Annotated in this window: 42 protein-coding genes and 2 tRNA genes (2 of these 44 only partly in view); 34 read left to right on the forward strand and 10 right to left on the reverse strand. The window is 48.5% G+C overall.

Annotated features, from left to right (window positions below; genetic code table 11):
- Positions 1–974: the 5' portion of a hypothetical protein gene (locus FPG75_RS03380; RefSeq protein ID WP_236654189.1), read on the reverse strand. 67 nt of this gene lie to the left of the window's left edge; only the first 974 of its 1,041 coding nucleotides appear in the window; the start codon lies at positions 972–974; its stop codon lies off the left edge, out of view.
- Positions 975–1,588: 614 nt separating this feature from the next.
- Here FPG75_RS03380 and FPG75_RS03385 point away from each other — a divergent pair.
- The 4 genes from FPG75_RS03385 (at position 1,589) to FPG75_RS03400 (ending at position 7,005) form a co-directional block, all read left to right on the forward strand.
- Positions 1,589–3,232 carry a tetratricopeptide repeat-containing sensor histidine kinase gene (locus FPG75_RS03385; protein WP_236652715.1) on the forward strand — a complete coding sequence of 548 codons (1,644 nt, stop codon included), beginning with the start codon at positions 1,589–1,591 and terminating at the stop codon, positions 3,230–3,232.
- Complete coding sequence (locus FPG75_RS03390; RefSeq protein WP_143305143.1) at positions 3,229–3,882, forward strand: DNA-binding response regulator; 654 nt, start codon at positions 3,229–3,231, stop codon at positions 3,880–3,882. Before FPG75_RS03385 ends, FPG75_RS03390 begins: the two co-directional genes overlap by 4 nt.
- Before the next feature lie 119 nt (positions 3,883–4,001).
- Positions 4,002–5,447, forward strand: coding sequence for a DUF4236 domain-containing protein (locus tag FPG75_RS03395; RefSeq protein ID WP_143305144.1), 1,446 nt, complete (start codon positions 4,002–4,004; stop codon positions 5,445–5,447).
- 163 nt (positions 5,448–5,610) lie between these two features.
- Positions 5,611–7,005: a sialate O-acetylesterase gene (locus FPG75_RS03400; RefSeq protein WP_143305145.1), complete on the forward strand. Its 1,395-nt coding sequence runs from the start codon at positions 5,611–5,613 to the stop codon at positions 7,003–7,005.
- 167 nt (positions 7,006–7,172) lie between these two features.
- Here the strand turns inward: FPG75_RS03400 and FPG75_RS03405 are convergent.
- Positions 7,173–7,246, reverse strand: a tRNA-Asp gene (locus tag FPG75_RS03405).
- 96 nt (positions 7,247–7,342) lie between these two features.
- Between FPG75_RS03405 and FPG75_RS03410 the strand changes: the two genes are divergently transcribed.
- Together FPG75_RS03410 and FPG75_RS03415 are read left to right on the forward strand one after the other, a co-directional pair.
- Positions 7,343–8,143 carry a helix-turn-helix domain-containing protein gene (locus tag FPG75_RS03410; protein ID WP_143305146.1) on the forward strand — a complete coding sequence of 267 codons (801 nt, stop codon included), beginning with the start codon at positions 7,343–7,345 and terminating at the stop codon, positions 8,141–8,143.
- Positions 8,144–8,155: 12 nt separating this feature from the next.
- Positions 8,156–8,527, forward strand: a complete 372-nt coding sequence (locus FPG75_RS03415) for a hypothetical protein (protein WP_143305147.1) — start codon at positions 8,156–8,158, stop codon at positions 8,525–8,527.
- A gap of 120 nt (positions 8,528–8,647) precedes the next feature.
- Here FPG75_RS03415 and lpdA read toward each other — a convergent pair whose 3' ends face one another.
- Positions 8,648–10,051 (reverse strand): dihydrolipoyl dehydrogenase, encoded by a 1,404-nt coding sequence (gene lpdA, locus FPG75_RS03420; RefSeq protein WP_143305148.1) that lies wholly within the window; start codon positions 10,049–10,051, stop codon positions 8,648–8,650.
- Between the two features lie 107 nt (positions 10,052–10,158).
- Between lpdA and FPG75_RS03425 the strand changes: the two genes are divergently transcribed.
- From FPG75_RS03425 to FPG75_RS03435, 3 genes are all read left to right on the forward strand, one after another.
- A complete protein-coding gene (locus FPG75_RS03425; RefSeq protein ID WP_143305149.1) occupies positions 10,159–10,878 on the forward strand; it encodes a hypothetical protein in 720 nt (239 codons plus the stop codon).
- Between the two features lie 194 nt (positions 10,879–11,072).
- The gene (locus tag FPG75_RS03430; protein ID WP_143305150.1) at positions 11,073–12,176 is read left to right on the forward strand and encodes a DUF2911 domain-containing protein; all 1,104 of its coding nucleotides are present in this window, start codon (positions 11,073–11,075) and stop codon (positions 12,174–12,176) included.
- 301 nt (positions 12,177–12,477) lie between these two features.
- Complete coding sequence (locus FPG75_RS03435; RefSeq protein WP_143305151.1) at positions 12,478–13,695, forward strand: M57 family metalloprotease; 1,218 nt, start codon at positions 12,478–12,480, stop codon at positions 13,693–13,695.
- Between the two features lie 46 nt (positions 13,696–13,741).
- Here FPG75_RS03435 and FPG75_RS03440 read toward each other — a convergent pair whose 3' ends face one another.
- From FPG75_RS03440 to cobA, 3 genes are read right to left on the reverse strand one after another with little or no spacing between them, the layout of a single operon-like run.
- Positions 13,742–14,815: an endo-1,4-beta-xylanase gene (locus FPG75_RS03440; RefSeq protein ID WP_143305152.1), complete on the reverse strand. Its 1,074-nt coding sequence runs from the start codon at positions 14,813–14,815 to the stop codon at positions 13,742–13,744.
- A gap of 30 nt (positions 14,816–14,845) precedes the next feature.
- Positions 14,846–15,532 carry a Crp/Fnr family transcriptional regulator gene (locus FPG75_RS03445; RefSeq protein ID WP_143305153.1) on the reverse strand — a complete coding sequence of 229 codons (687 nt, stop codon included), beginning with the start codon at positions 15,530–15,532 and terminating at the stop codon, positions 14,846–14,848.
- Positions 15,519–16,289, reverse strand: coding sequence for a uroporphyrinogen-III C-methyltransferase (cobA, locus tag FPG75_RS03450; RefSeq protein WP_143305154.1), 771 nt, complete (start codon positions 16,287–16,289; stop codon positions 15,519–15,521). The genes FPG75_RS03445 and cobA overlap by 14 nt, the downstream gene beginning before the upstream one ends.
- 156 nt (positions 16,290–16,445) lie before the next feature.
- On the opposite strand from cobA, the gene nirB reads away from it, so the two are divergent.
- From nirB to FPG75_RS03525, 17 genes are all read left to right on the forward strand, one after another.
- The gene (nirB, locus tag FPG75_RS03455) at positions 16,446–18,941 is read left to right on the forward strand and encodes a nitrite reductase large subunit NirB (RefSeq protein WP_143305155.1); all 2,496 of its coding nucleotides are present in this window, start codon (positions 16,446–16,448) and stop codon (positions 18,939–18,941) included.
- Positions 18,942–18,966: 25 nt separating this feature from the next.
- Positions 18,967–19,338 (forward strand): nitrite reductase small subunit NirD, encoded by a 372-nt coding sequence (gene nirD / locus FPG75_RS03460; protein WP_143305156.1) that lies wholly within the window; start codon positions 18,967–18,969, stop codon positions 19,336–19,338.
- A gap of 81 nt (positions 19,339–19,419) precedes the next feature.
- On the forward strand, positions 19,420–20,721 hold the full coding sequence (locus FPG75_RS03465) for an alginate export family protein (RefSeq protein WP_143305157.1): 1,302 nt from the start codon (positions 19,420–19,422) through the stop codon (positions 20,719–20,721).
- 15 nt (positions 20,722–20,736) lie between these two features.
- A complete protein-coding gene (locus FPG75_RS03470) occupies positions 20,737–22,035 on the forward strand; it encodes an MFS transporter (RefSeq protein WP_143305158.1) in 1,299 nt (432 codons plus the stop codon).
- Positions 22,036–22,046: 11 nt separating this feature from the next.
- Positions 22,047–25,547: a nitrate reductase gene (locus FPG75_RS03475; RefSeq protein WP_143305159.1), complete on the forward strand. Its 3,501-nt coding sequence runs from the start codon at positions 22,047–22,049 to the stop codon at positions 25,545–25,547.
- Entirely contained in the window at positions 25,547–27,001 is a 1,455-nt protein-coding gene (locus FPG75_RS03480; RefSeq protein ID WP_143305160.1) for a rubredoxin, read from the forward strand. The genes FPG75_RS03475 and FPG75_RS03480 overlap by 1 nt, the downstream gene beginning before the upstream one ends.
- 467 nt (positions 27,002–27,468) lie before the next feature.
- The gene (locus FPG75_RS03485) at positions 27,469–29,724 is read left to right on the forward strand and encodes an outer membrane beta-barrel family protein (RefSeq protein WP_161596650.1); all 2,256 of its coding nucleotides are present in this window, start codon (positions 27,469–27,471) and stop codon (positions 29,722–29,724) included.
- 104 nt (positions 29,725–29,828) lie between these two features.
- On the forward strand, positions 29,829–30,053 hold the full coding sequence (locus FPG75_RS03490) for a class I lanthipeptide (RefSeq protein ID WP_143305162.1): 225 nt from the start codon (positions 29,829–29,831) through the stop codon (positions 30,051–30,053).
- Positions 30,054–30,255: 202 nt separating this feature from the next.
- Entirely contained in the window at positions 30,256–30,417 is a 162-nt protein-coding gene (locus FPG75_RS25940) for a class I lanthipeptide (RefSeq protein WP_161596651.1), read from the forward strand.
- A 71-nt stretch (positions 30,418–30,488) separates the two neighbouring features.
- Complete coding sequence (locus FPG75_RS25945; protein ID WP_161596652.1) at positions 30,489–30,647, forward strand: class I lanthipeptide; 159 nt, start codon at positions 30,489–30,491, stop codon at positions 30,645–30,647.
- A gap of 94 nt (positions 30,648–30,741) precedes the next feature.
- On the forward strand, positions 30,742–30,951 hold the full coding sequence (locus tag FPG75_RS03495; protein ID WP_143305163.1) for a class I lanthipeptide: 210 nt from the start codon (positions 30,742–30,744) through the stop codon (positions 30,949–30,951).
- An 80-nt stretch (positions 30,952–31,031) separates the two neighbouring features.
- Positions 31,032–34,217, forward strand: a complete 3,186-nt coding sequence (locus FPG75_RS03500; RefSeq protein ID WP_143305164.1) for a lantibiotic dehydratase — start codon at positions 31,032–31,034, stop codon at positions 34,215–34,217.
- On the forward strand, positions 34,201–35,394 hold the full coding sequence (locus tag FPG75_RS03505; RefSeq protein WP_143305165.1) for a lanthionine synthetase LanC family protein: 1,194 nt from the start codon (positions 34,201–34,203) through the stop codon (positions 35,392–35,394). Before FPG75_RS03500 ends, FPG75_RS03505 begins: the two co-directional genes overlap by 17 nt.
- Before the next feature lie 18 nt (positions 35,395–35,412).
- A complete protein-coding gene (locus tag FPG75_RS03510) occupies positions 35,413–36,450 on the forward strand; it encodes a hypothetical protein (RefSeq protein ID WP_143305166.1) in 1,038 nt (345 codons plus the stop codon).
- An 11-nt stretch (positions 36,451–36,461) separates the two neighbouring features.
- Positions 36,462–38,693: a peptidase domain-containing ABC transporter gene (locus tag FPG75_RS03515; RefSeq protein ID WP_143305388.1), complete on the forward strand. Its 2,232-nt coding sequence runs from the start codon at positions 36,462–36,464 to the stop codon at positions 38,691–38,693.
- Positions 38,694–38,720: 27 nt separating this feature from the next.
- Positions 38,721–39,338: a Crp/Fnr family transcriptional regulator gene (locus FPG75_RS03520; RefSeq protein ID WP_143305167.1), complete on the forward strand. Its 618-nt coding sequence runs from the start codon at positions 38,721–38,723 to the stop codon at positions 39,336–39,338.
- Between the two features lie 53 nt (positions 39,339–39,391).
- Positions 39,392–40,282: a dienelactone hydrolase family protein gene (locus tag FPG75_RS03525; RefSeq protein WP_143305168.1), complete on the forward strand. Its 891-nt coding sequence runs from the start codon at positions 39,392–39,394 to the stop codon at positions 40,280–40,282.
- Positions 40,283–40,397: 115 nt separating this feature from the next.
- On the opposite strand, the gene FPG75_RS03530 is transcribed toward FPG75_RS03525, so the two are convergent.
- Positions 40,398–40,471, reverse strand: a tRNA-Asp gene (locus FPG75_RS03530).
- A 169-nt stretch (positions 40,472–40,640) separates the two neighbouring features.
- Between FPG75_RS03530 and FPG75_RS03535 the strand changes: the two genes are divergently transcribed.
- Both FPG75_RS03535 and dapA read left to right on the forward strand, forming a co-directional pair.
- Positions 40,641–41,594 (forward strand): acetyl-CoA carboxylase carboxyltransferase subunit alpha, encoded by a 954-nt coding sequence (locus FPG75_RS03535; RefSeq protein ID WP_143305169.1) that lies wholly within the window; start codon positions 40,641–40,643, stop codon positions 41,592–41,594.
- A 79-nt stretch (positions 41,595–41,673) separates the two neighbouring features.
- On the forward strand, positions 41,674–42,549 hold the full coding sequence (gene dapA, locus FPG75_RS03540; protein WP_143305170.1) for a 4-hydroxy-tetrahydrodipicolinate synthase: 876 nt from the start codon (positions 41,674–41,676) through the stop codon (positions 42,547–42,549).
- 129 nt (positions 42,550–42,678) lie between these two features.
- Here the strand turns inward: dapA and FPG75_RS03545 are convergent, their stop codons facing one another.
- Complete coding sequence (locus FPG75_RS03545; protein ID WP_143305171.1) at positions 42,679–43,587, reverse strand: ribonuclease Z; 909 nt, start codon at positions 43,585–43,587, stop codon at positions 42,679–42,681.
- 20 nt (positions 43,588–43,607) lie between these two features.
- Positions 43,608–43,985 (reverse strand): STAS domain-containing protein, encoded by a 378-nt coding sequence (locus tag FPG75_RS03550; RefSeq protein WP_143305172.1) that lies wholly within the window; start codon positions 43,983–43,985, stop codon positions 43,608–43,610.
- Positions 43,986–44,284: 299 nt separating this feature from the next.
- Between FPG75_RS03550 and FPG75_RS03555 the strand changes: the two genes are divergently transcribed.
- The 5 genes from FPG75_RS03555 to cmk all read left to right on the forward strand — a co-directional run bounded on the left by FPG75_RS03555 (position 44,285) and on the right by cmk (position 53,331).
- Positions 44,285–46,819, forward strand: coding sequence for an ATP-dependent Clp protease ATP-binding subunit (locus FPG75_RS03555; protein ID WP_143305173.1), 2,535 nt, complete (start codon positions 44,285–44,287; stop codon positions 46,817–46,819).
- 437 nt (positions 46,820–47,256) lie between these two features.
- A complete protein-coding gene (locus tag FPG75_RS03560) occupies positions 47,257–49,005 on the forward strand; it encodes a hypothetical protein (RefSeq protein WP_143305174.1) in 1,749 nt (582 codons plus the stop codon).
- Between the two features lie 100 nt (positions 49,006–49,105).
- Complete coding sequence (locus FPG75_RS03565; RefSeq protein WP_143305175.1) at positions 49,106–50,932, forward strand: hypothetical protein; 1,827 nt, start codon at positions 49,106–49,108, stop codon at positions 50,930–50,932.
- 10 nt (positions 50,933–50,942) lie between these two features.
- A complete protein-coding gene (locus tag FPG75_RS03570) occupies positions 50,943–52,532 on the forward strand; it encodes a T9SS type A sorting domain-containing protein (RefSeq protein WP_143305176.1) in 1,590 nt (529 codons plus the stop codon).
- Between the two features lie 109 nt (positions 52,533–52,641).
- Positions 52,642–53,331, forward strand: a complete 690-nt coding sequence (cmk, locus tag FPG75_RS03575; RefSeq protein WP_143305177.1) for a (d)CMP kinase — start codon at positions 52,642–52,644, stop codon at positions 53,329–53,331.
- Positions 53,332–53,777: 446 nt separating this feature from the next.
- Here cmk and FPG75_RS03580 read toward each other — a convergent pair whose 3' ends face one another.
- Positions 53,778–54,653 carry an AraC family transcriptional regulator gene (locus FPG75_RS03580; protein ID WP_143305178.1) on the reverse strand — a complete coding sequence of 292 codons (876 nt, stop codon included), beginning with the start codon at positions 54,651–54,653 and terminating at the stop codon, positions 53,778–53,780.
- A 331-nt stretch (positions 54,654–54,984) separates the two neighbouring features.
- Here FPG75_RS03580 and FPG75_RS03585 point away from each other — a divergent pair, with 331 nt between their 5' ends.
- A protein-coding gene (locus FPG75_RS03585; RefSeq protein ID WP_143305179.1) for a SusC/RagA family TonB-linked outer membrane protein crosses the window boundary here: on the forward strand, positions 54,985–57,671 show its 5' portion. It continues 439 nt past the right edge of the window; 2,687 of the gene's 3,126 nt are visible here — the first part of the coding sequence; its start codon is at positions 54,985–54,987; the stop codon falls past the right edge of the window.

Below are 57,671 nucleotides of genomic sequence, written 5' to 3' on the forward strand. Positions count from 1 at the left end.
GCTGTTTTATTTTGCGTGGGACGTATGTACTTGATAATAATATACTCAGTCAGAGGTTTCAACTGCTTTTCCTGCTGTATGGGATGATAACCATCAGCTGTGTAAAACTCTATCGCTCTGTCTACCCTGTCTACTTTTACATACCATACGCTTCCTATAGAATATCCGGTGATGGTATCGGGTCTCGTTATTTTTCTGAAATGATTCAGTTTAAAGGTGTCCAACGCAATAACCGGAGCGTCGCCGGGTTTTTGATCACAGGAAACCTGTTCGTAATGATCATAAGCCCAATACATGCAATCTCCTTTGCCTCGCGGATACTTACCAGGTGATAACCAGTATGCGCCTATCAATACGGTTAAAGGCGGAGATATGATCCAAAGCGCGATTTTCAATATAGATGATGGCTTCTTCTTTTGGGGAGGGATGGGTTGTAAGAAGGTGACTGGATCATCCACCGGAGTATCTGCCTGCTCTTCCTCATCTTCCTTTTCCCTGATTTCCTCGACCTCCTGCATGTCGGAATTTTGGGAATTCCCGGTATCCTTCTGCACTGTTATCTCTCCCACATTATATTTTGTCCCCAGTTGATAGGGTCTCGGCTCAAAATCGATCAACCATGCCAGCAGTTCAACATTCTTCGTGTCAGTATTTGTAATCTGCTTTTTCAGGAAATTCACCAGGGGCTTAAACTTGTCGGTTTGTTTTTTAAATGCCTGAATATAGGCGCCCGGACTGTCCCGTTTTCCCAAAAACTCCCTGAGCAAATGCTCATCCTTTGACAGGTAACGTTCGGTGCAAACGGCAATACATTCTTCCCTGATATTTGCTGCGGTGGGGTGTACCAGGCGATGCGAAAGCAAGTTTTCCGCCTTCTTTTTTTCGTAATCACGCAGGACTAGCGTCTGATAATCAATAAACATTTTAAAAGTATAAGGTTTAAAGCAACTGAATTTTTGGAATCGGTCGGGCATTTCAGGAATTCGCAGGGAATTATCGGAATTCCCGGAATCGTTTGCTAATCACCGGTTTACGCCTGCATATCTTTGCCTTGAAATCAATTGACCCTGCATTAGCTAGCGGGTTTACTGTACAGAAGTGATTTCACCCTGAGTAACGAAAGCGGAGGCTGGTAGTCAGCCTGGGAAGTGTTTACCAGCTTCTGCAATCAATACTCAACCTCCTTCCCAAAAAATGTAAGAAGCGCTTCTTACTCCTCTTGCGGCGCAGCATTGGCTGGCCGTCCTAACTCATCACTTCTAAAAAAAACAAAATGCTTACATTCTTTATAGCAATGTTCTGGGCATTGGTATGTCCGGACCATAATAAAACATCTAACAGTCATCAAGGTTCACAGATAACCACTATGGATACAGGCGGTGAAACAGGACATGTGCCTCCATACCCTCCGCCTCCTCCGCCTCCCCCGGTTCATTAGGTAAATTTCAAGGTAAGGCAAGGATTTCCTTGCCTTACCTTTTTATTAGCCGTGCAGCATGACGTTGTGATAAAAAAATTATATTTGTTCAGGTTCGCGTTTTTACCTCATAATAGTCCATATATCTTCTTTACCCTGCAAATTATCAACTTGAGAACGTTACTATTCTTACTCGCATTAGCTGCCTGTCTTCTGGCCTGTAACAAGAAACATGTTGTTGTTCCTTTTCCCCAAGACCCCGATTTTGCGAAAGGGGACGCTTTTTTATACACACATAAGGACTCTGCATTCTATTATTTTTATAAAGTGGTATCGGATTCCCGCGATAGCCTGCAAATTGCCATGGCTTATAATCGTATGGCAGTTATTCAGTCCGACGAGGGCGACTACTTCGGCAGCCAGGAAAGTTTGTTAATGTCCCTGCGGCACTTAGATGAAAAGAACCCAAGGGATTCCGCCTGCCTCGCATCTGATTATAACGAGTTGGGAACGACCAGTCTGAACTTGAAAAATTATGATGCAGCCATTCATTACGACGATCTGGCTTTGAACTTTACTTCAAATGATGGTTTTAAACTGATCTTTCTAAACAATAAGGCAGTTGCTTATCAGAAGAAGCGCGACTTCGCCAGTGCCATCGCTATTTATGACGATATTATCAATAAGCATAAAGGAGATAAACTTGCATATGCCAGGGCGCTGTCCAACTGGGCGCGAACAAAATGGTTGCAGGATTCCAGTTACAAGGCCGCGCCGGAATTATGGACGGCACTGCAAATCAGGATAAATGAAAAAGATCTTTGGGGGCAAAATGCCAGTTATTCCCATCTGTCCGATTATTACTCCCGCACCCGCCCGGACTCGGCATTGACATATGCCGATAAGATGTATGCTATCGCCCGGCAACTTAATAGCCCTGATGATGAGCTGGAAGCACTGCAAAAATTGTTGCTGCTCGCTTTGCCCCAGGACATGCGGCAATATTTTGAGCGCTATCAATTTTTAAATGACAGCTTGCAAACTGCCCGTAATAATGCTAAAAATCAGTTCGCGCTGATCCGGTATGATGCCCAGAAAAATAGAATGGAAAACCTGCAGTTGCAAAAAGAGAATGCTTACAGGAAACTGCAAATCATCCAACAACGAATGATGATCTATGGCGGCATATTGCTAGTGGTTTTGGGTGTTTTCATTGCGGCGATCTGGTATCGGAAACGTAAGCAAAGCATTATTCGTGAACAAGCATTGAAAGACTCTAAAAAAGTACATGATGTAGTGGCCAACGGTTTATATTACATCATCACAGCAATAGAGCACAACGGTATCATGAACGAAGAAACCCTGTTGGATAAACTTGAAGACCTATACGAAAAGTCCCGTAATATTTCATATGAGCAATCAGAAAACAATAACGAAGCATACCATGATGAAATTGCCAAACTACTGGGTGTCTTTAAAACAGAGACAACAGCCGTATTGACGGTTGGTAATAATGAAGCATTATGGGAAAACACAAGTAAGGCTGCCCAAACAGAAGTGAAATACATCTTACAGGAATTAATGGTGAATATGAAAAAACATAGTGCTGCCAATAAGGTATTTATCAAGTTTGAAAAAAATATTCATGAGATCAAAATATGCTACACCGACGACGGCATTGGATTTTCGCCCGAATTTAGACCAGGGAACGGATTGAAGAATACGGTTTCCCGTATTTCCGGCATTGGCGGCAATGTTAAATTTGTTACAGACGTAGTAAAAGGAGCTAAAATTCTGATTTCTTTTCCAATATGATAAGTAAAGTATTAGTTGCCGAAGACCATGAAATTGTAAATGTCTCTTTACAACGAACCCTGGAAGGACTGGGGATTGTTGAAATAGATCATGCTTATTATTGTGACGACGCACTGAAAAAAGTGCAGGTGGCATTACAGCGTGGCCGGTCTTATGATCTGCTGATAACTGATCTCTGTTTTGATGATGATGGTTCCGCACAACAGATTACCGATGGTTCGTCTCTGATAGCAGCAGTGAGGAAAGTGCAGCCGGACTTAAAGATCATTGTGTTCTCTGTAAAGTGTGATGCATCAGTTATTGAAAAGCATCATGTTGATGGTTATGTGCTTAAAGCCAGAAATGACGCCAAAGATCTTTTGAAAGCAATAGAGGCGGTGTCTAAAAACCAGTCTTATTTTCCACGATCGCTCCGGCAAATGATCAGGCAGAAAAACGCCTATGATTTTACGCCATGCGATCTTGCCATCATAACGCTTCTCGCAGAGGGCGTTGCTCAAAAAGATATCCCTGCGCACTTACAGAAAGATAATATCCGTCCTTCCAGCTTAAGCAGTGTGGAAAAGCGGCTGAATAAAATGAGAGAAGAATTGAATTGTTCCAAGAACGAACAATTGATTATTGCCTGTAAAGAGATCGGCATCTTGTAATACGGTTAATAACGCTTTGAATGATTTGCCATTGCATCAGCAATGGCATTTTTATTTCTGTTATAAAAAAATACTGACTACGGTTTCCCGTAAGGACCGACATTTTTCATCCGCTAATTTTGAACCGTAGTATTACTCTTTCCTTTCGCCATTTTACTGAATCCATTTTGTTATTCCCAAAATATAAAATTAAAACTGTTTTTATGGGTTGGTTGTATCGCAAATCTGTTAGTGCCGGGCCATTCAGAATAAATTTTTCAAAAAAGGGCACTAGTTATTCAATGGGAGTGAAAGGCGCACGAATCAATACGGGCCCCCGGGGAACTTACGTCAGCCTGAATGCACATGGCATCAGCTACCGGCAGAAGATTCCTGCTGCTGGATCACGGTCTCCCATATACGAAATTCCGCCTGATAACATACATAACAATATCACGTCTGCGGCTGTGGAAGAGCTGACAGATACGGATTCCCAGGCGTTTATTGCAGAAATTAATCAGAAGTGCGCTCAAATCTCTTATGTGAAAGGAGTGACATGGCCACTATTGCTGATGCTGGCATGGGCATTATTTATCTCTTTTGGTCAGCGGGAAAGAATAGTACAAGCCGCCACAGATACCACTTTTCTGAAGATCACTGCATTAAATGATATAAATGTCAGGAAGGAACCTAATGTGAAATCAAAGGTGCTGCAAATGGCGGGCTATGATGAAACCTATCCATTGCTGGATGCCTCCAACCCGCAATGGTTTAAAATAAGATTATCTGACACCGTAGGCTATATCAAACGCGAACTGGCAGAGGCGGTGCATCTGCATACTGATGAGGTAAAAGAACAAGAGTTGTACCTGGTGAACGAATACCTGGGATATGAAATAGTGCTGTATTTTCTTTGCGTGATACCGCTTGTTTATTGGCTAAAAAAGCTGGATAGGAAAAGATTTGCAATGGAACTCCACTACGATATGGACGATAAATACAAACATGTATATGAGCATTTCAATGCACATTTCGTTGCCTTTACCCGATGTTCAAGAATCTGGCAATACCTGAATGCGCAAAGTACAACGGACTTCAAGCGAAATGCAGGAGCCAGTAAGGTGATAAAAAGGGTGAGAGTAAAAGGTTTATCCGGGAACAAAATGCCGCTGCCTCATTTCGTTACTAATGTAACCATCCCATGGATATCGCTTCATAACATGGAATTATATTTTTTACCTGAACGCTTACTGATAAAACGTGGAAATACTTTTGCAGCTGTGTTCTATAAAAACTTGCAGATAACAGGTACTGCCAGCGCCTTTGTGGAATCAGAAATGCTGCCACCGGATGCCCGGGTGCTTGAGTACACCTGGCAATATGTAAATAAAAACGGCGGCCCGGACAGGCGTTTCCACGACAATCGCAGATTCCCTATATGCGCTTACTCAGAATATACATTTAGATCAGGTACCGGAATTTTTGAGGTCATTGCTACATCGAGACCGTCGGCCATGGATAATTTTGCCAGTTTTATCAGAAGGATAGGAGAGCTGCAAACCTGGATGGAAGGGAGTTATCAGTGAGTCGCCACAAGTTGCCGGGCAAGTACTGCTGCCATTTCTTTAGAACTGAAAGGATTTTGCCCGGTAATCAGGTTGCGCTGGCCTCAGCGCTTATCGTCGGGAGTCATTTTCAATTATCAGGTATGGGTATTATATTTAACCCCCAAAGGTATTAAGCGCGATTATGAAAAAACTCCTTCTTTACGGCATTGTGTTGCTGTTGCCTGCCGTACTTCATGCCGCCATCAGGCTGCCTGCACTCGTTGGCAGTAACATGGTGCTACAGCAAAACGATAGCATAACCATCTGGGGATGGGCAAGCCCCTCAGAAAAGATTACAGTATTTACCGGCTGGGATAATAAAACAGCGACTGTCACCACCAGCGGAGATGCGAAGTGGGCTTTGAAAGTACATACACCGGCAGCAGGAGGACCTTATGAAATAAGACTGAAAGGATCCAATGAGATTGTACTGAAAAATATCCTGATCGGCGAAGTATGGTTATGTTCAGGGCAATCCAACATGGAATACAGTTACTATAACGGTATCCGGCAGATAGCCGCCGAGTTGCCTGTTTGCAGTAACAATAACATCAGGTTCTTTAACATACCCAAAACTACTGCGCCATATCCCCAGGACGATTGTCCGGGAAGCTGGGAAGTATGCGACAGCAATAGCCTGAAGCCTTTCAGTGCAGTGGGATACTTTTTTGGGGCGCGACTTCAGCAATCGTTGGGAGTACCTGTTGGGCTGATCAATGCCAGCTGGGGAGGAACACCAGCAGAAGTATGGGCGCCGGAGCATCTTGTAGCTGATCAACAGCAACTTTCTGCAGCTGCTGCCAAGCTGGCCCCGGCCGCATGGTGGCCACATAAACCAGGTTATGCTTACAATGCAATGATAGCTCCTCTTACCAATTTTAACATAAAGGGAGTTATCTGGTACCAGGGAGAAGCCAATGTGAACACCGCCGATACTTACATGCCATTGTTCACCGGCATGATACAGGCATGGCGTGAGGCGTGGCATAAGCCGCTGCCCTTTTACTATGTTCAGATAGCACCATTTACCTACGAAAAGGAGTATCAGGCTGCACTCCTTCGGGAGGCACAGGCGCGCAGCAGCGCCCTGCCCGGAACCGGTATGGTGGTAGTATCTGACGTTACAGAAAATGTGAAAGATATTCACCCACAGGATAAGAGATCAGTTGGTAACAGGCTGGCCGCCTGGGCCCTGGGGGAGAACTATGGCAAAACCGGGTTTACCTGGAAAAGCCCGGTATTCAAAGAAATGAGCATCCGCAAAAACGAGGCAGTACTTCGTTTTGCCAATGTTCCCACTTCTCTCCGGATCAATGGCAAAGCACCGGTGGCCCTGTACATAGCAGGAGCAGACCATATTTTCTATGAAGCATCCGCAAAGGTGGAGAAAGATGCACTGATCGTTTGGAGTAAAAAAGTAGAGAAGCCGGAATCGGTGAGATACAGTTTCTCCAATGCTGCTATCGGTAATGTTTTTTCTTCTGAAGGTTTACCTGTTGGCCCTTTCCGTACTGATAGCTGGCCAGTTGCGCAGTAAATGAAAACAGGAGGAGAAAAGTTGAAAGCCTGTTTTTCAAAGTCGGGGCTGGATGGCTTCATCCAGCTTTTTTATGTCTTAATAAGTATAACCTGTTTTTTGAGCTAGACTAAACGCTCGACTTAAAATATAAAACCCGCGACTAGCGCGGGTTTTATCGTTTTCTGCGGACCAGACGGGACTCGAACCCGCGACCTCCGCCGTGACAGGGCGGCATTCTAACCAACTGAACTACTGATCCTTCCTGGATGGGGCTGCAAATATAGAGATAAAAATGAATTGTCCAACCCGCTGGCTGAATTTTTTCAAGCAGGAGATAGCGTATCTTTATGTTCCCATGAAATATTACACCATACCGCCTCCAGACAAGCTCCGGGAAGTAGTACGATTTTTCTGGGTGCTGGAAAGCGATGAACCTTATACACATCATGCCATGGCGGATGTGTGCCCCGAGCTGGTTTTTCATTACAAGGGGCAGTTTGACGAATGGCTGCACAATGGTCATGTGGCGCCTTCCTTTATCGCTGGCTTGCAGGCGCAATGCACGCACCGGCGGATATTCCACATACAGGAAGGTTTCGGTATCTTTGGCGTATATCTTTATCCACAGGCGATTCCCTTGCTGTTTAACTATGCTGCATCTGAACTCACCAACCAGCAACCGGATTTACTGCAATTACTTGGCCCGGCTGCGGCGGCATTGGAAGATAAAATGTGGCAGGCCGTCAACACACAACAACGGATAGCGGTTATCACCACTTTCATGGAACAGCGGCTGGCAAAGCATTACAAAGAGGAGCGGCCCGTGTTCCAGGCGATACGGGATATTATTGAGCAGAATGGATTGATAAAGATCGGTGGACTGGCAGATGGTTATTATTTGTCGGAACGTACGTTTGAGCGGCAATTCAGTCGCTTTGCAGGAATGAGTCCAAAGCTGTTTTCACGTATTGTTCGTTTTCATGCGGCCATGAATCAGTATGGCAACAAAAACAAATCACTCACAGATATTGCCCTGGAAAGCGGCTATTATGATCAGTCGCATTTCATCCATGATTTCACTGCTTTCTCCGGCAGTCATCCACGACATTATTTCTCTGGTCTTTCCGATGCTACCCGCTGGAAAGATGCTGAATAAAGAAATTACATCATGGCACGCAAGGCATCTAACAAAAACCTGTTGGAAGAAGCGCATCAGGCGGAAGCCGACGGTAACCTGAAAGCGGCTGTAACGCTTTACCGACGCGCTTTGCGCATCGATCCCCTTACCGTGGCGGCTTACAACCGCCTCATGATCATCTACCGCAAACAGAAAGATTACATCAAAGAGCTTGACATCATCGATGAAGCGATCCATGCCTTGCAATCCCACGAACAACAGCAGCAGAAAGACTGGATCCGGCAAAACCGCAAAGCGGCCAGCATCAGTCGTCAGCTGGCGCAAAGCCTTGGCCAGTCATGGGAGGATCCTGTTGTCAGTGGCTGGAAGAAACGAGCGGAACTTGTCAGAACCAGGATTTAGGAATTTACGGATTTAAGAATTTACGGATTTACGGATTTACGGATGTGAGAATTTGTCAACGATAAATTCTCACATCCGTAAATCCGTAAATTCTTAAATCCATAAATCCGTAAATCCTTGTCAGATGTTGATTGCTCCTCTTCCCGAAGTGATCAGGAATGCATCTTTCAGCGTTTCCGAGAAGGTAGGATGGGCATAGGAGATCTTGCCTAACTCTGCATCCGTCAGCTCGAACTCCATGGCGATCACAGCTTCCGCGATGATATCTGCGGCGCGGGCGCCGATGATATGCACACCAAGTATTTCGCCGTATTTAGGATCAGCCAGTACTTTCACGAATCCGTCGAGGTCATCGGAGGCGCGGGCGCGGGCGCTGGCCATGAAGGGGAACTTGCCTTTGTTGTAAGGCGTGCCTGCTTCTTTGAGTTGCTCTTCGGTATAGCCTACGCCGGCCACTTCGGGCCAGGTGTATACAACGTTGGGGATGCGGATATATTCGATATGATGCGGTTTGCCGTGGATCGTGTCGATGATGGCCACGCCTTCATCTTCGGCTTTGTGGGCCAGCATGGCGCCGCGGATCACGTCGCCGAGGGCGTAGATATTCGGTTCGTTTGTCCGTAACTGTTGGTCTACCACTACGCGGCCTTTATCGTCGAGCTGCACTTTTGTTTTTTCGATGCCGAGGCCGGTGGTATAAGGCCGGCGACCCACCGCAACAAGACAGTAGTCGGTAGTGAGCTCCTGTGGCTTGTCAGCGGCATCGGTATAAGTGACGGTGACATTGTTGCCATTATTTTTGGCGCCGGAAACTTTGCTGCCGGTGAGGATATCGATACCTGATTTCGTGAGTATCTTTTGCAGTTCCTTGCCAAGCTCTTTATCCATCGTGGGGAGGAGGCTATCGGCATATTCGAGTATCGTTACTTTGGTGCCAATACGGTGATACACAGATGCCATCTCCACACCAATTACGCCACCGCCAATGATCACCATCGTTTTAGGTTGCTCTTTGAGCGACAGCGCCTCGGTAGAGGTGATGATGCGTTGTTTGTCGATCGTAATACCCGGCAGGGTAGCGGGTTTGGAGCCGGTGGCGATGATGAAGTATTTGCTGGTAAGGGTCTGTTCTTCTTTGTCGCTGCGCACGGTGATCTGTGTATTGCTGAGGAAGGCGCCGGTACCATAGAACACTTCGATCTTGTTTTTTTTCATCAGGTAGTTGAGGCCTTCATTGTTTTGCTTCACTACCTGCCGGTTACGTGCGGTGAGCTGTGCAAAGTCCACACGGATATTATCGGCCAGGATGCCCTGTTTGGGCGCTTTGTGAAGGAAGAGATGGTAGTTCTCGCTGCTGTCGAGCATGGCCTTGGATGGGATACAGCCTACGTTGGTGCAGGTGCCGCCCAGTACGTTATACTTCTCTACGATAGCCGTTTTATAGCCCAGCTGTGCCGCCCTGATGGCCGCTACGTAGCCGCCCGGGCCCGAGCCGATCACTACGATGTCGAAATTTTTCTCCATAACAGTTAATTGAAAGTTGATGACTTACGTAATTTCCTGTTTCCTGTTTGCGACGGTTACAAATATACCGGAAGTCTGGCACAATCTTTTTCCTTATCTTCCACAACATGGAATATAGAGAAGAACTGAAACTCCTGCGCCAGCAGGTACCGGTAGGGATGAAGCACGGGCTGGCATTGCTGCACCGCAGTGGTGGAGATGTTAGCCGTGCACGCTCGTTATTTGAAGAGGAGATGGTCCGGGTAGTGATGAAAAAAGCCGGCATTACGGCAGATGCCGCCCGCAGCTATCTGGCCGCCTGCAACTATGATGTGGTGCAGGCTTTCGCTGCTATTGAAGAATCACAGTTTACAATGACCGAACGGATATTAAGGAAGACAGAAGACCAGGAAGATGCGATCGGACTGGTGCTCGATCACCTGGAAAAACACCTGCAACTACCAAGAGACCATTGGCTGGCGCTGGATACCCTCCAACACCTCGATCCTGTTTTCTATTGCCTGCTCAGTGTGCGCGACTGGCTCGATTACACCGACTGGGAAGGCTTCGACTATGCCGTATATTTCTTTACCAATATCATCGTAGAACAGATCGGCAAGGCACTTAACCTGCCGGAAACCGCCTTCGCCATCATGATCGCAAGACGGCGCAGTGAAGAGATCTTTGAGCAATACCGCAATGAGGGCCTGGAACCATCAGCGATCAGTAAACTGGTAAGCAAAGACGAAGAATTTAATCAATGCCGCAATACCTTTAAGGAAGGCCGCCCGCAAGTAATTGCACAGATGTATGGTATGCTGAGGCAGCATATCCACAAGTTCCCCTGATACCCTTCATTTTGATGAACGGTCAAAAAAAGGCAATATGTGACGGACTTGTATGCGTGAATAATGTTACCTTCTATCGATATTTCGCCCCTGCGGGGCGGGATATTGGTAGAAGATACGCAGGCTACCAACATATCGCCCCGTAGGGGCGAAATATAGGTAGCGCTTTTTATTCCTCACCAAAAAAACGCGTAATGAAAAAAACTGTCATTGCCTGTGCAATCCTGTTAATGACCACAGCCACCCATGCCCAGTTCAACACCTTGCCCAGCGGCGGTAATAAACGCGCCTCCGTTAGTGAAGGCATTGGTATTACACAAGTGACCATCAATTATAGTCGCCCCGGCGTCAAGAACAGGGAAGGGCATATCTGGGGAGAAGTGGTCCATAAAGGTTTCGCTGATCTTGGCTTCGGTACCTCCAAGGCAGCTCCCTGGCGGGCTGGCGCCAACGAAAACACGATCATCACTTTTTCTACCGATGTGAAGATCGACGGACAGCCGCTGCCCGCCGGCGCCTACGGCTTCTTTGTGGCCTATGGCCCCGATGAAAGTACGCTCATCTTCTCCAAAAATACCAGCTCCTGGGGCAGCTTCTACTACGATCCCAAAGAAGATGCGCTGCGCATAAATGTAAAACCTGTTGTCGCCGATAAAAGCGTGGAATGGCTCAAATACGAGTTTACCGATCAAACGCCCAACAGCGCTGTGGTGGCGCTGGAATGGGAGAAGCTGGTCCTTCCCTTCAAGATAGAGGTAGACGTGGTGAACACGCAGATCGCCTCTTTCCGCAAAGAGCTGCGTGGCAGCGGCGGCTTCATCTGGCAAACCTGGAACACCGCCGCCAGTTTCTGCGCAGAGCACAATACCAACCTGCAGGAAGCCCTGTTGTGGGCGGATACCGCCACCAGCGTGAGCACCGGCGGCACGCAGAGCTTCCAGGCATGGAGCACCAAAGCCGCTATCCTCGATAGTCTTGGCAGGGGAGATGAAGCGATGGCCGTCATGAAAAAAGCGCTGCCCTTCGGCGATGTGAACGAACTGTATTTCTACGCCAGGAACCTTGCACATCTCAAAAAAGGAAAAGAAGCCTTCGATATCTTTAAAATGGACTACGACAAACACCCCGATGAATTTCTTACCAACGCCGGTATGGCCCGCGGATACTCGGCGCTCGGCGATTACAAGAAAGCGCTGGGCTATGCTCAGAAAGCCCGTGCACAAGCGCCCGACCTGCCCAACAGAAACCGGCTCGAGAGAATGGTAAAGACCCTCCAGGAAGGAAAAGATATTAACTGACGATCAAACCCGCGCCCGCCGCGGGTTTGACGTTTTATAAAGATACCCGCGTAAAACGCCGGAGAGATACGTGTATAACGGAGATGGTTATACGTAAAAGATCAATTCCCTGCTGCTAAACCAGCGCAGTCATTAAAATACCCAAGCTTGGGTATAGTTGCAATGATTGTTTTTGCGTAACTTGATATCGATCATAGAAGACCCGGTTTCGTTGAAAGCCCTTTGGAACCAATTTAATTGTTACACACGACCCTTTTTTTGCATTACCTCAATTGATAACCCAAAACCAAAACCTTGTAGCATGAAAATTCTATTTCGTTACCTGCCTTTGCTGCTATTGGCATTGCTGTTCTCTTGTTCAAAAAGTAGCGAAGAACCCGCCAAAGCCGGCAAGGACATTATCGCCAAACTGAAAGCCGCCGGCTTCGACACCAGCGAAGGCGTACGCCCTTATAAAGATGGTTACCTGGTGGAATACGACATCTTCCTCACCGAAAAACAGATTGATGATTTAGCTGCCGCTAAAGACAACAAGAAACCCAAAGTAGAACATTACCGCACCAATAATCTCGTTGCAGGCACTAACAGGGTGATCAAAGTATTTATGGATGGAGGTTTCGATACCTATCTTCAAAATGCTTTTGATGTGGCGCTGGCGCGATACAATGCACAGCACCTGGGTCTCTCTTTCCAACGCAACGGCACTGCTGCTGGTGCCGATATCAGCATCATCTCCTTTTATGAAGTAAGCAATGTACTGGGCTATAGCGCAGGGTTTCCCAGTGGCGGCAACCCGGCCAGCCCGATCCGTCTCAATACTTATTACTATAATGGCGGTGCGCAACGCGCCGATGCCGCTACCGTGATTGCGCATGAAATAGGCCATGCGATTGGCTTCCGCCATACAGATTATATGAACAGGGCCTTCAGCTGCGGCGCCGGCGGCAATGAAGGCGATGCAGGCGTAGGCGCCAATCCTATCCTCGGCACGCCTACCGATCCTTCCCCCGGATCCTGGATGCTGGCCTGTTCCAGCAATACCGACCGCCCTTTTACTTTCTACGACCGTATCGCTTTGGTGACCACTTATCCTGGCACCTATCCCGGTGATGCGGCGCCCATCGGTAAAACCATCTCCCTGAAAGCGGTGGCCAATGGCAAGTTCGTATGTGCTGATAATACCGGCACCTCGCCTTTGATCGCTAACCGCGATGCCGTAGGCCTATGGGAAAAATATGTAGTAATCGATGCGGGCAATGGCCTGATCTCATTACAGGCCGTGGTGAATAGCAGCTACGTATGTGCCGAAAGCGCCGGCGCATCGCCCCTGATCGCCAATCGCAATGCGATAGGGCTCTGGGAGCGCTTCCGCTGGATCAACAACGGCGACGGTACCATCAGCTTGCAATCATTTGTTAACAATAGTTATGTGTGCGCAGACAATGCAGGGGCAAATCCTTTGGTAGCCAATAGGGAGGCAATAGGAGTTTGGGAACGATTCTATTGGCAGGAGCAATAACAAGTCGAGAAGAAACCCGCGCTGGCCGCGGGTTTTTTTAGGTCCGTTATTTCACTGCGCTGATAATAGCATAATAAGCAAGCTTTCGGTGATAGTACTTGTCAAAAGGTAAAGGCCAGTCCGGGAAGCCGCCCAGGAACGACGGGATCCATGAATCAGCATCTCCTACATTCCAGGTGGTAATGCCGAATTGTTGCGCAACAGGTACCACGGTATGATACGTTTTAACCACTGTGTTATACTTTGTAGCTTGTTGCTGCGCCATCTCGGATGTAAAGGCGAGACCGGCCACCTTCGCATTATTGAGCCTTATATCCAGTTCTGAAAGATGTACTTTTAACCCGGTGGCGGCCGCAGCACTGATGGCGTCGTTGATAGCAGCGTCAGACTGTGTAAGGGTGATATGAAACTGCAAGCCAAGCCCGTCAATGCGAATGCCTCTTTGCCTGAAATCAGCCACCATATTGACAATGGCCCTGCGCTTTACAGGACTGTATTCCTGGCCATAGTCGTTGTAGAACAGCAGTGCATCGGGATCGGCCTCATGTGCATACTGAAAGGCACGGGCGATATAATCATCTCCCAATTTTTGCTGCCAGATGGATTTGCGCAATGTGCCATCATCCATGAATGCCTCATTCACCACATCCCAGGAGCTTACTTTACCCTTGAAGTGTGACACTACCGTTTGTATATGCGTCTTCATAATATTTTCGAGCGTAGCAGAATCGCCGGTATAATTGGCTATCCAGTCTGGCAGCGCTGAGTGCCAGATAAGCGTATGCCCGTGGATACGTTTTGCTCCGTTGACTTGCGCAAAATTTACCAGGTAATCGGCATCCGCCCACGTGTAGCTGTTTTCAGCAGGATGCAGGGCTTTGAATTTCATCACATTCTCCGCGGTTAAACTACTATACTCATGTATCACCACATTGGTATACGCAGGATTGTTTTGTAACAAATTTATATTTACCGATGCGCCGAATTTGAACGGCATCATTTTCTGCAGACTGGTATCAGATGCCGGAACAGCGTTGTTGCCCTCATGGCTGCCTGATTTCTTGCAAGAGGCATTTACATTCAATAATATGATCGCGATGATTAATGCGAAAGATTTCATGGACGTTATTTGTAGATTCCGGGAAGATAATTAAAATGAGGCATATGCTTTAAGCCCGGCCTCATTCAATATCCTGATCTCTTTCCCGGAAAGAAGGATCAGTTGTTCCGCTGCCAGCTCATTCAATACACGGAAGGCGGTTTCATAAGTAGTGCCGATATAAGCGGCGAGATCCTGTTTGCTGATAGAAAGATCGATGCTGCCATCTGCACCGCAGCCAAACTGTTGCTGCAGTAGTAGCAAAGCATTGGCTGTACGCCCTTTTACGGGCATATGTGCGAGGTTGCGCATCTGCCGCTCTGATGTTTGCAGTTCTTGTGCGTAGAATAACATCAGCTGGTAGAGGAGGTCATGATTCACGCGCAAGGAGGCGTTGAAAAAATCCAGCGCAACAAAGCACACTTTGCTGGGCATCAGCGCAGTGGCGGATACCGGGAAACGCAGGTCGGCGCCCCCGATGCCGCGATGCCCTACGATATCGCCAGGCCTGGCAAAACGTATGATCAGTTCTTTATCGCCCCAGTGTTTATGCACTTTTACCAGCCCTTCAAATACAAAGTAGATACCCGTTACGGTTTCATCTTCCCAGAATAAGGTGGCGCCTTTTGGCAGCATAAAATTTTTGCGATGAGTGGCGATGGCGTCTGCCCATTCGGGCAGCGATAATCTGCAGAGCAGGCAGGTTTGGCCATTACAGCCTTGTTTATCTTTCTTCATGAATAATGCCTGTATAAGTTGATGTATATTTCGCCAGTAATGCTGGTAGCGACACTACTTCTCCTACAACGATCACGGCTGGATTGCCGATGCCTGCTGCCTGCGCCCGCAGGGAAATATCGGCTACGGTGCCCGTCACTGTTCTCGCCTGTGGCGTGGTGCCTTCCTGTATAATGCTGACAGGCGTATCTCTTTTGCCATGCGCGCAAAAGATGTCCATGATCGCTTCCAGTTTGCTCATGGCCATTAGTATCACTACGGTGGCGGTGGATTGCGCTGCCAGCGCAATATCCGCAGAGATATCACCGGAGCGGGTGGTGCCGGTGGTGATCCAGCAGCTCTCTGCCGTGCCGCGGCTGGTAAGTGGTATCATTTGCGAGGCCGGTACCGCCAATGCGCTGCTGATGCCAGGTATAACAGCTACGCCTATACGATGTTGCGCAGCCACGGTCAATTCTTCTGTCGCCCTGCCGAAGATAAAGGGATCCCCGCCTTTCAGTCGTACTACATGGCCGTGTGTGCGCGCCATCTCTACGATAAGATCATTGATCTCCTGTTGCGATAAACTATGACAGCCATAGCGCTTGCCCGTGAAGCGCAGCACTGCCTTGGGAGAAGCATATGTCAGCAGGGAAGGGTTCACTAAGGCATCATATAATATAACATCTGCCTGCCGGATCGCATGGATCGCTTTCAGGGTGATCAGCTCGGGATCACCGGGGCCTGCGCCAACTAAAGTGAGGAAAGGCTGCTTCATTTTATTTATATTATAAAATAAATAATACGATATATTTTCGATTTTCTACAATGAAATTAAAACAAAAACGCTTAATTTTATAATTAAGATCATGCAGCTACCTTGAAATCATACTCCAAAACTGATAATATTATTATATTAATTTAATTATAATATATGAAAATTATAGTTATTGGAAATGGCATGGTAGGATATAAATGCTGCGAAAAAATACGCGCGAGAACAAGCCCGGAAACAACGGAACTCATTGTTTTTGGTGAAGAGCCCCGGCCGGCATATGACCGCGTACACCTCACCTCCTGGTTCGATGGCAAAACAGCCGACGACCTGCTGCTCGCCACCCCCGAATGGTACGCACAAAATAATATACAACTGCACCTCGCCGATCCTGTGATCCGGATAGACCGCGCAACAAAAACAGTACATTCATTTAAAGGCGTCAGCGCCCACTACGATTATCTCATATTTGCCACCGGCTCTGCCGCCTTTGTACCACCTGTACCCGGCATCGATAAAAAAGGTGTATTCATCTACCGCACCATCGAAGACCTCGAGATGATGAAAGCCTTTGCGCCCCGCGCCCGCCGTGGCGCTGTCATTGGCGGCGGTCTCCTTGGTCTGGAAGCGGCCAAAGCCCTGCTCGATCTCGGCATCGTGGATACGCACGTGATCGAATTTGCGCCCCGCCTCATGCCCCGCCAGATAGACGATAAAGGCTCCGCCATGTTGCAGGAGAAACTGCAGCAGCTTGGCCTCAAAGTGCTCACCAGTCGCAATACACAAGCCATCCTGGGCGAGGAATATATCACCGGCCTGCAATTCACAGACGACACCATACTTCCCGCGGATATCCTGGTGATATCAGCCGGCATCAAACCGAGAGATGAACTCGCCAAAGCCGCCGGCCTCGAAACCGGCCCCCGTGGCGGCATTGTCGTGAATGAACAAATGCAGACCGCCGATCCCTGCATCTATGCTATCGGCGAATGCGCGCTCTATAATAATATGATATATGGCCTCGTAGCACCCGGCTATGAAATGGCTGAAGTAGCCGCCGCACACATCGCCGGTGAAATGAAAGCGTTCACCGGCTTCGATATGAGCACCAAACTTAAACTCATTGGCGTAGATGTGGCCAGCTTCGGCGATCCTTTCACTCCCGCTGAAAGCTGCCGCAGCATTATGTTTGAAGATAAACACAAAGGCATCTACAAACGTATTGATATCACGCCGGATGGTAAACGCCTCCTCGGCGGCATATTGATCGGCGAAGCGGAAGATTATAACATGCTGCTGCAAACAGCGAAAAATAAACTGGTATTGCCTTCCGATCCTGCCACCCTGCTCATGGGGCCTGCCCGCGAAGGCGCTACTGGCGCCGGTCTCGACGCGCTTCCCGATGAAGCCCTGATATGCAGTTGTGAAAGTGTGAGCAAAGGCGCCATCTGCCAGGCTGTTACCAATGGCAGCGAAACACTCGAAGAAGTGAAGAAATGCACCAAAGCCGGCACCTGCTGCGGTGGCTGCACGCCCATGGTAAAAGATATCATCAACGCCACCATGAAAGCGCAAGGCAAGTATATCCGCAATGTCATCTGTGAACACTTTGCCTACTCACGCCAGGAAATGATCGATCTCGTGAAGATCAAGGCCCTCCATTCTTTCGACGAAGTGCTCGATCACTACGGTCATGGAGAAGGATGTGAAATTTGCAAACCGGTGATCGCTTCCATCCTCGCCAGTTTGTGGAATGATATGATCTTGCAAAAAGGCAATGACACCGCACAGGATTCCAACGACCGCTATCTTGCCAATATCCAGAAAGGCGGCACTTACTCCGTAGTGCCGCGCATCCCGGGAGGAGAGATCACGCCGGAGAAGCTCATCGTTATAGGCCAGATCGGGAAAAAGTATCATCTCTATACCAAGATCACCGGCGGACAACGCATCGATCTTTTTGGCGCGCACCTCGTAGATCTCCCCAAAATATGGGAGGAGCTGATCGCTGCCGGCTTTGAAAGCGGCCATGCATATGGTAAAGCGCTGCGCACTGTGAAAAGTTGTGTAGGTTCTACCTGGTGCCGCTTCGGTTTGCACGACAGCGTCAGCTATGCCATCCGCATCGAAGAACGCTACCGTGGCCTGCGCGCACCGCATAAGATCAAATCAGCCGTGTCTGGATGCATCCGGGAATGCGCAGAAGCACAGTCGAAAGACTTCGGCATCATCGCCACCGAAAAAGGCTGGAGCCTGTATGTATGCGGCAATGGCGGCTCCAAGCCGCAACATGCTATCTTGCTCGCCGCTGATCTTGACAGCGATACCTGCATCCGTTACATCGACCGTTTCCTTATGTTCTATATCAAAACCGCCGATCCGCTCACCCGCACCGCTACCTGGCTTAACAAGCTGGATGGCGGCATCGACTATCTCCGTAACGTAGTAGTGAACGATAGCCTGGGCATCGCCGCACAACTGGAAACAGAAATGCAGCAACTCGTAGACAGCTACAAATGTGAATGGAAAGAAGTGGTGGAAAACCCGGAACTGCGCAAACGTTTCTCCCATTTTATCAATGCACCGGAAGATAAAGACCCGACCGTAAAATTTGAAAACCTACGTGAGCAGAAGAAAGCGGCCGACTGGAAATAATTTCTCTCTAAAAAATTATACTGCTATGTCTATTACTTCAACAACCCACTGGTTTTTTGCCTGTAAAACAACTGATGTACCTGCTAACGGCGGCGTATGTGTGAAATATAAGGAAGAGCAGATCGCCTTGTTCTATTTTGCACGCAGGGGAGAATGGTTTGCTACGCAGAATCTTTGCCCGCACCGCCAGCAGATGGCGCTCAGCCGCGGTATGACGGGCACCGTACAGGATGAGCCAAAAGTGGCTTGCCCTTTTCACAAAAAAACTTTTTCGTTGATAGATGGCCGTTGTTTGTCCGACGAACATGAATGCGCGCTCACGGTATATCCCGTACGCATCATCGACGATCTCGTATACATCGGTGTGAATGAAAACGCCGTAATGATAGAAGCATAAAAACGAAACCCGGCAGCGGGCAGGCTGGCCGGGCTTCTGATCTTAATATGATTGGCTCACTTAAAATCAACCCGAAGGTACATGAAAAAATGGTATCATGGCGCCCTGTGGCTCCTGGTGCCGGGGCTGCTGCCATCTTTGCGCAGCCAGGCACAATTTACACTGGGAGTGCAACTCCGCACACGATCGGAACTGCGTAACGGACAGGGCGCCCCACAAACGCAGGGAGCGGCGCCCGCTTTCTTCACCTCCCAGCGCACCCGCCTTATGGCCGGTTTCAGCGCTTATCGTATCAAGCTCGGACTAACGGTACAGGATATACGTGTTTGGGGACAGGATGCCTCCACTATCAACCGTTTTGCCACTCCGGACAACAATGGCTTTATGCTGCACGAGGCCTGGGCAGAGATTTTGCTCACCGACACCATTGTGAAAAACAGGAGTCTGTCGGTGAAGATAGGCCGCCAGGAACTGGTGTATGACGACAGCCGCCTGCTCGGTAACCTCGACTGGCTGCAACAAGGCCGCCGTCATGACGCCGCTGTGGTGAAATATGAAAGCAGCGCCTGGACCATGCATGCCGGTTTTGCTTTCAATCAGAACAAGGAAAATGCATCCGGCACCGTGTACAATCCTGCGCCGCCCGGCAATTATCCCGCCAATACCAATGGCGGCAATGCTTACAAAAGCCTTGAGTTTTTGTATGTAGCCAGAAAATTCGAAACCGGTAATCTCTCCCTGCTCTTTCTCTCCGATCAATTCTCGAAATATCATATGGATAGCGTGAAGACCTGGGAAGGACCGGTGAACAGCCGCTTCACTACCGGCTTGTATTATACCGGGCAATACCAGCGCCTCTCCTATACCGCCGCAGCCTACTACCAGGGTGGTACTAACGCGAACGGACAAACGCTCAGCGGCAGCTTGTACACCGGCTATCTGCAATATGCCCTGAGCAAGACTTTCAGCGCAGGCCTGGGCGCTGATTATACTACGCCCGATTTTGACCCGCTGTATGGCACGCCGCACAAATTCTGGGGGTATATGGATTACTATTATGTGGCCAGTCCCTTCGGAAACAAAGGTTTGCAGGATTATTATGTGAAAGCCAAACTGAAGGCCGGCAGTCGCTGCATGATCGGGGTAGATGTACACCAGTTTTACAGCGCCGGTGATATCCCGCATATGAGCCGCAATTTTGGCACAGAGGCCGATCTCACAGCTACCTATGCACTCACCAAAGCCATCGGCTTTGAAGCGGGCTACAGCCACTATTGGAGCACCGCTGCACTGGCCAGTGTGAAGAACGTCAAAGACGCAGCCAGCAACAGCAACTGGGCCTATGTAATGGTCAACATCCATCCTGAATGGAAATTGAAGTAACCTAAAACTGACAACATGCCTGTTCTTGATAAAATAAAAATATTCAGCCTGGACACGGTGCAGATGCGCACCTTTCACATCACGTGGTTAATGTTCTTCGTCTGCTTTTTCGGCTGGTTCGGCCTTGCGCCATTGATGCCTACCATCAGAACAGATCTGGGCTTGAGCAAAGCGCAGGTAGGTAATATTATCATCGCTTCGGTATCCGGCACCATCATTGCACGGCTGGCGATCGGTCGCCTCTGTGATACCTGGGGACCGCGCAAAACAGCTATCAGATTGCTTTTGATAGGCTCCCTGCCGGTGTTCCTGGTAGGCCTGGCCAAAGACTATAGCTCCTTCCTGTTATTTCGTTTAGCCATCAGCGTGATAGGCGGTTCTTTTGTGATCACCCAGTTCCATACCTCGCTGATGTTTGCGCCGCGTATCAAAGGCACGGCCAATGCCATCACCGGCGGCTGGGGCAACCTGGGCGGCGGCGTTACCAATATGGTGATGCCGGTGATATTCGCCGCCATCGTGGGTTTCGGCTTCACGAAATCAGAAGCCTGGCGCTATGCGATGATATTACCCGGCCTGATGATGCTCGGCGTAGCATGGTTATATTACAAGTATACGAAAGATACGCCGGAAGGTAATTTCGATGAAATAGGCCGTGGGCGCAGCAAAGGGCGGACAGACTGGTCGGTGCTGGCCGACTGGCGCATCTGGGCGCTTACGATGGCTTACGGCATGTGCTTCGGCATGGAGATCACTTTTGATAATGTGGCGGCTTTGCACTTTGTGGATACCTTTCATTTGTCGCAGGGCGGCGCCGGTTTCTGGGCGGGCATCTTCGGCTTCATGAACCTCTTTGCGCGCGCCCTGGGCGGCATCGTTTCCGACAAAGCAGGGGCCAGGGCAGGGATGAAAGGCAAAGGCCTGCTGCTGGCCTTCATGCTGCTCCTGGAAGGCGCAGGGCTACTTCTCTTTGCACAGGCAGGTTCGCTGCCGGTGGCCATCATCGCTATGCTGGGCTTTGCTCTCTTCCTGAAAATGGCTAATGGCGCCACTTATGGCATTGTACCTTTTATCAACGAAAGAAATACAGGGCTGGTAAGCGGAGTAGTAGGCGCTGGCGGCAACCTGGGCGGCATGTTGTTCGGTTTTCTTTTTAAGTCGGAAGAGATCACCTACGTACAGGCGTTCACGTATATCGGCTTCACGGTGGTGGCCGTAGGGTGCATCGTATTGCTTACCCGCTTCACCGCCAGCACGTCAACGGATGAAGATGCCGTAACATCTGCGCCAGTGGCGGTTTCCGGATCTATGTAAAAAATATTTCTATGCAGTCTGTTCTCAAAACTACCTGTTGTTACTGTGGTGTGGGTTGTGGTATACTGGTTCATAAGGACCGGCAGGGCAAGCTGCAGGTGGAAGGTGATCCTGAACATCCGGTGAACCGGGGGATGCTGTGTTCCAAAGGTATGAACCTGCATTATACTGTGATGGATACCAGCGACAGGTTGCTGCACCCTGAAATGCGCTATCATCGCAACCTGCCACGGCAAAGGGTTTCCTGGGATCAGGCTCTGGAAAGGACAGCCGCTGTCTTCTCTTCCATCATCAAAAAATATGGACCGGATGCGGTAGCTTTTTATGCATCAGGGCAATGCCTCACGGAAGAATATTATGTGGTGAACAAGCTGATAAAAGGTTTTATCGGCAGTAATAATATTGATACCAATTCCCGTCTTTGCATGAGTAGCGCTGTAGCGGCGTATAAGCTGTCGCTGGGAGAAGATGCGGTACCTGGTACATATGATGATATTGAGCTGACAGATTGCATTTTCGTAGCGGGCGCTAATCCCGCCTGGTGCCATCCGATCTTGTGGCGCCGCGTGGAAGCCGCCAGGGCAGCCAATCCGCAGCTGAAGATCATCGTCAGTGATCCACGTATTACGCAAACTTGCAGCAGTGCTGATCTGCATTTACAACTCAATCCCGGTACGGATATCGTGTTGCATCATGCTATCGGCCGCTTGCTGATTGAAAGCGGTTATACAAATGCCGCTTTTATCTCGCAACATACCGAAGGTTTTGCCCAATACCGCGAAACCGTGATGCAGCGCAGTATTGCCGAGGCGGCGGCTATCTGCGGCATAGAGGAAGAAGCCATTCAAACGGCCGCGGACTATATTGGCCAGGCCAGGAGCTTCGTGAGTTTCTGGACGATGGGGTTGAACCAAAGCGTGATCGGCGTACATAAAAATCTGAGCCTTATTAATCTCCACCTGATCACCGGTCATATCGGTAAGCCCGGCAGCGGCCCTTTTTCCCTGACCGGCCAGCCCAATGCAATGGGTGGCCGCGAAGTAGGCGGCTTGTCGAATTTATTGCCTGCGCACCGGGTATTGAGCGATCCGGAACATCGCCGCCAGGTGCAGGCCTTCTGGGGCGGAACGGCCATCTCCGATAAACCCGGACTAAGCGCCACCGAAATGTTCGATGCCCTGCATGATGGCCGTCTTAAAGCCATCTGGATCATGTGCACCAATCCGCTGGTAAGCCTGCCCGATGCGCGTTTCGCCGAGGCGGCCCTGCAAAAGGCGAAGTTTGTAGTAGTGCAGGAGATCTCTTCCAAACCTGAAACACTTCGTTATGCAGATGTAGTGCTGCCTGCTGCCGCCTGGACCGAAAAAGAAGGCACCATGACCAATGCCGAACGCCGCATCAGCTACCTCGGTAAAATTACGGAAGCCCCCGGCGAAGCCTTACCAGATGCGGAGATTATCTGCCGCTTCGCACAGCAGATGGGATATAACGGTTTCGGGTATACGAATATGGAAGAGATATATAAAGAGCACGTGCAGCTGACTGCCGGCACCAATATCGATATCAGCGGATTGGACTATACCATCCTCAAAGAGCGGCGTAGCGTGCAATGGCCCTTCAGGCAGCACGAAGGTACCAGCCGTTTGTTTACGGACCATCAGTTTTTTACGGGCAGCAAAAGGGCCATTATACATAGTTTCGGCGATGATAACCAGTCGGAGGCGCTTAGTCCGGAACTGCCGCTGATCCTTACTACGGGCCGTATCCGCGACCAGTGGCATACCATGAGTAAAACCGGGAAAGTGAATAAGCTGAAGCAGCATATAGCGCATGCCTTCCTGGAAATACATCCCGAAGATGCCAGGGCCAGGAGCATCGGCGCCGGCGATATTGTGAACATTACCAATGGGAGAGGAGCCGTGCGCGTGAAAGCACAGCTCAGCGACAGTATTAAAAAGGGAGTCGTATTCCTGCCGATGCACTGGGGAAAAATTCTCCATAATGATCTGCACCGCGCCAATAATCTCACGCATAAACTACTGGATCCGATATCTAAACAACCGGATTTCAAATATGCCGCTGTGCAGGTAGCGCGCTACCGCAAGCCAGTACAGAAGATCGTGGTGATAGGCGCCGGCGCTGGCGCTTGTGGCTTTGTGAAATCTTATCGCGAGTGGAATAATGACGATGAGATCATCGTATTCAGCAAGGAAGACCTGCCTTTCTATAACCGGGTGATGCTGCCCGATTATATCAGTGGTACGCAATCCTGGCGGCAACTGGTAAAGATGACCCGCACAGAGGAACAAGCCTATAATATCACGCTTCACAGAGGGCTGGCCATTGTGCATATCGACCGTTCGCGCAAGGAGGTAAGGGATAGTAACGGTAACGTACATACGTATGATATTCTTTTGCTGGCCACCGGCAGCCGTGCGGCCACCCTGCGCGAGGTGCCAGCGCTGGCGGGCATCTTCACCATGCGTACCCGCATGGATGCCGATGCCTTCAGATCGCATCTCGATCCTGCGAAAGGCAAAGTGATGATCGTAGGCGGCGGCCTGCTCGGCATTGAACTGGCCGCCTCGCTGAGAGAAATGCGTATAGACGTAGGCGTTATACAACGCACCTCCCGCCTCATGGACCGGCAGCTGGATACCCTCGGCGGCCAGCTGCTCTACGAAGAGCTCACCGATCGCGGCATTGAAATTTGCTATAACGACGAGATCGACCGCTTCGCCGGACAGGAGCGCCTCGAAGGCATATACCTGAAAAGTGGCCGCTATGTTGCTTGTCAGGCCGTAGTGATGTCGATCGGTACCGTACCGAATATTGAGCTGGCGCAAGCGGCCCAGCTGCCCTGCAACCGTGGCGTGATCGTAAATGAATACCTGCAAACTGCCGACCCGGATATTTTTGCGATCGGCGAAATTGCTTCGTTCAATGGCATGTTGTACGGTATCACCGCCGCAGCAGAACAGCAAGCCGCCGTGGTAGCGCGTTTCCTGAATGGGGATATCAGCAGCTACTACGAGGGATCATTGATGATGAACATCCTTAAAATGCATGGCGCCGATCTCTGTTCAATGGGAATGGTGGAAACGCCGAAGGATCCTGCATATGAGGAGATACTGTTCATCGACCGGGCAAAACGTTTCTATAAAAAATGTATCATCCACCAGGACCGCCTCGTGGGCGCCATTCTTATCGGCGATAAAACCGAGTTCCTGGAATTTCGCGACCTGATCGCACAACGCATAGAGCTGTCGGACAAGCGCCTGCAATTGCTGCGTTCCGGCAGGAAAGGCGAGGTGGTGAAAGGCCGCCTGGTATGCTCCTGCGGCAATGTAGGGGAGGGGAATATTATAGAGAAGATCGCAGCGGGATGCAATGAGCTGCAACAGCTGTGCCAGGCCGCTGGCGCAGGAATGGGCTGTGGCAGCTGTAAGGCGGAAGTGAAGGCGCTGCTGGAAAAAAGTATGCAAAAAGTAACACCGTTAACCATATCTTAATGGCAAAGCATATACATACATTGGCAGTGAATTTTACCGGCGGGATCATTTCTCCCGGCAAACTGCTTGAACTGCTGCGTATCGCAGCCAATACTACGGTAACGCATATACGCTTTGGGTTGCGGCAGGAGGTATTGCTCGACGTGCCGGAAAAATATCTGCCGCATTTTACCAAGGCCTGTAATGATGCACAGATAAACATCTCCACAACACCCAATATACTCAGCTCCTATGTGGCGGCGGATATTTTTGTCGGTGGCTCCTGGCTCACGGAAGGCATCTACAAAGATGTGTTCAACCAGCTTGATCATCTGCCCATGATGAAAATTAATATCTGCGATGGCAGGCAAACCTTTGCGCCTTTGTTTACCGGGCATATCAACTGGGTATCGGCGGCGAGCCCGCATTATTGGCATTTATACTTGCGGCCGCCGGGCACTCAGGAGTTGTATGCCTGGCCGGAATTGATCTATACGAATAGCATTGGCGCGATGAGTAAACAGGTGGAAATGCTCTTGCAGCAAGGATTAGCGCCGGAGCAAGTGTATCATGTCATGTACAGCGCGCAGTCTTATATCTCGCGGGAAAGGGAAGGCGAGCCTGATCTGCCGGCGTTTCATCTGCCATATTACGAAGGCTTCAATAAACATCAACATGCTTACTGGTTGGGCATCTACCGGCGGGAAGAGAATTTTTCGATAGATTTTCTGAAAGATATATGTACGATCTGTATGGAAACCCGCGTGGGACAATTGTATTCCACGCCCTGGAAATCCCTTGTGATCAAGGATATTGATACGGCTCACCGCGGCCTCTGGGACTATGTGCTGGGCAAACATGGTATCAATGTGCGTCATGCCGCCAATGAACTGAACTGGCAGGTAGAAGATAATTGTGAAGATGGGCTGGTGCTCAAACGCCATATTATCCGCTATTTCGATAGCGCCGATGTACGCACCTATGGTTTGTGTTTCAGTGTGAAAGTGATACAGCCTGTAAGTTTGTTCGGCAACATCGTGATCCGCCGCCGCGAAAACCGCCATGGCAGCCGGTTGAAATACATGCAGCGTTATGATATTCTGCATACCGCCGGATTTAAAGCTAATTCCGCCGCATTGGTACTTTACCGGGAAGATGTTGCCAAAGAACATCTGGGGCCATATGTGGCGGCACTGTGCAAGATGTACTATGAGCAAAAAAGCGAACTGGATATATTGCAGCATTATGTAGCTGAACAACAATCCGCAGTTCCAGGCGAGGCAACAGTACATACGGTGTATCAGTGCCGCAGTTGTTTGACCGTTTATGATCCATCCGCCGGAGATCCCGGCCAATGCATCGTTCCGGGCACTCCATTTAATGAGCTGCCAGCGGACTATCATTGTTCTGTATGTGAGTCCAGCATGAATTTTTTTGAAGCTGTGAAGACGGATGCATTATTTTCGCATCCATAAATTGAAAAGTAAATGCAGTCTTGAAAATAGGAAGGGACCCTCACTAATAATACAAATTTTCACTGAAAAATTTTTGGCAGTTTCAAACAGCTGGTGTATTTTTATTTGGTTGTTAGCTTGAGTGTATAACTTCTACATTAATGTTTATGCATTCTTTAAAACCTGTGACAGCACTAGTTTCGTTTGTTGCTCGGCTCTATCCCGGAAGTTTGGTTTATCAAATAAAGACCTGAAACCCAATTTACTATCATTGTAATAAAACCTCGTATCAGCATGAGTGAAGTGTAAGCTTTCTTTCGTAGTTTTCTGAAATTTTGACAAAGGTCACTTGGAATAATCTTAGAACATACTGGCACTAAATGAAAACTCTCGGACGCCTGTTTTACTTAAACAGCTTGATTATCTTTTTTTCTTCTACTGGAACCTATGCACAGGATAGCCATGTACTATCGGGAATAGTAAAGAGCATGGGGCAACCCGTCGCTTATGCGGAAGCCTGCCTGATGATACATGATACTACCTTGGTGAAATGCGTTTACACGGATACCACCGGTCTGTTCCGAATAAATGCCGCTACTGGCGAATACAAGCTGGTACTACGTTCTATGGGGAATGTACTCTATACAAAAGCGCTCAGTATATCCGATAATGCCGATCTTGGAACCATCCACCTGAATTTGTCGAAAGACCTCGAAACAGTGGTGGTAACCGGTAGCAAACAACTTATACAACGCAAGGTAGACAGGCTCGTATTCAATCTGGAGCGTTCTATCGCTTCCAAAGGCACAGATCTTACACAGTCGTTGGCATTGGTACCCATGCTGCGTGTAAATGAAACAGGTGTGTCCATCATTGGAAAATCGGGAGTAGCTGTTATGGTGAATGAAAAATTACTGAACATAAGTGGTGAAGACCTGATGAACTACCTCAGATCGATACGGTCCGACGATGTTGCCAAGGTGGAAGTGATCACCACACCTCCTGCCAAATATGAGGCAGAAGGCAATAGCGGTATGATCAATATTATACTGAAACGTAACCCCAACCTGGGTTGGAGCGGAAGCGTAAGTACGGCTTATGCACAAACAAGTTATCCGGGCATTAACAATAATGCTACCATTAACTACCAGTCGAAAAAACTCAATACCACGCTCCGGCTGAAGCAATATGGCCGTGCGATTCATTCTACAGAAGAGATCGACGTTGTTGGCAAAAGCGCTATTCTCAGTGATGACTCGAGAAAAGATATATACAGAGGGATCGGCGCTAACCTGAGCATGGATTACAAGATCAATCCCGTTTCCAACATCGGGTTTATCTATGACATCGGCCGGACGCATGCCGATATGAATATCGATAACACAACTGGCTACCTGACGCAAGGCAAGGCTGATTCGGTGCTGACCACCGTTTCAAAACATCGCAATGCCACCATGGCACATACGCTGAATACCTATTTCGAACAGAAACTGAACAAACAAGGAGGGAAACTCAATCTTGGTTTCAACTATTTTGCCAATATACCTGAAACAAAAGTAGACTTCAATACCACTTCAGACCAGGGTACGCCGCCGGAAATTGTTAATAACTATAGCCGTGTGGAATACCGCATCTGGTCTGGCCAGGCAGATCTCATACTGCCATCCAAATGGATGACAACAGAAGCAGGTGCGAAGTTTACAGATATCAGCAATAATTCTGATGTACGTTATTCAACATGGGCAAATGGAGCTTATAAAATGGATCCGTCGAGAAGTAATCTTTTTGATTACGGAGAGAAGAACATGGCAGGTTATGTGATCTTTCACAAGAACATCAAACAGAAATGGGCCACACAAGCAGGATTGCGCTATGAGTATTCGTGGATAGACGGTTACTCGCCTACTACCGGCAATAGGTCCCGCTCAGAATATGGCAAGTGGTTCCCTTCTGTATATATCACGTATACGGCAGATGACAATAACACCTTTTCGGTGAATTATTCCAAGCGCATCAACCGGCCTAATTTCAGGGCGGTGGACCCCTTCAAATGGTACACGAACCCTAATAGTTACTATACCGGAAACCCGCTGCTGCAGCCTTCTTTCAATCATAATGTGGAATTGTCCTATCTGTATAAAGGGATTCTATCCTTCACACTTTACGGGCAGAAATTAGTCAATGGCTACGGCAGACTGGTAGAAGTAAAGGATGCGCTCAAAGTGGTCAATTATCAGAACTATCTCACCAAGTACGACGTCGGACTTAATGCGGGCCTGAGTTTCAAGCCGGTAAAGTGGTGGGAGAACAATACCAATGCTACCCTGTATTATTCCGATTCCAGGTCAGACCGGCCGGAGGTAGTGCCTCAAAGCGGTATGGGCTTCTATTACAGTATCAATAATACGTTTACGGTTACACGTAATTTCTTCTGCTTCCTGAACTTCTGGCATCAGCTGGCGAACAGGGAAAGCAACTATTACAGCCAGCAGCTATATGCGCTGTCATCAGGAGTACGTGTATCCATGTTGAAGAACAGGCTGCAGGTAACAGCATCCGGCGATGACCTGCTAAAAGGATTGGTGAGCCGCGGAGAGATCTACTATACTGACTATACCCAAACTTATAAGAACTACTATGATGCACGAAAGTTCACGTTAAGCCTGACCTACCTGTTTGGCAACAACAATGTGAAAGGAAATCGGAAACAAATTGATTTCAGCGAAAAAAACAGAGCAAATTAAGTTAAAGAGCATGCCAACTGTTCCACCCATGCTGACAGATATTCCAGAATAGGCGGATGCTGAAAAGCCTGAATAGAGTAGGCAGAATGTTTAAATGAAAATCCATGAAAAAAGTAATGTTGAACCCACTGGAGCTTGACATGGAAACCATTGCTCAACTCGACGAACGCCAATTACAGCAGGTAGTTGGCGGTAACAGACAATCATTATTGATGGCCACTTCCACTGGCTGCGGTGATGGCAGCAGCACCTGTGGTACAGGCGGTAATTCCACTGGCTGCGGCTCCGGCGGCAGCACCTGTGCCGTAAACAGCGCAGAACACTATTGATCTTTTGTGAAGAGGCTGTTGTAATAAATAGCCTCTTCCTCCTACACTGTAAATCTTCTTGTTATTGGTAGTACAGGTATCCTGCGCTTAAACGCACGGATACCTGGTGGCAGCCTTTTGCCCGCATCTACCTAAGATATTCTGGAATAGGCGGATGCTGAAAAGCCTTAAAAGAGTAAGCATAAACCCAAAATAACATTTTATGAAAAAAGTAATCCTGAACCCATTGGAGCTGGACAAAGAAACCATCGCTCAACTGGATGAAGCACAACTGCAACAGGTAGTTGGTGGTAACGGCGGCAATACCGGCGTACAGAGCCCGGCTACTTCTACAGGTTGCGGCTCTGGTAGCAGCACCTGCTGAGAAATATGCAGCAAACAGGCGAATGCTGAAAAGCCTTAAAAGAGTAAGCGTAATTCCAAAATTAACATTTTATGAAAAAAGTAATCCTGAACCCACTTGAGCTGGACAAAGAAACTATCGCTCAACTGGACGAAACTCAACTGCAACAGATCGTTGGTGGTACCGGCGCTGCAACTGTTCTGCAACAGGCTACTTCAACCGGCTGTGGCTCTGGCAGCAGCACTTGCTGATCATCATCCATGACTTTTAACCTGTAAGGGGAAGAAGCTGTTCGTTATGAACAGTTTCTTCTCTCCTTATTATCCCAATTTCAAATAAACAGTTATGAAAAAAGTAATCCTGAATCCACTGGAACTCGACAAAGAAACTATCGCACAGCTGGATGAAATGCAATTGCAGCAGATCGTTGGCGGTATCAATCAAACAATGCTGATGGCTACCTCCACCGGTTGCGGTACCGGCGGTAGCGGTTGCGGCACCGGCGGCAACTCCTCTGGCTGCGGTTCTGGCGGCAGTACCTGCGTAATTGACTAATACAGCCAATGCTTACATCCAATGTAAAGAGGTGGTTTCTCCGGAAACCCCTCTTCCTTCTTCTCAAATAACAAAGGCATATGGATCATCAAAGCGACTTCTTTACATACGACCATTACCTCCTCAGAACCCCTGCCATTCCAGTGGATGCGGCTTTTGAACTCAACAAAGCGCTGGCCGCTATCGACCTCGACAACGCTGTTGCCATCATGGCTGCAGTAGATAAACTACTGGCTGACCCACTGTTTTATGAAGCCCTGTACATCGGCGCCAGAAATGTGTTCAACACCTGGCACGAGATCAGGGACAAATTTCCGGAGGATATCCACAAAGCAAGAAAATTGCTGCTGTCCTTGTATAAATATTTTACACGCATGTCGGTCAGAAGCACGCCCTATGGCCTTTTCGCCGGTACTGCATCCGGCGTAACAGACAGCGTACCTACCCGTATCTCCTTCGCACAGGATAAATACAGGCTGCACCTCGAATTTAATATCTGGATAACACGGGAGCTGATCCGGCAGATCAGCCTGCACCCTGCCTGTAAAGAACATATCAGGTACTATGTTAATAACACGCTCTACGAAATGGACGGCAAGCTGATGTTCGTAGAACAAACCATGGTAAACGGAGAATCACAGGCGAAGCTGTCGTCCGTTACTTCCAACAGCGTTATCAGCAATATCCTGGTCCGGGCCGCACAGGGGGCTACCATCGCCGAAATGGCGGCTACCATTGAAGTACAGGCCACAATGCAACAAAAGGAAAAACTGATCACCGATCTGATACAATCGCAGGTACTATCCAGCGAACTGCTGCCAAGTGTGTCTTCGAAAGATTTTGTCAGTGATTTTCTTCATAAGATAGACCAATACAAACTAGTGCTGGAACCGGTGGAAGAGCTCAGGCAATTGCATGCCATCATCCGGAAAACGACTACCATCAGTGATCTTCAAGACCTGAGAACATACCTGGACCGGCAGCCGCTAAAGATTATCAACAAAGCAAGTGATTTCTTTAAAACGGATCTCTTCTATCATACAACAGTGAACAGCATCAATAAAGATGTGATCAACACCATCAGCGAAGAAAGCTATGAACTATTAGCAGTGACGGTGCCCCGCTCTGGCCCGGAACTGGAAACATTCAAACAAAATTTCCACCGCCGCTACGAAGAAAGAGAAATACCGCTGGTACAGGCGCTGGACCCCGCCTATGGCATAGGATATGGCAATGCTACATCCGGCGTAGCAGAATATATGCCGCTGATCGAAGGCATGCCGGTAGTAAATCCACCCCTGATGACAAACGAAGGCGAAGACTATATGGAAGAGCTCAGGGAGAAGGCAATCAGGTCTTTTTACAAAAAGAAAGAAAATATCATCAATATAGATCCCGCGGATATCGCCGCCCTGCGGAAAAAGAACGAAAGCAAGTTCAAGTCAAGAACACCCACCAGTACCTATATTTTCGGTACGCTGCTCGCCAACTCCGCAGAGGCGCTGGACAGCGGTAACTTCCATTTCCAGGTGATACAAACGCACGCGCCATTTGCAGCCAAACTCCTTACCCGATTTGCAAAAGGAAATGAACGCCTCCATAGCTGGATCAGCGGGATCATAGCAAATGAAATGGCCGTGAATCCAGGCGCTATACTCGCAGAAATCGTTTACCTGCCTACTAACAATTACGCGAATATCGCACTACGGCAGCCTTTCAGGGAATATGAAATACCTTACGCGTCGCCATCAACACTGGATCAGGAGCACCAGATCAATATCAATGACCTGCTCATATCTGTAAGAGACAACAGAGTAATACTGCGCTCCAAAAAATTGAACCGCGAAATTATTCCTTGTCTTACCAATGCGCACCACACATTTTACGGCCAGCCGATTTACAAATTCCTGGGCGATTGCGCCGCACAACAGGTGACCCGTGGCTTTAATTGGGAATGGGGCGCTTATGCCAATGAAAAATTCCTGCCCAGGATACAGTACAAGCACCTCATCCTGAGCCGCGCCAGATGGCAGCTTGCGATGAAAGAGCTGAACTATAAAGATGATAAGGCCGTCAAACAATACCTCGATATACAACACCGGGAGATCGGCCTGCCACGCATCATAGTACTGGCAGACGGCGACAATGAACTACTGCTTGATCTGGATAGTGTGGTATGCCGCCACATACTGGCTAAGGAACTGTGCAAAAGGAACCTGCTCTTTTACGAGTACCTGCAATCGCCGGAACAATCCTTTCTGCGGCAGGAGGGAGGCAGCTTCGCCAATGAAATGATCATCACTGCCGGCACCCGCCTGCCTATGCGCCCCTGGCAATCGCTGAGAACAAGTGCCCGCACGCCGGTAAGAAGGATATTCCCGCCCGGCAGCGAATGGCTCTTCATAAAAATCTATTCCGGTAACAAAGTGCAGGAACGTATCCTCACCGATTTTATTACGGACTTTGCCCGACAACAGATTGACGCCGGCGCCATCGACAAATGGTTCTTCATCCGATATAATGATCCCGGTCATCACCTGCGGGTCCGCTTTCATCGCTCATCTCCCGGCAACCAGCAATGGTATACGCTGCTGGAACAATTTGAAAACGGTCTGGAACCTTTCTTCACAGAAGAACAGATCATAGAAATGACTACGGACACCTATCACCGTGAGATCGAAAGATATGGCGCATCACTGATAGAGCATACCGAAACATTATTTTATACCGATAGCGTTGCCATCAGCGATTTCCTCTCCATGCTCCACGGTAATAAAGGAGAACACTGGCGCTGGCTCTTCGCACTGGTGAGCGTAGACCGCCTGCTGGACGATTTCAATTGCGATACTCGCCGCAAAAGCGAACTGCTGGAAAAACTAAGCAACAGCTTCCTGCAGGAATTTAGCTATGGAGACCGTGAAAGAGAGAAGCTGTTGATAAAGATGATGAACGACCGTTACAGGAAATTTCAGCAAGACATCTCCCGGATCTTGCTAAACAAAAATGCAGACAATGACCTGGCAGATGCTTACGGAGCATTTGAAAAAAGAAGCGATACCTGGAAACCCGTGACCCACGAAATGATGAATACCAGCTATTTCCAGGCCAATAGAGATCAATTGTTGTCCAGCTACGTACATATGACCATGAACAGGATATTCATGGCCAACCAGCGAAGCCATGAACTGGTGGCCTATAATTTCCTCAACAGATTTTATCATTCTATTCTCGCACAAAAAGAACAACTAAATGAATACCGGGTATAATATCATCACACATGAAGAAGTAATAACAGATATTACGCGCTGCCTCGAAGGAACGGAAGCCGCCCTCCACAATCCTTCCTACGAAACAGGTTTACTGGGTTATGCTTTATACTACCTGTATCTGGGAAAATATACCGGCAAGGAGGAATATATGCAACAAGCTTCCCTCTATTTCGACAAAGGCATGGCCTCCCTTGACCTGAAACATTTCAGCAAGGTATACCAAACGGATTCCCTCGATGGCCATCTGGCGCATATCGGGCGTTTTCTCATTTTCTGTAAAAAACATGCGCTGATGGATGTTGAGTCAGATGCATACCTGCAAAGCCTGGATGGTATCCTCTCCACGCTCATGAAAAGCAAAGTATCCATCAGGGATTTTGATATCAACAGCGGCGCTATCGCATCTGGCCAATATTATCTTGCCCGGCTGAAAAGCGGCGCCAACGTGCGTGAGCAGCTTGAATACCTGGTAGAGGGCATCGCCGCATGTGCTGAAAAAGATGCGGATGGCGACTATTACTGGATCAGCCCCGCACTGTACAACCGCGTGTACCTGGGCATTTCCCACGGATCTTGCATGATCATCTCCTTCCTTGTATCGGCTTATGAGAACGGCATCAGCAAAGAAACATGCGAAGCGGTCATCAGAAAGGCCGTCAATTTCCTGCTGAAGCAATACCGTGTAACGGAATACAAAGGCCTGTTCCCCAATTTTATAGGCGACCAGATCGATAACATGCAGTTTGCGCTTTGTTATGGAGATATCGGTGTCGGCTATACGCTGTACAGAGCTGCCAGCTACTTCGCGGATGAACGACTGGCCACCTACCGTGATCTGGTGCTGAACGATTGCCTGCTGCGATCGCGGGAAGAGAACCTCACGCTGGATGCAGGCATCTTTTACGGCGCCGCCGGTGTAGCATCGATATTCGACAAGCTGGGCGCCCTGTCTGGCGACCCGCGTTTTGTAGAAAGGGCACGCTACTGGTACCGGCAAATACCCGGCTATGCCGTTCATGAAAATCCGTATGCCGGCTTCAAAAGCAGGCTGCTGGCGGATGATGTGGTATGGCAAGTGTCTTTCGGGTGGGGCCTCCTCGGCATCGGGGTGGCTTCAATGATCTATCTCGACCGTAGTCTGCCACCCATAGATGAATTACTCATGATTGCCTAACATCAAGCACTTTCAGTTATGACACTATTCAAGGAAGAAGTAAATGTGCTGGACTACCTCTCATCCGAAATTGCCAGCCTGCCTGCCTCGCTGGAGGAGTCTACATTACAGTATGATCACAATGGGTTGATCCTTGTGCTACGGGAAAAAGAAATACTCAAAGTGTGCGGCGCCACCCCGGAGCAGAATGAACAACTTAACAACTACGACCGCGAATTTGGCCCCGTCGTATCCAACCTCGTGAAAGAACGGGATATTGAAGCCGCATTCGAACGCTATCTGTCGATAGAGAAAAAAATAGAACAGGAGATGAACGGTAATCTCTATATCTATGCAAGACAGATGGCGCTGTCCGTGAAGTCGTTGTATTACTATAAAAAGAAGCAGTTCGACATGGCTACCGCCTTCACGATCGAATGCGTGGCGCTGAATGAATACCTTGTACGGCAAGGACTGCATACGCTTATCTTCCGCTGCCTTGAACAAAACAAGAACATTTCCCGCATCCGCTACCGCAGTGGAGATGACGAGGGCGGAAACGCTTTCCTGTTAAGACTTTTCGAGTATATGTTCAATGGTACTGATCAGGATCTCTATGGTGTGATATTCAAAGATCCCGCCTTTTACGATCGACAGGTATATATCAGGGAAGCCTATACGTACGAAACGGTGAGAATGATCGTGGAGGATATGATAAGGATATCCGCCAAACAGTTATACCCAACGGAGAACAGCCCTTTCCCCTGGTTCCTGCAACTGGAATTTGAAGTGAACACGCTTGATCGCCAGATCATCTACAACTGGATGTATGTGAACCGCCAGCTTTGGGAAAACAATTACACACACTACTTCGAATCATTGATAGAATTTCTGAAAGAGCCTGTCAGCCAGCTGTACGACGTGCTTAAGCTGCATTTAATGATGGGCGCCGCTCGCGTTGTCAGGGAAAGCGAGTACAAAGGGAAGGACAAGATACTGGATGAGATCAAAACATATATCCAAACAAAATTGACAGGCTATCAAACACTCAGAGCCAGAATTATTGATAACATTTGATATGTGTGACCATGTTTAAAAGTGCTATAAATTTTGTTTTCCAGACCAATCAGATGGATTGTGGGCCTGCATGCCTCGCCATGGTGTCTTCCTACTATGGCAGATCCTATGATATGGATTATCTCCGGAAACATTCCTACATCACCCGCAAAGGCGTGTCGCTGCTGGGTATTAAAGAAGCGGCGGAACAGATTGGCCTGCATGTGTTTCCAGGTAAACTGAACCTCGCCGACCTGGTTAGCAAAAAGCTGCCACTGCCCGCGATCCTGCACTGGAACAAGAATCACTTCGTAGTGCTGGTGAAAATATCAAAGCACATTTTTACCGGCAAGCACATCTTCCGGATTGCCGACCCCGCTCATGGTATGATATCTCTGTCGCAGGAGAAGTTCGAGAAATATTGGATATCCGCCGAAGATAAAGGAGTAGCACTCTTCCTCACCCCCACAGAAGAATTTTACAGGAAAGAGCCGCCAGTAAAGGAGCGCGTGGGATTGAAGCACCTTTATCGTTATCTCCTGCCGCATAAGCGTTCCATGATCCTGCTGCTATCGTTACTGTTTACCGGCTCCTGTTTATCGTTTGCGTTTCCATTTCTTACGCAACAGCTGATCGACAGAGGCATTACAGCGAAAGATATGCATTACATCACGCTGGTGCTATTGGCGCAACTCAGCCTTTTTGCGGGTAATATTACTATAGAGATGTTCCGCAACTGGATCGTATTGATCGTAGGAACAAAAGTGAATATTCAGATCATCTCCGACTTTCTGCGCAAGCTCCTGCGCCTGCCGATCAAATTTTTCGACTCCCGCCTTATGGGCGATTTCACCCAGCGTATTGCAGACCACGAGCGGATAGAGCAGTTCCTTACCTCTCAGAGCCTGCCAGTACTGTTTTCCATGATCACCTTTTCTGTATACTTTGGTGTGCTCTGGTATTACAATGTAAAAATATTATTGGTATATCTCGGCCTTAGCGTGATCGCCATCTTATGGTCACTCTTCTGGATGCGGAAACGCAAGCTGTTGGATTATCTCCGCTTCCAGCAACGCAGTGAAACACAGGAAGCTATTTTTGAGATCATGAGAGGCGTATCCGAACTGAAGCTGAATATGTTTGAAGACTACAAACGCGCAGAGTGGGAGAAGATACAGCAAAAACTGTTTGCCGTAAATGTGCGTTCCCTGAAGTTAAACCAGGCACAGGTTACCGGCTTTGAGCTGCTCAACCAGGTGAAGAATATCCTGGTCACATTTATGGCTGCTTCATTGGTAGTAAAAGGCCATCTCACACTTGGTGTATTGTTGAGCGTGTCCTACATTATTGGACAAATGAACGCCCCCATCAGCCAGCTGATGGGCTTCTTCCGCTATTTGCAGGATGCAAGACTGAGCCTTGAAAGATTAAATGAAATCCAGCATCACCCTGAAGAAGAGGCCTCCACAGCGGGCATTGACCCGCAGACCTTGCAGGAATTGGAAAATGCAGGTAACAACGACAATCTTCATTTCCGCTTACGTAATATGGCCTTTCAGTATGAAGGTCCCCGCTCGCCATTTGTGCTGAAAGGGATCAACATGTCTATCCGTCAGGGGAAAGTTACTGCCATTGTGGGTTCCAGCGGAAGCGGCAAAACAACCATGATGAAATTGCTGCTCAAATTTTATGAACCGGTAACCGGAGAGATACTGCTTGGTAATAACAACCTGGCTAATGTACCGCACCTGTGGCTCAGGCAACATAGCGGTGTAGTGATGCAGGATGGATTTATTTTCGGTGATACCATAGAGCGTAATATTGTTTGTGGAGATGAACACATCAACCGTGAACGCCTGCAACAAGCCATCCGGATCGCTAATATCGAAGGCTTCATTCACAGCCTGCCATTGGGCCTGCATACCAAAATTGGTTCTTCCGGTAACGATATTTCCGGTGGCCAGCGGCAACGTATCCTGATCGCCCGCGCAGTATACCGGAACCCGCAGTTCCTTTTCTTCGATGAGGCCACATCCGCCCTGGATGCAGAGAATGAAAAGATCATCCACGATCGCCTGCAGGCTTTCTTCAAAGGCAGAACAGTGGTGATCATCGCGCACCGCTTGTCTACCGTGAAGAATGCAGACCAGATCATCGTACTCAAAGATGGCGAGATCGTGGAGAAAGGCACACACCAGGAATTGGTGTCAAATAAATTTGAATATTATAACCTGGTCAAAAATCAGCTGGAATTGGGAAGCTAGAGAAGTACCTTTGCCTAAAACAAAGGCGTGACTGAAGAAGAAAAATATTTAACAGCGTTCAAAGAAAAGATACGCACCTATTATCCATTGTCGGATAAGGCTTTTCAGCTGATCAACGATATTATCAGCTTCCATCAGCTGAGCAAAGGAACGATGCTGTTAAAGACCGGGCAGGTATCCAGGCATCTTTACTTCGTTTGCAAAGGCGCTGTGGTGGCCTATTTTGTGGACAACGAAGGAAATACTTACAACAAAAGCATCTTCCTGGAAAATCAGTTTGCCGGATCAACTGTTTCCGCACTGCTGCAAGCGCCTTCCGATTTCACCTTGCAGGCGATCGAAGATACCACCCTCATCAGGATAGCGTATAGTACATACAAAGCGCTCATCGACAAGAACGATGAGCTTAAAAGATTTTATATTAAATATCTCGAGAAGAACTGGATCATAGATAAAGAACAACGCGAGATTTCTTTGGTGATGGAGAATGCTACCACCCGCTATCTCAAGCTGCTGGCCACTTACCCCGATATAGATAAAAGGATACCTTTGCAGCACCTTGCCTCCAACCTGGGGATCACGCCCACACAGTTAAGCCGTATCAGGAGAGACTTGAAGAAAAAAGACGGCAATCAACATATGTAAAGTGAGAAGCGAATTCCTCCGGCTACATTTGTGAAATGGAAAAACACATCACTATGAATAAACTCGATAAAGAGCATATTGATCCGAAGGTATTTGAACTGTACAACGATTATGCGCACCATCGCCTGAGCAAAGAAGATTTTACGGAGAGATTATCCGCTTATGCTGTCAATGGCTGGACGGTGGCCTCCCTCATCGCCTTCCTTACGCCGGATTACAAAGATGCCATACAGATCCGGCCGGATGATCCCCGGATCGCGACTACCTACATCAGCTATCCATCACCGAAAGGAGGCGGCGTCATCAAAGCCTTGCTGTGCCTGCCTGCGGGCCGCCAGGGGAAACTGCCGGGCATCGTGGTGGTGCATGAAAACAGAGGCCTGAACCCGCACATCGAAGATGTAGCAAGGCGTGTAGCGCTCGCAGGGTTTGTAAGCCTGGCCCCGGATGCGTTGAGCCCTCTCGGCGGTTATCCTGGCAACGACGATGATGGGCGCACCTTACACAGCCAAAGGAAACCGGAAGATATGCTGGAGGATTTCATCGCGGCTTTTGAATACCTGAGATCGTCGGAGCAATGCAATGGAAATATAGGCGTGGTGGGCTTTTGCTTCGGCGGCTGGATCTCTAATATGATGGCGGCAAGAGTGCCTGAACTGCTCGCCGCAGTGCCTTTCTACGGCGCACAGGCGCCGCTGGCAGAAGTGCCTGCCATCAAAGCGGCGCTACAGCTGCACTATGCGGAAACAGATGCCAGCATCAACAGCGGCTGGGAGGCCTATGAAAAAGCGTTGAGAGATAACGGTAAGGACTATACGGTATTTCATTATGCCGGCACGCACCATGGTTTCCATAATGATACCACACCTCGCTACAACAAGGCAGCTGCGGAATTGGCCTGGCGTCGAACGCTTGATTTCTTTAGAGAGAAGTTAGGAAAATAAGTTAGTCCTCGTTCGCTATTGGATTTACAGTTAAAGTGGCTATTTTATCTGGTAAAGTTACAAACTCGAAAAAAAAAGAAAACCCGCGACTAGCGCGGGTTTTAAGAGTTATTTGCGGACCAGACGGGACTCGAACCCGCGACCTCCGCCGTGACAGGGCGGCATTCTAACCAACTGAACTACTGATCCTTCCAAAAAATATAACTAAGAACTTACTATCTTTTTGTATTCCAATCCGTTGTACTCTTCCGTTTTGGGATTGCAAAGATAGTAACAAAGTTTGCAATTAAGCAAATCTTTTTTAAAAAAATTTTTCAGCACTATCTTTACACCGTTCTTTAACCAATTTATTCAATTTATGCAATTCCTGGATTTCGAAAAACCTATCGCGGATTTATATGAACAGCTGACCAAGCTGAAGGAAAATGGGGAAAAGTCCGGCGTAGATGTTTCTGCCACCGTTAACGAGTATGAGCAAAAGATCGCCACTACACGGCAGGAGATCTACGACCACCTCACTGCCTGGCAGCGCGTGCAGCTGAGCCGTCATCCTGATAGGCCCTATACCCTGGCATATATCGAAAAGATGTGTACCAACTTTGTGGAACTGCATGGCGACCGGAATGTAAAAGACGACAAAGCCATGGTAGGCGGATTTGCTGACCTGGACGGAGAAACAGTGATGTTCATCGGCCAGCAGAAAGGCGTGAACACCAAAATGCGCCAGCTCAGGAACTTTGGTATGGCCAACCCTGAAGGCTACCGCAAAGCTCTCCGCCTCATGAAGCTCGCAGAAAGATTCAATAAACCGATCGTTACGCTCATCGACACGCCCGGAGCCTATCCCGGCCTCGAAGCTGAAGAACGCGGCCAGGCCGAAGCCATCGCCCGCAACCTCTTCGAAATGGTGAAACTCCGCGTGCCCGTGATCTGCATCATCATCGGCGAAGGCGCTTCCGGCGGTGCGCTCGGCATCGGCATCGGCGACAGGGTATTCATGCTCGAAAACAGCTGGTATACCGTGATCTCCCCCGAAAACTGCTCCACCATCCTCTGGCGCAGCTGGAACTTCAAAGAAAAAGCCGCTGAAGAATTGAAACTTACTTCCGACTATATGAGCCAGTTCGGCCTGGTAGACGGGATCGTGCGCGAACCACTCGGCGGCGCCCACGTAAATCCCGATGAAATGGCCACCATCCTCAAAAAACGGATCAAAGAAACACTCGCGGAATTAAAGAAGATCGATCCCGATACCCGCATCGAACAACGTATCGATAAATTTTCCCGCATGGGCTTTTACGAGGAACACTAAAAAACTATTTAGAAATCACGATAAAAAATTAGAATTTCGGCCTTCGAAATTCTAATTTTATTTTTTCGTAACTACAATCATGGAACAACTAAAAGGCACCGGGGTGGCATTGGTTACACCCTTTAAAGCAGATGAAAGCATAGACTGGAATGCTTTGGAAAAGCTGATCAATTATGTGATTGATGGCGGTGTGAATTACGTTGTAGCCCTCGGCACAACTGGTGAAACACCTACTCTCTCTGCAGATGAAAAGCTGGATTTGATGAAATTCACTTTCGAAAAGGTGTCGAAGCGGGTGCCCGTAGTTGTGGGCATCGGCGATTACAATACCAGGGACGTCGTAAAACGACTGGAAAAATGTCCGCTCGACGAAGCAGCGGCCATCCTCAGCGTAGCGCCCTATTACAGCAAACCCACACAGGAAGGCATCTTCCAGCATTATAAGACCATTGCTGCGGCTTCCCCGAAGCCCATCATCCTCTACAACGTGCCCGCACGTACCGGCCGTAATATGACCGCCGAAACCACGCTGCGCCTCGCGCACGAAGTAGAGAACATCATCGCCATGAAAGAAGCCTCCGGCGATATGATGCAGTGCATGCAGATCATCCGCGACAAACCTAAAGACTTCCTCGTGGTAAGCGGCGACGATGCGCTGGCGCTCGCCCAGGTAGCCTGTGGCATGGATGGCCTCATCTCCGTAGCTGCCAACTACTTCGCGACAGATATCTCCGCCATGATCCAGGCCGCCCTGATGAACGATATGCCCGCCGCACGCGCGCTCAATAACAAGCTGCTGGAAGGATATGAGCTGATGTTCGCAGAAAACAATCCTGCCGGCATCAAAGCATTCCTGAGCCATGCCGGCATCGTCGAAAATCAATTCCGCCTGCCCGTAATACCCGCAACAGACACGCTCTACGGCCAGATTGGCGACTACTTGAAACGCTACTAAATATTTAGGGATTTATTGATTTACGGATTTTGTGATTGAAGGATATCCCTCCAATCACAAAATCTGTAAATCACAAAATCCGTAAATCACAAAATCCGTAAATCACAAAATCCGTAAATCAATAAATCCCTAAATAATATAACTCACGCCTTCTTCAGCGATATCTGTGGCGGGAAACACCGGCCGGGTCTCATCCAGGAAGGGTTGCAGCTCGGTGTATTTTGAAGAAAAATGTCCGATCAGCAGGCGGCTTACCTGTGCGGAAGCCGCCAGGGAAGCGGCTTGTATGCTGGTGCTGTGATAACGTTCCGCCGCACGCGCTTCCAGGTCCTGGAGATAGGTGGTTTCATGATACATGAGGTCAGCGCCTTTCAGCCATGGCAGCAGGTTTATATCGTAGATGGTATCTGCGCAGTATACGTAACGCTTGCCCGCGCAAGGTGGCAGCGTCACCCAATCATTTTTTACGATAGTGCCGTCTTTTTTCTGGTAATCCGCACCATCCTGCAACCTGGAATAGAAAGCGGCCGGGATCTCGTAGGCACGGGCCTGTTCAGGGATCAACCTTCTCTTCTTCTTCCTCATCTCAAAAGAAAATCCAAAGCAGGAAATCCGGTGCTGCACCGGAAAACAACGTACTTCCAGGTCTTTATCTTCCAGTATCACACCTTCATAACCCGGCAGCAGCGGGATGAACGACAGCTCAAACCGTAGCACCGTGCCGGCGCAGTCCAGCTGTAACTGGATGATCGGCTCCAGCTCCGGCGGCGCATAGATGCTCAAAGGCTCTGTACGGCCCATCAGGCTGAGCGTGTTCAATAGCCCGATCAACCCGAAATAATGATCTCCATGAAGATGACTGATGAAGATGTATCTTATTCTGCTGCGCCTGATCTTGTATTTGGCGATCTGTAACTGCGTGCCTTCTCCGCAATCCACCAGCAGCAGCTGATCATTACAGGTAACTATCTGCGCCGTCGGATGCCTGTCCAGTGTGGGAATAGCCGAATTGTTTCCTAATATCGTAACCGCAAACATGCACAAAAATAATTTAAAAGCTATTCATCAAAACCGTCCAGCAGCTCTCTTTCCAGCTCTTCCATCATCACGAGGTCGATCGCTTCTGCCATCGTAGGAGCCAGATTGAGAAGCTCGTCGCCCGTCGCTTTGAGCTTTTGTGTTAATTCGCTGTTAATGCCTGTGATCGCGCAGGAGCGGTGATTGTCATACATTTGACGGTACACTGTTAAAATGGCTTGCACGCCGGCATCGTCTGTTCGTTTCACAAGATGCAAATCCAGTATGAGGTTCCGGGCTTCCAGTTCTGGTAAGGAAGTGATTGTACTTATAAAGGGGGCTGACAAATTAGCATCCAAAGCATCTTCCTCGGGACAAAAGACCACTATTTTCTCTTTGGTATCAATTTTGAATTTCATGCGTTGGACGTTGTTTTATACAATTTAACAAGAATCTATTTTAAAGAGGGAACCCGCCTATAAAATATTAACCTCGGAGAGATTGAACAAAAACCTCCTTTTCTTCGTAAATATTTTTAACACGATGTACCCGCATTCACCACAAAAATAATTGTTATACTATTAAAGTGTAAGTTGTTAAAGGGTAAAAAAGGAATAACTTCATTTCGACAAATAGCGTGATAATGTAAATCAGAATTATTCGTTATTATTGTATAAGCAAGCCCCCGTAAGGGTTTTTATAATTTAATATTCTCACAATGGACCAGAATTTTTCACCGCAAGTTAAGGAGATCATTTCGTTCAGCAGGGAGGAAGCTTTACGCTTGGGAAATGATTTCATCGGTACTGAACACCTGCTGTTAGGTATTATTCGCGAGGGCGAAGGCACGGCCGTAAAGATTCTGCAAGCTTTGAACGTAGACCTATATGAATTACGCAAAGAAGTAGAATTGGCTGTTAAAGATAAAACGGGGAAAAATATTGCTAACATCAATAGCCTCCCCCTTACCAGACAGGCTGAAAAGGTAATTCGTGTAACCGTTCTCGAGGCAAAGGCCCTCAAAAGCGCAACGGTAGAAACCGAACACCTCATGCTTTCAATTCTTAAGAATAAGGAAAACGTTTGTACACAAATCTTACAACAATTCGACGTGGACTACGATACTTTCAAAAACGAACTGGGCTTTGTAAAATCTGCTGATCCCAAAGCAGAATTTGATGATCCGGGTGAAGAGGAATTTGAAGACGAGAGAAAAAGCTACCAGTCAAAAGCCAAGCAAACCAATACCAAATCCAAAACGCCCGTACTGGATAACTTTGGTAGGGATATCACCAAGCTGGCCGAAAGCGGCAGCCTTGACCCGATTGTAGGCCGTGAACAGGAGATCGAGCGCGTGTCGCAGATCCTGTCCCGCCGTAAAAAGAACAACCCGATCCTGATCGGTGAGCCCGGTGTGGGTAAAACCGCCATCGTGGAAGGGCTGGCACTCCGCATTGTACAGCGCAAGGTTTCCCGCGTGCTGTTCGACAAACGCGTAGTAAGCCTCGACCTCGCCGCACTGGTGGCCGGTACCAAATACCGTGGCCAGTTTGAAGAAAGGATGAAAGCCATCATGAATGAACTCGAAAAGAACCGGGACGTGATCCTGTTCATCGACGAGATCCATACCATCGTTGGCGCTGGTGGCGCTTCCGGCTCACTGGATGCTTCCAATATCTTCAAACCCGCACTGGCAAGGGGCGAACTCCAATGCATCGGCGCTTCCACCCTCGATGAATACCGCATGTATATCGAGAAAGATGGCGCCCTCGACCGCCGCTTCCAGAAAGTAATGGTAGAACCACCCAGCGTGGATGAAACCATCCAGATCCTCAACAACATCAAACCACGTTATGAAGAGTACCATAACGTGAGCTATACAGATGATGCTATTGAAGCGTGCGTGAAACTGAGCGACCGCTACATGACCGACCGCCTGCTGCCCGACAAGGCAATAGACGTGCTCGATGAAGTAGGCGCCCGCGTACACCTCAAGAATATCAACGTTCCGCAGAACATCCTCGACCTGGAAAAACAGATCGAAGATATCAAGCAGGAAAAAAATAAAGTAGTGAAGAGCCAACGCTTCGAAGAAGCCGCTGCACTGCGCGATACCGAAAAGAAACTGGGCGAAGACCTGGAACGCGCAAAAGCAATGTGGGAAGAAGAAGTGAAGCACAAACGCTACCCGATCGATGAAGAAGCCATTGCAGAAGTAGTGAGCATGATGACCGGTATCCCTGTGAAACGCATGGTACAGGCTGAAAGCGATAAACTGCGCCGCATGGGCGAAGACCTGAAAGGCGCTGTAGTAGGGCAGGACGAAGCAATCAGCAAAGTCACCAAAGCCATTCAGCGTAACCGCGTAGGGCTGAAAGATCCTAAAAAACCAATCGGTACCTTCATCTTCCTCGGTCCTACAGGGGTGGGTAAAACAGAGCTGGCAAAGGCCCTGGCCCGCTACATGTTCGACTCCGACGATGCGCTGATCCGTATCGATATGAGTGAATACATGGAGAAATTCTCCGTAAGCCGCTTGATTGGCGCGCCTCCGGGATATGTAGGTTATGAAGAAGGCGGCCAGCTCACTGAAAAAGTGCGCCGCAAACCTTACTCCGTAATCCTGCTGGATGAAATAGAAAAAGCGCACCCGGATATTTACAACCTCCTGTTGCAGGTACTGGATGACGGTATCCTCACCGATGGCCTGGGCCGTAAAGTGGATTTCAAGAATACCCTCATCATCATGACCTCCAATATCGGGGCAAGACAACTGAAGGATTTCGGCGCCGGCGTAGGTTTCTCCACCAGCGCAAGAGTGACCAACGAAGAAGAGAACACCAAATCAGTGATCGAAAAAGCACTGAAACGTACCTTCTCTCCTGAGTTCCTGAACAGGATCGATGATGTGATCATCTTTAACTCTCTTACCAAAGAGCACATCTATACTATCATCGATATCACCATGCAGAGCGTGCTGAAACGCCTGAATACACTGGGCTTCAGCCTGGAACTGACCGACGAGGCGAAGAGCTTCCTCGCAGAAAAAGGCTACGACCAGCAGTTTGGCGCCCGCCCGCTGCACAGGGCCATCCAGAAATACCTGGAAGATCCTTTAGCAGAAGAGATCCTCAATATGAACATCCATAACGGGGATATCCTGGTGGCCGACCTGGACAAAGAAAACCAGAAACTGGTATTCACTTTAAAGAATAACTCTTCCAAGAGTAAGTCTGAAAAGTCAGAAGCGTAAGTAAAACGCTGAAAATTAATAGCAAAGCCCGCTGGAGTGCTTCCAGCGGGCTTTTTCTTTGTTGTCATCACATCAAAGTGTGAGCGTTTAACTGTGGCTACATCGCATTCGTGCCGGGTGTTAAATCCTGTCTTTCCAGCCATGCCCCTGTCTTCCCGCATTTTTTTCTCTCTCTTTGAAATCGATTTCCTGATTTTTACCTCCGAACATATTTCTGAAATTAAAATGGTATAATTATGTCATTTTCCATCTATCATTAATATGTTATTTTTGCACTATATAAAATTTTAACCTCTACTATTTAATATTTACGAAATCAGGCCAATTTGATTATTCGTATATATTGTTGAAAAACATAAGATGTTATTGATTCTTGTGTCCTCTATGCCTATAATAGTCACTAAAGGCTAAAATATTAACTATTTATCCGTATATCTATGACTAGATTTCTACACATCGCATTACGCGGTATGTTACTGGGAGGTATTGTCCTGATAGCAACACAGGCCAAAGCCCAGCTGAAGGTGGGTGACAACCCAACCAATATTAATAAGTCGGCCATCCTGGAACTGGAATCCAACAGCCAGGGTTTCCTCTTGCCGCGTATTTCAGATACGGCCAACATGACCAATCTGAATCCGCCGAATGGTATGATCATCTATCTGACAAAAACCGGTAACGAAGGTTTCTACATCAGAACCAACTATAACTGGCAGCAAATGGCCTCCAGGAGCTCTTCCTGGGACCTGTTGGGTAACTACATCACTGATGCTACCAAACAATTTATCGGTAGCGTGAACAACGTACCCTTTGTGATGAGAGGCAACAACGTGGAAGGTATACGGATCGATAACGGCAACGTGACACTCAGCAACAAGGTAACTCTTAGCAACAATGTGAACATCCCCGGACTTACTCCTGCTGCCAACACCGAGATGACTGCCCTCATCATTGACGCTACCGGTAAGGTGTTTGTAAGACCCTTGTCTACCGCAGCTTTCAACGATGCGATCGCCTCTATCAATGGTTCCAAGGTAACCTCACAAACCATCAATACTGATAATACAGACGGCGCTGCCGGCGGTTATGCATTTAATACGGTCACTGCTACGGGCACGCATACACTGAGTATTGCTACACAGGATGGTACCAAGACCATAGGTTTGCTGACGAAGAACGACTGGATCAAGTTTAATGCTGCAGCAGGGAAAGCGTTGAAATTAAATGCATTCTTAGGTACTGGCACCGCTGAAGGTCTGACACTGGGTACTGACGGTAGCGGCAATCCGACCATCGCGCTGAATGCAGCCACAGCTACCACTCCGGGTGGCGTATCCACTACTGCACAAACTTTTGCCGGCGATAAGACTTTTACCGGTAATATCACCGGTAACAACGGTCTCAATATCACGGCGGGCGGCGCTACCATTAATGGTGCTGCTACATTGAACAACGGCGTTACTGTAGCAGGTGGTGCTACCATCAGCGGCGGCGCCACCATCAATGGCGACGCAAAACTGAACAATAACCTGCTGGTAACCGGTACTACCAACCTGGGTACAGTGAACGCAGGTGCAAACACAGACCTCACGGTGCTGATGCTCGATGCCTCAAAGAATGTGATCAAAAGAACGCTTGCATCTACGGCCTTTACGCCCAAAACCTTTGCCAGCGGGCATAGCGGCACCGATATTAATGTGGTAGATGATGCGGTTGCCAACACCGTAACCGTTAACGCTCCCTATGCAGATCCTTCAGCTGCCGGTGGTTTGGTGTCCAACAAATCACAGAGTTTCGCCGGCGACAAACGCCTGGCCAATAACCTGTCTGTTAAAAGTACGGTGATGGTAGGTGATACCACCAACCTCGCCAACTCTACCTTGCAGGTAGCTGGTTCTGTTTCCATGAGCATTACCACACAAACAGCTGACTATACCCTCACAGACGCCGACTATACCGTACTGGTAAACCCGGGCGCGCCAGTGGTGAACATCACATTGCCTGCCAGTACTAAAACAGGAAGGATCGTTACCATCAAAAAGATAGGTGGCGGCCTGGTTAACAGCGTACTGATCAAACCGCAGAGTGGTACGATCGAAGGCGGCGCTAACTATCCTATCTATAACGACTGGACCTACGTGACTTTGCAGTCAGACGGTACCAACTGGTACATCATCAAGAAATAATGTATATAACGTGGAAGTATAAACGCTGTTGAGTAGCGTTTATGCTTCCACGTTATATGTTTCCCGGATCGCGGGATCCCTCGCCATGTAATTGTCAGGTATGAAGTTTCGCTTTTTATGCAGTTCCCTGTTAGCGGGAGTTGCTTCCATGATATCTATGCAGTTGTATGCACAGCAGCTAAAGCTGGGCGCTAACCCTTACCAGCTCTCGAAAGATGCGCTGCTGGAGCTGAACAGCAACAACCAGGGGCTGCTGATGCCCCGCGTTACCAAAGCACAGCTGTTGAGCGGTGGTAATCTCTTCAGTTCTGTGGATGGGATGTTCGTATTTGTGGATGATGCCACAGAAAAGAGTTTGTATCTCAAGAAAAATGGCGCATGGACCAAAGTGGCTGATTTCGGTAACATCACTGCCGGTACGGGAATCAGTATTACCAACGGTACGATCGCTAACACTGGTGTCACCTCATTCAATACACGTACAGGCGATATCATCCCCGCCACCGGCGACTATGCCGCTTTTTATGCGCCGCTGGGCCGCAAGCTTACGATCAGCGCCGGCACTGGTATCACGGCCGCTACTACGGTTACGCAAGACCTCAGCGCCGACCGCACTTTTACGATCAATGCAGATAATACCAATGCCTTGTGGAATGCCAACCAGTTGCAAGGCAAAAGCATTGCTACCACTGTTCCCAATATCAACGACGTATTAACCTACAACGGTACCTCCTGGACGCCCAAAGCGCCTGCCAGCGCCGGAAGCGTGACTTCCGTGGGGCTGTCATTACCTAATATTTTTACTGTTACTAACAGCCCTGTTACCACTACCGGCACCTTAACCGGTACGCTCGCTACGCAGGCTGCCAATACTTTTTTTGCCGGGCCAACTTCCGGCGTCAATGCTGCGCCTGCGTTTCGGACCTTAGTAGCTGCAGACATCCCCAACAAAATTTCTATTGTTCCCGGTTCCGGTGTGATGGCAATGAATCCTGCCATTACGCAAAATCTATCTGCCAATCCTTCGTGGACGATCAGTGTGGATAGTTCAAAGAGCATCTGGAACGCTAATAAATTACAAAGCAGATCGGTGCTGGACAGCGTGCCTGGCGACGGCGATGTATTGAAATGGAGTGCAGCAAGAAATATGTTCCTGCCCGGCCAAACCATGGCTGGTGGCGCTTCTTATGGTAACATGACATCAACAGACCCTGCTACCGCTGATGCGCCGGACCCGCTTTACAGGATGAAGATCTGGCGTGGCCCCTGGGGCAAAGTGAACAGCTCGGGCGCCGTGTCTTTGAATACTGGCCCTACGGGCGCTTTTGCATGGAGCATATTGGCGTTTCAATATAATCTGGGCAGTAACCAGTTTACCACACAGCTATACTTTGATAAAAATACTTTGGCATTAAAAGAGTGGGCCGGCATCGCACAACCACTGACAGATAATCCGTCCAATCCCTGGTATAAGGTGGTGACAACGTTGGGAAGTAATGTATTCACCAATGGAGGACTAATGTTTGCCAACCAGACCTACGACGCTACCACGGAGGTAGCGCAGGATGCCAGCAATCTTTATTGGGATAGCGGCAACAGAAAGCTGGGTATCCGTAATAATACGCCAACAGCCACTTTGGATGTAAATGGTTCTGTTGCCTATAACATCAGAACAGTCACCGGTAGTACAACGTTGGCGGATGATGATTATACGGTGTTGGTAAGTGGTAATACTACTATCACCTTGCCCACACCGGATGCAACTAACCAGGGGCGTGTGTATATCATTAAAAGAATAGGAACAAATACTGTCACTATCAGCGGTACCCTGTTTGATACGGCAAACGCCACCAGTTTAACAATTGGTACTGTAGGCGCTAAGTATGTGTTGCAATCTAACGGTAGCAGGTGGTATACCATAAACTGATAATTTTTTAATGAGATCATCTATTGCCATATTGATTTTTTTGCTGACAGGCTGGTATTCCGCCTTTGCACAGAAGGGAGTGTACATTCCCGCTGGTGGCTCAGTGTGGGTATCTTCCAATACTTATATCGGTATCTTCAGCAATGTAACCAATGATGGCAAGCTGGGCTCCTACCCGGGCGCGATCCTTTATTTCCTCAGTAAACAGTGGACTAACGGCAACGGCTCTACGTTGCCGGATGAAAGTGCGGATGGTATCTCCGGTACCGGCGGTAAATTCCTGTTCAGTCCACTTAATCCGCTCTATGGCAATATTGGCCAGCAGCGGGTATTTGGCGGATATAGCATCGTTGCCAAGCAGGGCCCCAGTTTCCCGAACCTGGAGATCAGCAATGCCGCAGGGCTGTTGCTGGATGACCTCAGCGATCTGAAAATCAGGAATAACCTGCATTTCAGCAATGGGCACATCTATCTCAATGGCTGGAACTTACAGGTAGGTGAGCGGACACCCGGCACCATTACGGGTTTCAACGATAGCCGCTTCGTGGTGAATGGCAAAGGCTTTGCCGGCGGCGCCCTCTACCGGGCGGGTATCAACTATGCCGCTAACAAAGTAATCTTCCCTGTAGGTACAGATGACAATAGTTATGCACCTGCCGCCATTCTGCTGAATGGCGCTACAGATAATTTCGGCGTGCGCGCGTTTGACAGCGTGTATACGCTGGCTACCGGCGGCCCCGCCTATACCGACAGCGTTGTGAACAGGACCTGGAACATCCGCCGCGCGGACAATACCGGCGGCCAGGTGAGCGTGATCCTGCAACATGAAGACAAAGATGAACTGCCTGCCTACGCGGCTTCGCGCGATAGCAGCTACATCACACGCTTTACCGGCGGCATATGGGATAACATCTCCTATGTTATAAACAGGCCGCTGGCGGGCACTTTAACCACATCGCCCTTGTCGCAGCCTGCTACGATGCACCTGCGAGATTTCCCCGACCTGGGCGCCAACGAATATTTCACAAAAATGTCCATGGCCTCAAAAGCACTGCCAGCAATATTCCTGAGCTTTGAAGCCTATCGCATAGCGCCGGAGAAGGTGCAGCTCGACTGGACCACCAGCCGCGAAGTGAACAACCTCCAATTTGAAGTGGAACGCCGCTACGAAAGAGAAGAGACCTTCACCAAAATAGCGACCGTGCCCACCAAAGCCATCAATGGCAATAGCAGCAGCCCGCTCGGCTATACCTACCAGGACTTCAACGATTATGACGACTGGACCTATTACCGTATCAAAGCAGTAGGCCGCAACGGCAAGATCGTGTACTCTGAAGTAAGGGCGGTGCCGCCATTCGTGCAGATCGATGTATTCCCGAACCCGAACAATGGTAAGTTCAAGGTGAGGATCCGCGGTATCCGTGGGGCATTGCTTCTGCAACTCCGTGATACCTGGAGCCAGGTAATGCGCCAATACCCTGTTGAGCGTGATGGCGATGTGGACATCTCCAACCTGCCTGCCGGCGCCTATTTCCTGGTGCTGTATCACAAAGACATGATGACGGTGGCTTACACCTGCAAGGTCATTGTAGTGCAATAAGGTCTTTGACCCTGATGCGCTGCAGGCTCCCGATTTGCTTTTTTCAAAGAATTGCGTCAATTTTGTATCGTCCTTCCTGTAGGCAGTATCAATATTTAAAACGACGACTTTGAAAAAAATCATCATCACGATCGATGGCTACTCTTCATGTGGCAAAAGCACCCTGGCCAAGCAACTGGCAAGGAAGCTGGATTATGTGTATATCGACAGCGGCGCCATGTATCGTGCTATTACCTTGTATTTTCTTCAGAATCGTATCGACTGGCTCTCTACATCGGCTGTGGTAGCGGCTTTGAAAGATATTCACCTGGAATTTGTTCCCAACTCGCTCACCAGTTTATCTGAAATGTATCTCAATGATGAGAATGTAGAACATCTCATCCGTGAAATGATCGTAGCGGAAAAAGTAAGCGAGGTAGCTGCGGTGAAGGAAGTGCGTGAATTTGCTGTGGCGCAGCAGGTGAAAATGGGCGCCCGCAAAGGCATTGTGATGGATGGCCGGGATATTGGTACCGTGGTGTTCCCGCATGCAGAACTGAAAATATTTATGACGGCAGATATTGCCGTGCGCGTAGAACGCCGCTTCAAAGAGCTCTACGAAAAGAACAAAAATATCACCATTGAAGAGGTGAAGAAGAACCTCGAACTACGTGATTATATTGATGCCAACCGCGAGGTTAGCCCACTCAGAAAAGCGGATGACGCTATCATACTGGATAACAGCCAGTTAAACCTCGAAGACCAGCTGGAACTGGTGATGCAGTGGGTTGAAGACGCAATTATGGCGCACTCTTCATGAAATAATATTTTCTTTTATTAAAAGTGTTTTATACATTTGCTTTGTCCGTGTATTGAAGCGGATGATATCCCGATAATTTTCCACATCCTGAAGAATTTCCTGCTATATTTTGTTTGTGTGTTAAACCATTGTAGGTAATTGCTACAGCGCGGTTTTTCATCTCCAACCTTATCCATCCGAAAAGCATATTGAATTAATCTGTCTATAAACGCCGTGGCAGTAAACCGGCTGCTATTGGTATAACCTTAATGTGGAATGGCATGGCAAGCCATCGCTGTTCCATATTTTCAGTAGGTGTATTCGGTTAATAGGAAGAAGGGGCGAAGTCTTTCGCCCTTTCGCTTTTTTCTCGCAGAGGAGCAAAGGAGCGAAGATTGCAAAGGGGTACTTATCTGCGCGCGGAGCGCGCCTTAGCGCCTTTGCTCCTTCGCGATCTTTGCGCGAAACTATATGAATGTGCGTGTGCCTGCAAAATTTTTTCTGAAGTCGGAGGGCGTGCTTCCTTTCTTTTTCTTGAAGATGCGATTGAAGTTAGACAGGTTCATAAAGCCGCACTGGTAGCATATTTCAGACACGGAGTGGGTAGTGTCGATCAGCATGCGTGAAGCGTGACCGATGCGGATTTCATTGAGGCTGTCGATGAAGGTTTTGCCTGTACGTTTTTTAATGAAGCGACTGAGGGATACCGGTGTCATGTTCACATGTTTCGAGAGGTCGTTCAGGCTGATCTCTTTGTCGAAGTGCTGCTGCATGTATTCGAAAGCCTTTTCTATGCGCCGGCTGTTGTAGTTGTTCAGCGATTCCGCGGGGGAATTGCTGAGTACACGCATATTGCGGGATATGGAGAGATCGTGGAGAATGGAGAAGAGTTCGAGTACCGAGTCGAAGCCCGTTTTTTGCGGCAGCGCCAGCAGCCTGGGTTTCAGGGTTTGTATCGCTTCGCGGGAGAAGGAGATGCCTTTGCTGGAATTTTCTAGCAGGCCGCGGATGAAGCTCAGCTGGTTGCGGCGCAGCAGTTTGGCGTCGAGCAGTTGGGAGTGGAATTGTATCGTGATCTCTGTGATCTGTTCACTTTTACATTGATGATTCAACCATACGTGTTCTACGTTAGGCCCTACCAGCAAGAGTTCCAGCTCGTCTATCTCTTCCATGTGATCGCCTACGATGCGCCGGGCGCCTTTGGCGTTCATGATAAAGTTCAGCTCAAATTCTTCGTGGTAGTGTAAGGGGAAATTAAAACAGTTCTTCACACGGGAAAAGATCATGAAGCAATCGTTCTCGGTAAGCGGCGTGATCTCTTTATAGGCATGAGTTTTACGCATGTTTAATACTATTTCAGCTGTGAAAAGATAGTATAATTATGTATTAAAAGTATTGGTGTGGTGGCCAAGCGGGTTAAGCCTTCTTCTTTCTTCAATATTATTGTATTTACTGGGATTTTCAAATAATCATGTGAAGAATATTTTTTCATCCTTGTCTGTTTTGTAAAAGATGGGATAAAAAAGTATCGGTGTTGTGTTCGCATATCTGATATTTTTGAACCTGTTCTGATGCAGTCACCATCGTTATGAAAAAAATCAACCAAAGGGCACTGCAGGAGCATTCAAATCAAAGACAGCAGCCAATTTTATTCATTCCATTAAACATCGCTCTATGCATTCAAACAGTATCCCGTCAGTTCTACAAAAAAAAATACTGCATGCGGGTTATTTAATCCTCTTCCTGTTAGCGGCCACAGGAGCCGTGTCTGCACAGCAGTTACAGGTGAGCGGCAGTGTTACTAATGAAAAAAATGAACCTTTACCTGGCGTTTCCGTATCTGTAAAAGGCACCGTTACCGGCGTACTCTCCTCCGCCGACGGTAAGTACAAGATCGCAACCAAACCAACAGATGTGTTGGTGTTTTCCATTATCGGTTATCAAACACAACAAGTGCCCGTAAGCGGCAAAACCGCTGTGGACGTACAACTCCACGAACAGCTCACACAGCTGAGCGATGTGGTGGTAACAGCCATGGGTATCAAAAAAGAAAATAAAGTATTGGGATACGCCATCACGCAAGTGAAAGGCGAATCCTTCACCAAAGCCCGCGAAACCAACATCATGTGGGGTATGCAGGGTAAGGTAGCTGGTGTGAGCGTTACCAAACCGGTGACCGGCGCCATGGGCTCCAGCCGTATCACCATGCGTGGCGGCGACTTTGGCGGCAGTCAGCCCCTGTACGTGATCGATGGTATCCCGATGGTATCTGACAACCGCGGTACCATCAATGACATGTACGGCGGATCTGATGGCGGTGATGGTATCAGCAGCATTAACCCCGACGACGTAGAATCTATCAACGTGCTGAAAGGTAATACCGCAGCGGCTTTGTACGGTGCGCGCGCTTCCAACGGCGTGATCGTGATCACCACCAAGAAAGGAACGGCCCGCAAAGGCATTGGTGTGGAAGTAAACAGCACTTACAGCATCGAAAGTGCGATCGATAAAACAGCGAAAGATTATCAATACGAATATGGTATCGGTACCGGCGGCAAAAAACCAACCACTGCGCAGGAAGCCCTCGAAATGGGCCGTGGCAGCTGGGGCGCCAAACTCGACGGCACACCGGTGATCCAGGGCGACGGCGTACTGCGTCCTTACTCCGCCGCTAAAAACAACGTGAAACATTTCTACAAAAACGGCAATACTTTCACCAACTCCGTGGCCCTGCTGGGTGGTAGCGAAAACCTCAACTTCCGCTTCTCCTTCGCTGATATGAACAACCACGATATCATGCCTAACTCCGGCATCCGCAGAAATAACTTCACACTGAATACCAATGCCAGGCTCGGTAAGCACCTCACGGCTACCTTGAATGCACAATATGTTCGTGAGAAAGCCCGGAACAGGCCCATGCTCAACGACTATACCTCCAATGCCGCCGTGGCTGCGTATCTCATGCCTACCAACTACGATATCCGCGATTGGAGAACCGCACGCAAACCTGATGGCGGTGAAAACCTGTGGACAACCAATAACTACTGGGCAAACCCGTATTTTGTTGCCTACGAAACACCGTCTTACAATCGTGACGATCGCTTCATTGGTTCTGCCGATATCAAATATGATTTCGATGAACACTTCTATGCGCGCTTCCTCACCGGCACCGATTTCAACTACCGCAATGCAGAAGGCGTATGGCCCAGCGGCGTAGGTTTCTATCCTGCAGGCAGCATCTCTGAAAGCAATAATTACCGCGGTGAGTTCAATGCCCAGCTGATGGCCGGTTACAACCGTACCTTCAATAAAGATTGGTCTTTGAATGCTTTCGTGGGCGGTAATACCATGAAACGTAAATACACCAGCACTTCCGCCAATGGCGATAAATTTGTGGTGCCTTATTTCTATGCAATCGGCAACACCACTACCAATTCCGGCGGTTATAACCGTACGGAAAAACAGATCAACTCTGTGTTTGGATCAGCGGAACTGGGCTTCCACAACTATTTCTACCTGACGCTCACTGGTCGTAACGACTGGTTCTCTACCCTGAATCCAAAAGACAACAACATATTTTATCCTTCCGTAGGCGCCAGTTTCGTACTGTCTGATGCCGTGAAATTGCCCGAGTGGATCAGCTTTGCCAAGATCAGAGGCTCCTGGGCGCAAACCGGTAGCGACAATGATATTGATGCGTACCAGCTGGGCATGACTTATGGTTTCAACAATTCTATCTTCGGTCAGCCATTGGGCACCGTTGGTAGCTCCGACCTGCCTAACAGCAAGTTGCACCCGCAGCTTACGTCTACCTATGAAGGTGGTATCGAAGCCCGCTTCCTCAATGGCCGCGCGGGTATCGACCTGGCCGTATACAGCCGCCAGGTAACCGATGCGATCCTGTATTCCAACATCTCTATCACTTCCGGTTTTTATGGCACCCGTGTGAATGCCGGCAAGATCGGTAATACCGGCGTTGAACTGTTACTAACTGGAACGCCTGTACGAACTAAAGACTTCCAGTGGCAAACCAGCTACAACCTCGGTTACAACAAGAGCAATGTGAAAGCGCTCAGCGATGGCGCTACTTCCCGTCAGCTGGGCCAGAACCGTTCCGGTCTCTGGGGCGATGGCGGCGTACCTTCCTACACTTACATGCAGGTAGGTCAGCCTTTCGGCATCCTCGAAGGAACTACTTATGTACGTGACAACAGCGGCAACATTGTGTACGGCGCTGACGGTTTACCGAAAGTGGGCGCCATCAGGAAACTGGGTAACGGTATCGCACCTACGACAATGGGATTCTCCAATACCTTAACTTATAAGAACTGGTCGCTCGATTTCCTCATCGACGGTAAATT

The sequence above is a fragment of the Chitinophaga vietnamensis genome (assembly GCF_902167635.1).
Lineage (GTDB): Bacteria > Bacteroidota > Bacteroidia > Chitinophagales > Chitinophagaceae > Chitinophaga > Chitinophaga vietnamensis.

Coding starts and splice junctions, on each gene's coding strand:
- FPG75_RS03390 (WP_143305143.1), top strand. CDS start 3,229: ATGATAAGTAAAGTATTAGTTGCCGAAGACCATGAAATTGTAAATGTC.
- FPG75_RS03400 (WP_143305145.1), top strand. CDS start 5,611: ATGAAAAAACTCCTTCTTTACGGCATTGTGTTGCTGTTGCCTGCCGTA.
- FPG75_RS03410 (WP_143305146.1), top strand. CDS start 7,343: ATGAAATATTACACCATACCGCCTCCAGACAAGCTCCGGGAAGTAGTA.
- FPG75_RS03415 (WP_143305147.1), top strand. CDS start 8,156: ATGGCACGCAAGGCATCTAACAAAAACCTGTTGGAAGAAGCGCATCAG.
- lpdA (WP_143305148.1), bottom strand. CDS start 10,051: ATGGAGAAAAATTTCGACATCGTAGTGATCGGCTCGGGCCCGGGCGGC.
- FPG75_RS03425 (WP_143305149.1), top strand. CDS start 10,159: ATGGAATATAGAGAAGAACTGAAACTCCTGCGCCAGCAGGTACCGGTA.
- FPG75_RS03430 (WP_143305150.1), top strand. CDS start 11,073: ATGAAAAAAACTGTCATTGCCTGTGCAATCCTGTTAATGACCACAGCC.
- FPG75_RS03435 (WP_143305151.1), top strand. CDS start 12,478: ATGAAAATTCTATTTCGTTACCTGCCTTTGCTGCTATTGGCATTGCTG.
- FPG75_RS03440 (WP_143305152.1), bottom strand. CDS start 14,815: ATGAAATCTTTCGCATTAATCATCGCGATCATATTATTGAATGTAAAT.
- FPG75_RS03445 (WP_143305153.1), bottom strand. CDS start 15,532: ATGAAGAAAGATAAACAAGGCTGTAATGGCCAAACCTGCCTGCTCTGC.
- cobA (WP_143305154.1), bottom strand. CDS start 16,289: ATGAAGCAGCCTTTCCTCACTTTAGTTGGCGCAGGCCCCGGTGATCCC.
- nirB (WP_143305155.1), top strand. CDS start 16,446: ATGAAAATTATAGTTATTGGAAATGGCATGGTAGGATATAAATGCTGC.
- nirD (WP_143305156.1), top strand. CDS start 18,967: ATGTCTATTACTTCAACAACCCACTGGTTTTTTGCCTGTAAAACAACT.
- FPG75_RS03465 (WP_143305157.1), top strand. CDS start 19,420: ATGAAAAAATGGTATCATGGCGCCCTGTGGCTCCTGGTGCCGGGGCTG.
- FPG75_RS03470 (WP_143305158.1), top strand. CDS start 20,737: ATGCCTGTTCTTGATAAAATAAAAATATTCAGCCTGGACACGGTGCAG.
- FPG75_RS03475 (WP_143305159.1), top strand. CDS start 22,047: ATGCAGTCTGTTCTCAAAACTACCTGTTGTTACTGTGGTGTGGGTTGT.
- FPG75_RS03480 (WP_143305160.1), top strand. CDS start 25,547: ATGGCAAAGCATATACATACATTGGCAGTGAATTTTACCGGCGGGATC.
- FPG75_RS03485 (WP_161596650.1), top strand. CDS start 27,469: ATGGGGCAACCCGTCGCTTATGCGGAAGCCTGCCTGATGATACATGAT.
- FPG75_RS03490 (WP_143305162.1), top strand. CDS start 29,829: ATGAAAAAAGTAATGTTGAACCCACTGGAGCTTGACATGGAAACCATT.
- FPG75_RS25940 (WP_161596651.1), top strand. CDS start 30,256: ATGAAAAAAGTAATCCTGAACCCATTGGAGCTGGACAAAGAAACCATC.
- FPG75_RS25945 (WP_161596652.1), top strand. CDS start 30,489: ATGAAAAAAGTAATCCTGAACCCACTTGAGCTGGACAAAGAAACTATC.
- FPG75_RS03495 (WP_143305163.1), top strand. CDS start 30,742: ATGAAAAAAGTAATCCTGAATCCACTGGAACTCGACAAAGAAACTATC.
- FPG75_RS03500 (WP_143305164.1), top strand. CDS start 31,032: ATGGATCATCAAAGCGACTTCTTTACATACGACCATTACCTCCTCAGA.
- FPG75_RS03505 (WP_143305165.1), top strand. CDS start 34,201: ATGAATACCGGGTATAATATCATCACACATGAAGAAGTAATAACAGAT.
- FPG75_RS03510 (WP_143305166.1), top strand. CDS start 35,413: ATGACACTATTCAAGGAAGAAGTAAATGTGCTGGACTACCTCTCATCC.
- FPG75_RS03515 (WP_143305388.1), top strand. CDS start 36,462: ATGTTTAAAAGTGCTATAAATTTTGTTTTCCAGACCAATCAGATGGAT.
- FPG75_RS03525 (WP_143305168.1), top strand. CDS start 39,392: ATGAATAAACTCGATAAAGAGCATATTGATCCGAAGGTATTTGAACTG.
- FPG75_RS03535 (WP_143305169.1), top strand. CDS start 40,641: ATGCAATTCCTGGATTTCGAAAAACCTATCGCGGATTTATATGAACAG.
- dapA (WP_143305170.1), top strand. CDS start 41,674: ATGGAACAACTAAAAGGCACCGGGGTGGCATTGGTTACACCCTTTAAA.
- FPG75_RS03545 (WP_143305171.1), bottom strand. CDS start 43,587: ATGTTTGCGGTTACGATATTAGGAAACAATTCGGCTATTCCCACACTG.
- FPG75_RS03550 (WP_143305172.1), bottom strand. CDS start 43,985: ATGAAATTCAAAATTGATACCAAAGAGAAAATAGTGGTCTTTTGTCCC.
- FPG75_RS03555 (WP_143305173.1), top strand. CDS start 44,285: ATGGACCAGAATTTTTCACCGCAAGTTAAGGAGATCATTTCGTTCAGC.
- FPG75_RS03560 (WP_143305174.1), top strand. CDS start 47,257: ATGACTAGATTTCTACACATCGCATTACGCGGTATGTTACTGGGAGGT.
- FPG75_RS03565 (WP_143305175.1), top strand. CDS start 49,106: ATGAAGTTTCGCTTTTTATGCAGTTCCCTGTTAGCGGGAGTTGCTTCC.
- FPG75_RS03570 (WP_143305176.1), top strand. CDS start 50,943: ATGAGATCATCTATTGCCATATTGATTTTTTTGCTGACAGGCTGGTAT.
- FPG75_RS03580 (WP_143305178.1), bottom strand. CDS start 54,653: ATGCGTAAAACTCATGCCTATAAAGAGATCACGCCGCTTACCGAGAAC.